This window comes from Leucobacter faecis, assembly GCF_054456695.2.
This window is the reverse complement of record NZ_JBTJER020000008.1, coordinates 115,344-173,014: the sequence shown is the minus strand read 5'-3', so window position 1 is coordinate 173,014 and position 57,671 is coordinate 115,344. Positions and strand designations below refer to the sequence as shown.

Genomic DNA, 57,671 nt, shown 5'->3' with positions numbered 1-57,671 from the left:
CTCATCGCCGCCTACCCCAATGTCACGGTGATGAGCTCGCACACGCACTGGAACCCCAAGCTGCACGACTGGAGCGTCGAGCAGCGCTTCGACCCCACCACGAGCCAGGCCCCTACGGTCATCAACACGGCCGCAGTCACCACGCAGTACGGCCCGAGCGGCGACTGGGGTGAGACGGGCGTGGGCGGCGCTGACCCCGCCGGCATGCGCATCTCGCTCTACGAAGACCGCCTGCGCGCGACCGTGTACGGGTTTAACGGGCAGGCCGAGCCGACCGAGATTAAGCACGTCGACATCGCACTTCCGGTAGAAAAGGTGGAGCCCGAGAAGCCCACTGACCCTGAGAAGCCGACTGACCCCGAGAAGCCGGGTAAGCCCGCAGTCACGTTCAGCGACATCACGAAGTCGTCGAAGTTCTATCGCGAGATCATGTGGATGGCCGAGTCGGGTCTGTCGACCGGCAACAAGACGACCGATGCCGCAGGCAACACGGTGTTCGAGTACCGGCCGAAGAGCCCGGTAACGCGCGAGGCGATGGCAGCGTTCCTGTACCGACTCGAAGCGCCGAAGGGGTACGAAGCGCCCGAGGTGTCGCCGTTCGCCGACGTGAAGCCCGGTGACAAGTTCTACAAGCAGATCGCGTGGATGCACGACGAAGGCCTGTCGACCGGGTTCAAGCAGAAGTCGGGCAAGCCGACCTTTGGTGCGAAGCAGAGCATCACCCGCGAGGCGATGGCGGCGTTCTTGTTCCGCAAGGATGCGCCCGAGGGGTACAAGGAGCCCAAGGTGTCACCGTTCGCTGATGTGAAGAAGAACGACAAGTTCTACAAGCAGATCGCGTGGATGCACGAAGCGGGCATCTCGACTGGCACCAAGCAGCCGGTGGGCAAGGCGAAGTACGAGTCGAAGGGTGACGTCACACGCGAGGCGATGGCCGCGTTCTTGTACCGCGCCGAGCGCTAGCCTGAGCACTGACCGCGGCGGCTAGCGCGCCGCAGACGCATCCTCCGCAGGCGCAGTCTCCGCCGCTGGCTCAGGTGAAGCCTCGGCGCCCCCGCCGTGCCCTCGGGCACAGCGCACGGCGGGGCCGTCGGCGTGCTCGGGGGAGTACGAGTTGAAGCGGTGCAGGCTTTCGCCCAGCTCCATGAGCGCCGCGTCGTCCCACTGTGCAAACCGCAGGTGGTAGTCGTGGGCAGCGCGGGCGCGCAGCTTTTCGATCGTCTCGCGGGCCTTGTCGGTCGCCGTGATGAGCGTGACGCGACGGTCTTCTGCCGCAGGCTCAGACGCAACGAGGCCCAGGTCGCGCAGCTTCGAGATTTGACGGCTGACCATGGCTTTATCGATATCGAGCAGCTGGCTTAAGCCCGTCACAGTGACGGGGCCCTTGCGCAGCACCACCTGCAACACCATGATGCCCGAGCCGCGCAGGTCGGGGTGCGTCTCCTCGGCGAAGCGCGCCCAGCGCGTGCGCACGAACGCAAACACCTCAGAAAACTCGGCGATGATCTGCGAAATCTGCTCACTGCGCTCGGGGGTGAGGTCGTGAGTGCTGTCGGTCATCGCCCGCTCACCGCCGCGAGCTGCCCGGTCTCGGGATCGTGCGGGCCCGTGTTCGAACGAGGCGCGGCGTGACTGGGCACGGCGTGATCCGGATCACCGGCAGCGCCCGTGCCCACAGCGCCCGTGCCCACAGCAGCAGCGTCGGCAGTAACAGTGCCGGCAGAGTCAGCCTCGGCCGCGGCGCGCAGCTCAGCGAGCTTTTGCGCGTTGCTCTTGGTGCTCAGCGGAATGTTCGGCAGGAACGCGATCGCGAGGATCGCGAGAATCGCGACGGGGGAGGCGGCGAGAAACACGTTGCCGATGCCGTGGCCGTAGGCGGTTTCCATGATGATGCGAATGGGCTCGGGCAGTTCAGACAGCTTGGGGATCGCGCTTGTCGCAAGGTCGCCCGCGCCCGCGAGCAGCTTGGGATCGAGCGTCTTCATGCCGTCCTTGATGTAGGTGACAACGAGGTTGCCCAAGAGCGCGCCCATGGCGCTCATGCCGGCTGTGCCGCCGATCGTACGAAAGAAGGTGACGGCCGAGGTTGAAGCACCCATCTGGGTGGGGTCGACCGTGTTCTGTACGACGAGCACGAGGTTTTGCATGCACAGGCCCACGCCCACGCCCAGCACAAACATCGAGACGCCCACGTACCAGAAGTTGGTGTCGAACCGCAGCTGACCCATCATTAGTAGGCCAGCCAGAAGAATGAAGGAGCCCGCGACCATGTAGCGCTTCCACTTGCCGGTGCGCGTGATGATCTGACCGACGAGGGTCGAAGCGATGAGCACGCCCGCCATCATGGGAATGGTCAAAAGGCCCGACTCGGTGGGTGTCTTGCCGCGCGCGAGCTGCATGTACTGGCCGAGAAACACCGAGGTGCCAAACATGGCGAGGCCCACCGCGAGCGACGCGATCACCGCGAGGGTGAAGGTGCGGCTCTTGAACAGCGAGAGTGGAATCAGCGGCTCGCTGGTCTTGAGCTCGACAAGCACCGCGGCCACGAGCAGCAGCACGCCGCCGCCCACCATGGCGAGGGTCTCCCACGACCACCAGTCGAAGTTGGTGCCGCCGAGGGTCACCCAGATCAGCAGACTCGAGAAGCCCGCCGAGATGAGGATGGCGCCCCAGTAGTCGATTTTGATCTTGCGCTTGACGGTGTGCAGGTGCAGCGTGCGCTGCAGCACGATGATCGCGGCGAGGGCGATGGGGACTGCGACGTAGAAGTTCCAGCGCCAGCCGATCGCGTCGGTGATCCAACCACCCAAGAGCGGCCCGCCCACGGTCGAAACGGCCATGATCGCGCCCATGATGCCCATGTACTTACCGCGCTCGCGCGGGCTAATGATCTCGGCGAGCACAATCTGGCCGAGGGCGCCTAGGCCACCGGCGCCGAGGCCCTGCAGCACACGAAATCCAATGAGCCAGCCCGGATCGCCGGCCGTGCCCGCGAGGGCCGAGCCCACGGTGAAGAGCACGAGCGAGATCTGCAGCAGCGCTTTCTTGCTGGTGAGGTCTGCGAGTTTGCCCCAGATGGGGGTCGAAACGGCCGACGCGAGCATGGTCGCGGTGACGACCCAGGTGAAGGCAGCCTGGTCGCCGCCCAGGTCGGCGAGGATCACGGGCATCGAGGTGCCGACGACGGTCATCGACAGCATCGAGACGGCCATAGACAGGAAGAGCCCTGTGAGGGCGAGGTTTTTCGCGCGGCCCTCGAGGAGGCCGTCGGCGGGAAGGGTGGTGGTGCGACTCATGTGCGGCGCGGAGTCCTTACTGCAAAGTAGACAGAAATATCGTTGATGAAAGTCAACTGTATTGCGATCGTTGATCTTTGTCAACTAAGTGCGGCGGTGTGCTGCCTCGTCATCCTGCGGCGACGGCTTGCCCTGCCCCGTCATCCTGCGGCGACGGCTTGCCCTGCCCCGTCATCCTGCGGCGACGAAGTCGATCGCAGGATCCACTCGCCCCTCGTTAGGATGTGAAACATGCAGTGGTGGATGTCGACGTCGGGGTTGCAGCTCGAATTGCTGGCCCTCTCGTTTGTGCTGTGTGCACTCATTGGCATCGAGCGGCAGTACCGACAGAAAGCGGCGGGGTTTCGCACGCACGTGCTCGTGGGCACGGGGTCTACCGCGTTCACCCTGGTCTCGGCGTTTGGGTTTGGGCCGGTGCTCGGCACCGACGTCACGCTCGATCCGTCGCGCATCGCCGCACAGATCGTTACGGGCATCGGCTTCTTGGGTGCGGGAGTGATCTTTACGCGGCGTAACGTGGTGCGCGGGCTCACGACCGCCGCCACGATCTGGGTGGCGGCGGCGGTGGGTATGGCGGCGGGCGCCGGTATGGTGTCGCTCGCGATTGGGCTCACGGGGGTGCACCTGCTCACCCTGCTCGTCGTGGGCCCGCTCGCGGGGCTCTTGCCCAACCGTGATTCGAACCGTGTGGTGCGCATCGTCTACGTTGACGGCGCGGGCGTGCTGCGTGACGTGTTATCTGAGGCGACAGCGACGGGCTTCGCCACGTTTATTCTTGCCAACCGTAGGCGCGAGGGCACCGACCTTGTTGAACTTGAGGTGCGGTTTAAGGGGCGGTCGCCGCTCAACAAGCTGCTGCCGTCGCTGCACGACATCGCGGGGGTGAAATCGATCGAGGTGCGCCGCGACAGCGACGACGATGATGAGGACGAGGCGGGGCCGTAGCGGCGCTACCCGCTCGCGAGCGCTGGTCTGGTGGCGACGGCGCGCAGTGCTGCAATCTGCAAGCCCTCTTGTACGCGTGATGCGTGCCCGTCTGCGAGCTCATACTTGAGCATCTTGATCGGTGGCACCGACACGAGTGAGTCGAGGCGACCCGTCATGCTCGCAAAAACCGGCTCGCCGAGTAGGGCGAGGTAACCATCGAGTATGACGCGGCCGGGGTTGATGACGGCGGTGATCGCTTCGACACCAATTGAAAGCCAGTGGCCAGCCTCTTTGAGTACTTCGAGTGTTTGTTTGTCGCGTCGATCGCGTGCGGTGATGAGATCTGCGAGCATGTCGGGCCCTCGGCGTGACAGCTCAGAAGCGGGCACCGACCCGCCAAACAGGCGTTGGTGCAGCCGAGCCAGGCCGATCTTGGTTTCCAGGCAGCCGGTTCGCCCGCACCAGCACAGCTCGCCCTGCGGGTCGACGACGAGCTGACCAAACTCGCCCGCGAGCCCGGCCGTGCCGCGAAAAACAGAGTGGTCGTAGACGCCGCCACTCAGAGCGTAGCGGCCCCCAAAATACGCGACGGGATGCTGGGTGGGCCCTGTCGCCCAGTCGGAATGCTCGTGCAGTTGTGCGAGCATCGAATAGTTGGTGTCACGGTCGGCGCTGAGCGCCGCCTCGGGGTGTATGCCGGGCCCCGCGGTAGCGGCGTACGAGCGCAGGGCGGCGCCAACTTCGAGGTCGTGCCAGCTGTTCATCGTGGCGCGTGTCACGCGCCCCGTCTCGTGGTTTACTGCGCCGGGAATGGCGAGTTCGATTGCAATGACCTGTCGGCCTCCTGCGGCGGCATAGTCTGCGGCCCAAGAGACGATGTGCGCAAGCTGCGCGAGGTAGTGCTCGGGCGCGCATTCTGGGTCGATGGCAAAGCGGCGCTCGGCGGCGAGCTCGAGGTCGAGAAAACTGATCGTGGCCCACACCTCGTGTCGGTCGAGCACGAGCCCCATGAGTAGCCACCGCTCTTGTGACAGCGCGAGCGGCTTGGTGGGTCTGCCGCGTTGGGCGAGCTGCACTGGCTCCATCTCAATCACCAGTTGGCGTGCCTGCAGTTCTTCGGCGAGCTTGGTGAGGCTTGAGGCACGCAGCCCGGTGTGGTGCTCGATCGCCTCGCGGGTGCTGACTGGTTGCGCCACGAGCGCGTCGAGTACCTGGGCGAGGTTGTGTTCGCGCAGGTCGGTGAGCGAGCGGCCGAGCGGTCTGGCGCTCGTGGGGGGAGTGCTTCGCGTCATCGTGTTGTTTCCTTGCGCTCTGGGGTGAAATTCTGCGTTGTGATCAGGCTACTTTATATATGTTACCCATTTATTACGAAGTGTGTAGTATATTGATCCACGTCGGGCGCAGGTCAGTCCCGGCGACACGAACTGATGACGAGGAGGTCACAGTGACAACGAACTTTGGTGCGGCTCAGGGGGAGCCTACGCAGGGCATTCGCATTGTCACGCTCGGCACCGCGGGCGGGCCACAGTGGTGGCGGCAGACGGCGCCGGGCGAGATTCGCGCTGGCATCAGCACTGCCATAGTCGTGGGCGACGACGTCTACCTCGTCGATGCCGGGTACGGGGCCGCCGTGCAGCTGGCACGGGCGGGATACAGCCTGGGCCAGGTGCGCGCGGTGTTCGTCACCCATCTGCACTCGGACCACACGGTCGACCTGCCAGCGATCATGCTGTTTAGCCTCTATGAGGCGGCCGCCTCGCCGCACCTGCCCATTCCCGTGATTGGCCCGGCGCCGCATCCTGGCATGGCCGACAAGGGCGGCCTGCCGCGTGGCGGCACCGCGGGGCTCATGCGCGGCATCGAAGCGGCCTTCGCCGACGACCTCTTTGACCGCATGGAGTACGGGCTGCGCCAGGGGCTCGACGCGGTCTGGCAAGCACGCGAAATCGCGCCCGCCGCTCACGAGGTCTACCGCGACGAGCACGTCGCGGTGACCGCTGCGAGCGTCGATCACGGCAGCATGCAGCCCGCCTACGCGTTTCGCTTTGATACCAGCGCCGGATCAGTCACCATCTCAGGAGACACGGCACCGTGCAAGGCGCTCACTGACCTCGCTCGTGGTACTGACCTTCTGCTGCACGAGGCGATCGACGATGAGTGGCTCACCGCGGCATACCCGCCTGACGCCGAGGCGACTGACGTGCAGCGCGCTTCGCTGGCACACCACCGTGAATCGCACACCACCACGGCTGACGCGTGCCGCATGGCCGACGAAGCCGGGGCGGCCCGACTGGTTCTGCACCACCTGGTGCCGGGCAACACACCCGCAGAGGTCTGGCGCCAACAAGCGACCAGGCACAGCGGCAGCGTAGAGGTCGCAGCCGACCTGGGCGTCTACCACGTGCCCGGCTAACGGGCCCCATTCTCACAACGTTACTCACCACCTCACTGATACTTAAGGACACTCTCATGGCTCACTCCACTCGCACAGTCGGGCGCAACGTCGCGTCTGTCGGCGCTGCCGGCTTAGCTTTCGCACTCGCCCTCACGGGCTGCACCACCTCGGGCGGCAGCTCGGGCGGCGACGCCTCACAGATTCGCTCGGTCTTCGCCGCCGACCCGCACAGCTTTTTGCCGTGGGAGGCCAGCGCAGTAGACGATTACCTGGCCGCCAGCCTCATGTATCAGCCACTCGTCTTCAAAGACGACGGCAACGAGTTCATTCCCGGCCTCGCGACCGAGTGGGACGTGACGCCAGAACAAGCAACCTTCACTATTCGCGAGGGCGCGGTGTGCGGCGACGGCACAGAGATCACTCCGACGATCGTTGCTGATTCACTCAACCAGTTCGCTGAGCACTCGGCCACGTTTGCTTCGACAACGTTTGGGGCGGGCACTCCGACCATCACCGCCGATGACGCGGCGCACACCGTCACCGTCGACCTCGCGCAGCCCTGGACTGACGTGCTCTCGGGCCTCGCGCTGCCCGCATCGGGCATCGTGTGCCCCGCAGGCCTCGCCGACACCGACGGCACCGCCGCGGGCACCGTTGACGCCGCGGTTACCGGGCCCTATACGCTCGCCAAGAAGCAGGCTGGCGTGCAGTACGAGTTCGCGTTGCGCGATGACTATGACATGTGGCCCGCGTACAAGAAACCGCTCGAGGGTACGCCCGCGCAAGAGCTGCTGTTCTCGGTCAACTCAGAGGGCAGCGGTATCACCAACGAGCTACTCACCGGCACAATGGACGTGGCGATTGTGCGCGGCAAAGACATGATGCGGCTTGAAGAGGCAAAGAACGTCAACACCGAGCGCATTCCCGCCGCAAACTTGTTCTTGCTGTTCAACGAGCGCGAGGGCCACCCCTTTGCAGACGAAGCGAAGCGTCGAGCGGTGGCGCAGGCGATGAATCGCGAGGCGTTCAACCAGGCGACGAACGGTGGACTGGGGGAGCTCGCAGCATCGTTCGCGCTGCCCGCTGTGCCCTGCTACAACCAAGATGATGCGCTGCTGATCCCAGAAGACCAGGCGGCAGCGGCCACCGCCCTCGACGGTGTGAAGGTGCGCGTGCTCGGCTCACAGGCTTTTGGGCCGAACGGTGCCGCCAACACCTACGTGGCAGAAGCTCTGCGCGCGGCGGGCGCAGACGTGAGCCTCGAAAACGTTGACAACGCCACCTGGGCGGCCAACGGCATGCAGAAGCCCGAGAGCTGGGACCTGATCGTGTTCGCGAACGTGAACGCGGCCGCCACCATGTGGGGCGTGATGTCTCTGTTCGTGGGCGCCCCGACCGAGGACGGTGGTGCGAACTGGACGGGCAACGCCGACGACGCTCGCCAGGCACTCGTGAACGAGGCGATGCAGGAGGCTGACCCCGAGAAGCGCTGCGCAATCTACGCCGACGCCCAGAAGGGGCTCATTGAAGAGGCCAGGGTAGTGCCGCTGAGCACCATGGCCTCCATGGTGGGCACACGCGAGGGCTTCACGATGCGCTCGCCCAACAAGTCGCGCGCAGACATGACCATGCGCGTCACGAACTAGCGGCGCCTCGCGCCAGAACATGCAACGGAGCATCATGACACACGACACTGCACACGACACTGCACTCGAGACCGCACCCGACACGCCCCTCGAGATTGCGCAGCTCACCGCACGCCTTGCCCGGCACTGCGCCGAACTCCAGCCCGGGCTTGCCCGACTGCGGCGCAGCCTGCACCAGATCCCCGAGATCGGGCTCGAGCTGCCCAAGACCCAGCAGCTGCTGCTCGACGAGCTCGCCGCTATGCCCGAGCTCGAGGTGAGCGTAGGCGAGCAGCTGTCATCCATCATCGTGGTGCTGCGCGGAGGCAACGCCGAACGCGCAGACGGCACCCGGCCCGCGGTGCTGCTGCGCGGGGACATGGACGCCCTGCCCGTGCACGAAGACACGGGCGAATCGTTTAGCTCGCGCATCGACGGTGCCATGCACGCCTGCGGGCACGACCTGCACATGGCCGCCCTGTTCGGAGCGGTGCAGTCGCTCTACCAAGAACGGGCCGCGCTGCGCAGCGACGTCGTGTTCATGTTTCAGCCCGGCGAAGAAGGCTTAGGCGGCGCGAAACTGATGATCGAAGAGGGCGTGCTCGACGCCGCCGGGCCTCGCGTGAGTGCGGCCTACGGCCTGCACGTGTTCTCGGCCAACATGGATCAGGGTGTGTTCTACCTGCGCCCCGGCACTCTCATGGCGAGCGCCAACACGGTCGACATCGAGTTTCGTGGCGCGGGTGGCCACGGATCCACCCCGCACAGCGCGAAGGATCCGATTCCCGCCGCCTGCGAGAGCGTCCTCGCGCTGCAAACTCTCGTGACCCGCGAGTTCGACATCTTCGACCCCGTGGTCATAAACGTCGGCGTGGTTGATGCGGGCACCGCTCCCAACGTGATCCCAGAACGCGCGAACTGCGGCGTCTCGGTGCGCAGCTACTCGCCTGCGGCGCGTGAGCGCGTGCTGCGCCGGATCGGCGAGGTTGCGCGCGGCATTGCTTCGGCGCACAACCTCGAGGTGAGCATTGTGGTCGACGAGGGGTACCCGGTCACGCGCAACAACGCGCACGAAACGGCGCGAGCCAAGCACGAGCTCACGGGCCTTTTCGGGGCCGAACGGGTCACCCAGATGCGCGACCCGCTGCCCGGCTCAGAAGACTTCTCGTTTGTGCTCGACGAAGTGCCCGGGTCCTTCCTGTTGCTCGGCACGGGCGCCCCCGGGTCGATCCCTCACGAGTCGCCGCTCAACCACTCACCGCACGCCGTGTTCGATGACTCCTACCTGGGCGACGCGGCCACGGCGCTCGCCGCGCTCGCCGCAACGTTTGACGCGGGTGTCGGGGCCGAACCAGATGCGAGGAGCCTGGATCATGTCTGAGCCCACCGCGGTCATCATGACCCAGGAGCGGGTGAAGCCGCAGCGCTCACGTGGTCGCAACCCCTGGGTATCGTTCACGCTGAGCCGGCTTGGGGGGCTGCTGCTCTCGTTCGTGGTGCTGCTGTTTGTCACGTTCCTCATCGTGCCGCTGCTCCCCGGTGATCCGGCCGTAAATATTGCGGGCGAGGGCGCGACGCCCGCGCAGATCGAACAGATTCGCAACGAACTGGGGCTCAACGAATCGTTCCTCACCCAGCTGCTGGCGTATGTGGGTGGGGTGCTGCGGTTCGACCTGGGCACCTCGTTTACGACGGGGGAGCCGGTCACCGCGATCATTGCGGCGCGGTTCCCGTTCACAGCCGAGATTGCCATTGTCGCGCTCGTGGGCATTCTCGTGATCGCGATTCCGCTCGGGCTGAGCGTGGCGGTTGCCACGCGGGGTGGCCGCAAGCACTGGCTCGACGTCGGCTTTAACGCCGTCACCGGTTTCTTCTACTCGATTCCACAGTACGTGATGGGCACCCTGCTCATCGCGGTGTTTGCGATCGGTCTCGGGGTGCTGCCGGCGGCGGGCGCCGCCACACTGAGTGCTCTCGTGCTACCGATCGTCGCACTCATGATCCAGCCCATCTGTACGATCGGCCGCGTCGTGCGCCGCGAGGCGGCGGTCGTGCTCGACCAAGATTTCATTCGCACGGCGCGCGGCTGGCGACTCACCAAGCTGCGCACGAACCTGCGGTACGTGCTGCCCAACGTCGTGACGACGACGCTGACGCTCTCGGGTCTTATCCTTGCGGCGCAGCTGGGCGGTGCCATCGTCATTGAGAACGTGTTCAGCTGGCCGGGCCTGGGCCAGGGCATCGTGACCGCGATCTTGACGCGCGACTACCCGACGATTCGCGGCATCATTCTCACCCTGGGGCTGCTCGCCACGCTCATCATCATCGTTGTCGATCTGGTGCTCGCCATGATCGACCCCCGCAACCTGGGAGGCGATTTCAATGCGTAAGTCTGCTTCACCCGCAAAACCCACTTCACCCGCAAAACTCACGGCGGTAGCCAAGTCTCGCGGCGCAAACATTGCGCTCTGGGCGGGCGGCGTGCTCTTCGGGCTGCTGCTGCTCGCCGCCGTGTTTGCGCCCATGTTCTTGTGGGCTGACGCGACGCAGCTGACACCCAACGCGACGCTGCCGCCGTCTGCCGAACACCTGCTCGGCACCGACGACTTTGGTCGCGATAACCTGGCCCGCGCGCTCGTCGCGTCACGGCTCACCCTCATCATGACCCTCGGCGCGACGCTCGTGAGCATTGGCGGCGGTGTGATCGTGGGCGTGGGCGTGTGGCTCATGCCGCGCAGGCCCCGCGAGGCGTGCCTGCGTGTCATCGATACGGCGGCGGCCTACCCGTCGCTCATCTTCGCACTCGTGGTCGCTGCGATTCTCACCGCGAGCGCGACCTCGGCGGTCTTCGCGATCGGTCTCGCCGGGATCCCCGCCTTTGCGCGGCTCATGTCAAACCTCGCCGCCGGCATCTCGGCCCGCGAGTATGTGACTACGGCACGGCTGCTTGGTGTGAGCCCGCTGCGTATTGCGGCCCGCCACATTCTGCCGAACATGGCGGAACCCCTGCTGATCCTGTCTGCGACCGTGTTTGCGCTGTCGCTCATCGACATCTCGGCGCTGTCGTTTGTGGGGCTCGGCGTGCAAGCACCGCAGTTCGACTTCGGTAGCCTGCTCAATGATTCGCTCGACGCGATGTACGTGCAGCCGATTCAGGCCGTGGGCCCGTCGCTGCTGATCGTCGTCTCGGGCCTCGCCGCGATGCTCGTGGGCGATGCGCTCGCGGGGCGGGCGAACCCGCGCGGCCAGGTGCGCCCGGCGTCGGCGCCCGTCGCAACCGGGTCTGTCACGACCAGCGCAGACGGTGCAGCAGGTGCAGACGGCGCGCTCGTGTGCGTCGACGATCTGCGCGTGCGCACGACCGACGGCAAGGAGCTGGTCAAGGGGGTGTCGTTCGAAATCGCACCGGGCCAGGTCGTCGCGCTTGTGGGCGAATCCGGATCAGGGAAGTCACTCACGGCCATGTCAATCGCAGGGTTGCAGGCCGAAGGGCTCGAAATGCGCGCCAACGAATTGTCGTTTGCGGGCATGAACATGCTCGGCAAGCAAAACCGTAGGCGTCTCGCCCGCGAGATGTCGATCATCTACCAAGATCCGGGCAGCACGTTTAACCCGGCGATGCGCATGGGCACGCAGCTCACCGAGGTGCTGCGATCGCACTACGGAATGCCGCGCGGTCGCGCGGGCGAGATGATCCGGCGCGCGCTTGGAGGCGTTGGCATCAGCGAGCCAGAGCGGCGCATGAAGCAGCGACCGCACGAATTTTCGGGCGGCATGCGGCAGCGTGCGATGATCGCGGCCGCGATGAGCACGAACGCGAAGCTGCTCGTCGCAGACGAGCCAACGACAGCCCTTGACGTGACGGTGCAGTTGCAGGTGCTGCGCCAGATTCGCCGCGCGCACCACGACGAGCACATGGCGATGCTGTTTATTAGCCACGACCTCGGGGTAGTTGAAGCGGTGAGCGACGTCGTGCTGGTGATGCAGCAGGGCGAGATTATTGAGCGGCTCACCGCCGATCAGCTGCGCCGCGGCGACGTCACGCACCCCTACACCCGCAAGCTCCTTGCGGCCGTGCCCAAGCTCAGCGACGAGACGGTGGCCGCGATGCACCAACGAATGGATCAGTCATGAATGCAACCAGCAGCCGGCATGCCGAAGTTCGGGAAGCACCCGCCTTCGCGGCCCACAACATCGACATCAGTTTTGGTCACGTGCGCGTCATCGAGGGGCTCAGCCTCGAGATCGAGCGGGGCCGGGTGGTGGGCCTCGTAGGAGAGTCGGGTTCGGGTAAGTCGACGCTCGGCAAGGCCGTCGTGGGCATTAACCGGGTACAGCACGGCAGCATCGAAGTGTTTGGGCACGACATTCGTCGGGTCTCACGCCGCACCAGACGAGAGCTTGCGCGGGTGGTGCAGTACATTCCGCAAGACCCATACTCGTCGCTGAGCCCGCGCCGCACCATTATGCAGACGCTTGCTGAGGCACTCGATCCGGGCAGCGCGCGGGCCCGCGGCGAGCACGAGCGCATCGTCGAAACGCTGTATGCGGTGGGGCTCGACGAGACGGTGCTGCCCAAGTACCCGCACCAGTTCTCGGGCGGGCAGCGGCAGCGCATTGCGATCGCGCGGGCCCTGCTGTTGAAACCGCAGCTGATCATCGCCGACGAGATTACGAGCGCGCTTGACGTTTCGGTGCAGAGCGAGATCATCGAAATGCTGCACGAACTCAAACGCAGCATGGACCTCACGATGATCTTCATCAGCCACAGCCTCGCGGTCGTTGAAGGGCTCTGCGACGACGTAGTCGTGATGCAACGGGGCGCGATCGTAGAGTCTGGCCCCATCGAGCAGGTGTTTCGTGATCCGCGCGAGGAGTACACCAGGCAGCTGCTCGCCTCGGTGCCGGGGGCGCCCGGGTTTACCCTCGACGCGGTGGCGGCGTAGCACGCGCGAAACTACGGCAGAATAGAACCCATGAGTCTGAACAGTGGCAGCATTCGGGTTGGCGTGATCGGTGGCGGGCAGCTTGCGCGCATGATGGTGCCGCCGGCGATTCACCTGGGGCTGCGCATCAGCGTGCTCGCCGAAACCGAGGGGTCGAGCGCCGAGCGCGCCGCAGACATGGTGGGCGACTACCGCGACCCCGAGACGGTGTACGCGTTCGCCGAGACTGTCGACGTGATCACCTTCGATCACGAGCACGTGCCGCAAGAGATTCTGGTCGAGCTTGAGGCGCGCGGCAAGCAGGTGCACCCGCGCCCGGGCTCCCTGCAGTTCGCACAAGACAAGATCGTGATGCGCAAGAAGCTGCAAGAGCTCGGCGTACCGATTCCTGAGTGGGCGGCCGTTTCGAACGAGGCCGAGCTGCAACAGTTCATCGATGCCAACGGCGGCCGCGCGGTCGTGAAGACGGCCCGCGGTGGCTACGACGGTAAGGGTGTGCGCGTAGTGTCGAGCGCGGGTGAAGTGAGCGACTGGTTCACGGCGCTCGCTGAAGACGCGCACGGCGGCCACCTGCTCGTCGAAGAGCTTGTCGACTTTACCCGCGAGCTGTCGCAGCTGGTGGCACGCCGCCCGAGCGGGGAGACCCGCACCTGGGCCGTGGTCGAGACGATTCAGAAGGACGGCGTGTGCGCCGAGGTGATCGCCCCCGCGCCCGTGCAGAACCCCGCGACACTCGATGAGGCGGCCCGCATCGGCGCTGTCGTCGCACAGGGAGTCGAGGTCACCGGAGTGCTCGCCGTCGAAATGTTCGAGACCCGTGATGGGCGCGTGCTCGTGAACGAGCTGGCGATGCGCCCGCACAACTCGGGCCACTTCTCGATCGAGGGCTCGGTCACGAGCCAGTTTGAGCAGCACCTGCGCGCGGTCACCGACCTGCCGCTGGGTGACACGGCGCTCACCGCCCCCGCGACCGTGATGGTCAACGTGCTGGGCGGCCCCGTCGAAGGCCCCATGCCGGTGCGCTACCAGGCGGTGCTCGCCGCGCACCCGCGCGCCAAGGTGCACAGCTACGACAAGCTGCCGCGGCCGGGCCGCAAGGTCGGGCACGTCACCGTCACGGGCGACAACCTCGACGAGGTGTTGGCCGAGGCGAGGGCCGCCGCCGCCGCCTTCGCGTAAGCGCGCGGGCGAGGGGCGCGATCCGGAACACCGGATCGACCGCGCCGCAGATCGATTGCCCTGCAGATCGACCGCGCCGCAGATCGACCGCGCCGCACCCCGGCGGATCGACCTAGAAACACAAATCGACCGTCACGCACAGAATTTCCGAGGATTCTCTGTGCGTGACGGTCGATCGCTAGAGTGACGGTCTAGTAGCCGCGGGCCGCGAGCGCCTGCAACACGGCCGGGTCGCCGGTCTGCGCGAGCCACTGACGCAAGTCGGGGTAGAGCGCCGGGTTCTGCGCGAGATACACGCGCGCCTCGGGGCGCTGCGCAAGATCAAACTGCTGCTGCGGGGTGAGCGCGGGGTTCATAGCGTAGGCGGCAAGCTCCGGATCAGCGGGCGCGGCACCCGGCATGCCCGGCACGCCAGCGGCGGGCGGCGCAAACTGGGGCGTCACTGCCGGTTGGACTTGCTGCGGCTGGTTTGCGGCGTAGTACTCGCGCACAGGCTGCGGGGCGAACAACCCGTACAAGATGAAGGCCGCAGGAGCTGCGAACCCCACGAACGTTCGTGAAATTGAGAAACCGCCCGCCGCTGCGGCGCCGACGCCCGCCACCGCGGTCGCGATGATACCGAGTACGAGCAGGGCGCCGGCGAGGCTCGCGGCGAGCACTCGCGCGCCGGCAAAGTTAGCCACAAACTGTTGACGCAAAATGAGCGTGGTCACAATTGCGAGCAGAGTGCAGACGAGCAGCCCGACGCCGTAGCCCGTACCGAAGCCTTGGCTCTCGATGATAAAAAACACGTAGCCGATAGCGGCGACGCCCAGCGCGATGACCTGTGTCACGGGAGCGAACCGCATCGCCCCGTACCAGACGGCGATGGGCTGCTGCTGGCGCATGGCGTAGGGAAGTCCGGCGTGGCTGGCAACTCCAAGTAGGGCAGCGGTCAGCAGGGTCGCGTACCCAAATGACCCCCAGACCGACTCGAGCTGCCACTGTGACGCCAGCTGAGCGATCAAGGTGCCCACCACCATTGCGACACCAAACGCAAATGCGAGCAGCCGCGCAGTCTCGAATCGCCGAAGCATGAAGACGCAGAATGCAATCGGCGCGAGCGTAACCGGTAACTGTAGTAGCGAAGCGACGATCAGCATGCCCGCGGTCTGCGAAGACGAGATCGATACGGTGTTGATAAACGAGAGCACAACTCCGAGGAGAGTTGCGAGGCCCGCAAAAATGGTGAACCCGATGAGAAAGCCATAGCCGTGCTTCGCAGCTGTCGCCGAGAACGCCGGCGACAGTACTTCGTACCTGCGCGGCACGGCGGCGAGAATCGCACCGGTGAGACCGATGGCTGCTGCGGCCCCCAACCCCACACCGCCGACCAGCCAGCCATCGCTCAAACGCAGCGCGTCAAGAACTACGTACGTGAGTATGAGCAGAGCATATGGGATGTTCAAGAGCGCGCGAGTGAGCGCGGCACGAGGAGCGGTGAAGGTGGGCCCAAACGCACCAAACCGTGCGAGATAGCCGATCGACAGCGACAGCAGTGAGAGCAGGGTGATGAGTAGCACTTCAACCCGCGTAGCGGCGACGTTTAGGTAGTCGCCGCTAAATCCGCCGTCGAAGCTCAGAGACCACGGCAGCGCCAGCGACACAAGCAGCAGCACAGCTGCACCGCCGTCGCGCACCCAGTCGCCGATCGGTGTGTTCGCGAAGGCGTTGGGGGTGGGCTGCGGCTGCGGCGCATACCCGGGCGCGAACTGCTGGGGCGGGTAGCCCGGCGTTTGGCCATAACCAGGCGCCGGTGCCTGCCCCGAGAACGGTGCCTGCCCTGGAAACGGTGCCTGCCCCGAGAACGGTGCCTGCGGGGGAGGCTGGTGTCCCTGCCACGGATTGCTCATGATCTCTTCCTCGTGCTTGCTCTGGCCGGTTAATGCTTACTCATGGGGATTAGTAGCCAAGCTCTTCTTCGATGACGTCGGTGAGACGGCCATCTTCTGACAGCTGGGCAACGCGCTCAGTGACGATCGACAGCGCGTCGGCATAGGTGGCGAGCGGACTAACAAACCAGCCACCGCCCTCTTTCACCGCGATCACGGCGATCTCGTCGAACCCGAATTCGCTCGCGAGCGGAATGTCGCTGAGGCAGCCCGAGTCAACCGAGTCGCGTAGCTCCCACTCTTCGTAGTAGTAGCTGTCTGAATCGTCATAGGTCCATTCGCTTCTAAACTCGGCGCATTGACCCGTGATGGTGACGCCGTTAAACAGGTCGAAGCCGTGCTCGCGAGACTCCGCGCCAATGCTGAGTTCCTCGATGGTGAGCCTCGCGCGGTCGCCGCTCACCTTGGCGCTGAACTGCTGCTCGTAGACCTCGAGACCACTCTCAGAAGGGTTGAATGGGTCGCCAGGAAACTGCCCGTAGATCGAAATCAAGCGACGCTCGGCGAGCGGCATGTACGGGGCGATGCCGGAAAAGCCGTCACCGATGAAGGCGCTGACGAGCTCCTCGGCCGCCTGCTCGGGCGAGGCAGAAGGCTTGGCCTCAATGATCTTGTTGCCCAAGCGGTAATCGCTGTTGCCTGCGTCTAAGTAGAAATAGTCGGCGATAGTCATGAGCGGGCTCACGTACCAGCCGCCGGGCTCCTGCACGCTCACGACACTCACACCCTCGAAGAGGCCGCCATAGTCGCGGGCGTCTCGCCTGATCTCGGCAAAGTCGAGCGTGTAGGGCAGGTCGAGCTCGTCGGCAATCTCGTACTCCAGGTCGCGCATCGATGAGCTCGTAGCATCGGGATCGTAAGCCCGGGTCAGCTGCGCCACGATGCGCCCCACCTCGCGGCTGTCGCCGTCGAACGTGATGCTGCCGTCGCTAAAGATGACGCGTTCGACGCCCTCGGCGATGACCTCGTTGCGGGTCTCGATGCCGTCGGCGGTGATGGTGATGGCGTTGCGCAGCTCGGCAAGCGAATCGTTGACACTCGTGTCGGCGTCCTTGCTCGAGATGGCGGCGACGCGCTTAAACGGCTCTTCGAACGGAGCAAATTCACTCGGAGCGAGCGAACCGTACAGGGCGAGCAGGTCTTGGTTGGTAAGACCGTGCAGCAGCTTGGTCGCGGCCGCTTCGGGCGAAGACGATCCGCCGATTTTGCCCGCGATAAACCACCACGCACCGCCACCGATCGCGAGGATCAGCGCCAGAACGCTGGCCAGCACAATCAACAGCGTGCGCTTCGACCGCGGCTTGCCGGGGGAGCCCGGGCTGCCAGCACCGAACTGCTGCGCTGGCTGTGCGAACGGTTGGCCGGGGGCCTGGAACTGCTGCGTCGGCTGCGCGAACTGCTGGGTCGTGGCCTGCCCTGAGGGTTGACCGAGCGCCGCCGCGGGCGCCCCGTACTGCGCAAGCCAAGCCCGCAGCTCGGGGTAAGCGTTGGGGTGCGCGGCGATCTCGGCTGCGAGATCGGGCCGCTCACTCGCGATCTGGGCCAACCGCTCGGCAGTGGTGGCGGGCTGGGATAGCTCGACGCGGGGGTCAGTCATTAAAACTCCATCGAAATTAAGACGACGCGGGGCGTTCGAAGGTGATCGAGCGGCCGCCCAGGCTTAGCCCCTGGTCGGCGGTAAGCGCATACCGACTCAGCGCCTCGCAGGGCTGCATCTCATCGCTCGATCCCGCACCTGATGTTGAGGCCACCCCCGCGCCGGCGACGATCTCGGTGCCGTTGGTTGACTTCAGGTCGGTGATCCACAGCTGGTCGGCTTCGACTTCGATGAGCAGGTGGGTGCGTGAGAGCACGCGGTTCGGGTCCGACAGTGCAATGTACTGTGCGTCGTCGGGCCCGGAGCTGGGCTTGCGGCCGAGCACGTTTCGCGGTGCCAGCGGAAACTTCGTGCCGTCAATGTCGACCAGGTTCCAGTCGGTTGTTGAACGCGCGCGCGTCAGCACGACCGTCGCCTCGAACTCTTCGTCGGGGTCGCCGCTCTCGAAGTCGCTCAGGTCGACGGCACGTGAGGGGGCTACGGGCGGCTCCGGATCGGCCGCCTGCGGCGCCTCGGGCGTCACGACCGCGGCTGCCTGCGGTGCTGAAAAGATGGACGGCTGCACGACTGTGGCCTGCGCGTCTTCGGCGGGTGGCTGCCACGGATTGCCGAAGGAGCTCGTGCTGGGAACTGCACCGCCGGGTGCGGGCGGTGTTGGCGGTGCTGGGGGTGTGGGTGGTGCGGGCGGCACCGCTGGGAACCCCTGTGCTGGTGCTGCTGGCACGGGCGGTGCCGGAGGCGCAGGCGGTGCCGGCGGGAATCCCAGCGCGGGACCAGCGGGAGCAGCCTGGGCCGCCGGGGCCGCCGGGGCCGCCGGGGCCGCCGGGGCCGCCGGGGCCGCCGGAGCTGGCGGGAACCCCTGCATCGATGCCGGGGGAGCCGGCGGGGCGGGCGGGGCGGGCGGCACCGCTGGGAACCCCTGTGCTGGTGCTGCTGGCACGGGCGGTGCTGGAGGCGCAGGCGGTGCCGGCGGAAATCCCTGTGCCGGCGGAAATCCCTGTGCCGGCGGGAAGCCCTGTGCCGGTGCAGACGGAGCGGGCGGCGCAGGGGGAAAGCCCTGTGCGGGCGGGAATCCCTGTGCTGGCGGGAATCCCTGTGCTGGCGGGAATCCCTGTGCTGGCGGGAATCCCGGTGCGGGAGCTGGCGGCGCGGGTGGCGCAGCCGGGAACGGGGCGGGAGGCACTGATCCGGCACCGAATTGGGGGGCGCCCTGAGCCGGGGGCACCGGAGGTACTGGCGGCACCGGAGGGGCAGGGGGAGCGGGGGGCAGCGGCGGCCCGCCGGGAATCGGTGGCAGCGGAACACCCTGGTCACCGAATTGCTGAGCGCCTGAACGATCGAATGCGGGATTGTCCCAGGGAGCGGGCTGCCTGGGGGGTAGATTCGCCATACTGTGCTCCGATTCTGTCGGCTGTGTCGGTGCGCGCCAGCTGCGCCCGAAAGCTCTTAATACACTGAGCCTATTCTGGGTGACTCCTAAGCGGAAATTTCTTTCTTGCGTGGCGGTACGATTTAGGCATGAGTGAGACTGCTGCGCCCCTCGTTGGCGTGATCATGGGATCCGACTCCGACTACCGAGTCATGGCCGACGCTGTGGCGATGCTGCGCGAGTTTGGCGTCGCGCACGAGGTTGAAGTGGTGAGCGCCCACCGCACCCCCGACAAGATGGTCGACTACGCGCGCGGCGCGGCAGCCCGCGGGCTCAAAGTGATCATCGCTGGGGCGGGTGGCGCGGCGCACCTTCCCGGTATGGTCGCATCGATGACGACCCTGCCCGTGATCGGTGTACCGGTGCCGCTCGCGCTGCTTGATGGGATGGACTCGCTGCTGTCGATCGTGCAGATGCCCGGCGGGATTCCGGTAGCGACCGTGTCGATCGGTGGTGCGAAGAACGCGGGCATTCTCGCAGCACGCATTCTTGGCGCGAACGACCCGGTGCTCGCGGCAAAGCTCGCCGACTACGCGCAGGGCCTCACCGACATGGTTGCAGACAAGAACGACGCGCTTAAAGCTAAGGTCGCTGCCGAGTAACCGGAGGATCCAGTGTGGATCCTGCGACTCGCCCTGACGCTGTGGCGCCAGCGTGAAATACGCGAAAAAGCTTCGCTTCTTCGCCCGAGTATTTCACGCCCGCAGGATGACGTAGAAACTCGTCATTCTGCGGGAGCTTGCGACTCGCAGAATCCAGACACGGCGCACGTGAACTACAGGTTTGCGTGCGTCTCCCAGAGCTGCCACGCGGCCGACCCCCATGTGAAACCGCGGCTGCGGTCGATCGCCAGCACCGACAGTGTGTGCAGCAGCTCAACGTCGCGAAAGAGAGCGGCAAACTGCGCGGCAAACGCGGCCTGGTCGGTGGCTTCGATGGCGGCATCGAGCACGATCTCTGCGGTAGCCTCGTGGCCAGCGTGCAGCACGGGCAGCCCCGTCGCGAGCGCGGCAAGCAGGGTGTAGCCCGTGCCGGTGTACGCCTGCGGTTGCGCGAGCAACGCCGCACCGTCGAGCACCGCACCAATGTCGGCGAGCTCGCGCGCCCGCACCACGGTCACGCGGTGCTGCAGGTCGTCGGGCACCCGCACTGACGGTTCAGACGCGTCGCGTGTGCCGGGCAGCGGGTCGAGCCCCTCGAGCACCACGAGCGGCGGCAGCGAAGGGGTCACGCGCAGCGCCTCAAGCACCCACTCGAGCCGGCCCAGTTCGCCCGGCATAGCCGTGGTGAGCGAATACAGCGCGGGCAGCCCCAGAGCTGCGCGGCGCGCGGCGGCGTCGGCGCCGGGCAAGAACGCGGTGGGTGGGGCCAGCTGCATCACCTGCACGGGCAGGTCGTGGCCGTACTTGCTCTGCAGCGCGCGGGCAGTGGCGTGCGTGTTCGTGATGAGCACGTCGGCGAGCTTTACCGCGCGGCGCACATAGCTGCGGTAGAGGCGGGCTTGCGAGCCGCCCATGAGCGACGGCGCCTCCCACGCGATGGCGTGCGGAATCGTCACCGAAGACTGCGACCCGTCATCTTCGCCGCGGGTGCGCAGCGGCAAAAGCGGGGTGAGCGAGTGCACAAACTCGCCGTCGAGCGGGCGAGCGGTCGTGCCGCTTTGCCACAGGAGCGGCAGCATGCCCGCACGAATAGGCAAGTGCTCGGTCTGAATCTTGGCAGATGACACGTCGAGCTCGGGCGAACCCTTCGCGATCAGAAAGCGTGCACTGCAGCTGCGCGGCGCGGTCGCCCCGATCGCCTTGATGAGGTCGTGGGCAGCGGCGCGCTGCACCTGCAACTCCCAGTCAGGAAATGGTTCGGCAATGAGCGTGAGTGATGCCAACTGTCCCCTCCGCTTTCTCGCCACCGCACACGTGTAGCCGGTGCCTGTACCCAGTCTACGGAACCCGCGGCGGTGAAACCTCCCGATTAGCCCCGTGTGTTACGTGAAGAGACACAACCGAGACATTCGTGTGCATATAACTGGCCTCTGAGTGGCCCGTCGGCTACGCGTTTCACGTGGCTGAGTGTCGCGCCAAAGAAACGCCCAGTAACCTAGGGGCTATGCGAGTCTTGCTAACCGGCGGTGCCGGCTACATCGGTACCCACACAGCACTGGTGCTGCTTGAGCGTGGCCACGAGGTCGTGGTGCTCGACGATTTCTCAAACAGCAGTGTCGAAGCGGTGCGGCGCGTCGAGGCGCTCACGGGCAAGACGATTCCCGTGCTCGAGGCCGACCTGTCTGACCGTTACGAGACGCGGGCGCGGCTTATGGGTGTCGAGTTTGATGCGGTGATTCACTTCGCCGGTCTCAAGGCCGTCGGCGAGTCGGTCGCGCAGCCCACGCGCTACTACCGTGTCAACCTCGACTCGACGCTGGTGCTGCTCGACCTGATGCGCGAGCGCGGCGTCGACAAGCTCGTGTTCAGCTCGTCGGCCACGGTCTACGGCGACCCGGCCAGCTCGCCCATCGACGAGCAGGCCCCCGCGGGCGTGCAGCTCACCAACCCTTACGGCTGGTCGAAGTTTATGAACGAGCAGATTATTCGTGACACGCAGGCGGCGTGGCCCGAGCTCGGCGCGGTGCTGCTGCGCTACTTCAACCCGGTCGGGGCGCACCCGTCAGGTCGCATCGGCGAGCACCCCGCAGGGATTCCCAACAACCTGATGCCGTTCGTGGCGCAGGTTGCTGTGGGCAAGCGTGCCAAGCTCAGCGTGTTTGGCGACAGCTACCCAACGCCCGACGGCACGGGCGTGCGCGACTACATTCACGTGATGGATCTGGCCGAGGGGCACGTCGCCGCCCTCGAGAAGCTCGAGGCGGGCGTAAAAACCTACAACCTGGGCTCGGGGGTGGGTTCGAGCGTGCTCGATGTGGTGCGCGCGTTTGAGGCAGCCGCGGGCCGCGAGGTGCCCTACGAAATCGTGCCCCCGCGCGCCGGTGACGTCGCTGAGGTGGTCGCTGATCCGGCACTTGCTAATGAAGAGCTTGAGTGGCACACGAGCCGCAGCCTCGCCGAGGCCTGCAGGGACTCGTGGGCGTGGCAGTCGGCGAATCCCGACGGATACGGCGAATGACCCTGAACCTCGAGCAGCCGCTGCGGTACCCAGATACCGCCTCAGAGCAGCTCATGACCAAGCGAGCTTGGTGGCTGGTGGTGGTGGGCTTCGTGCTGCCTGGCAGTGCGCAGATTCTCGCGGGCAAGCGCAAGCTCGGCCGCACCGGGCTCGTTGCGTCGATCGTTTTCATCGCGGGCGGCGTGGCGGCGATTGCGGGGCTGCTGCTCGCGCAGGTCGCGACCCTCACGTTTTTCACCAACAGAATCACGCTGTTTGTGCTGCAGTGGCTGCTCTATGGCTACGCGGTGCTGTGGCTGGTGCTCGGGTTCGATACGCTGCGGCTCACGCACCTGGCGCGCGTGACGCGCCACTGGCGGGTGCCGGTCGCGGTGCTGTCGGTGATACTCACGATCGCACCGGCCGCGGGCGCGGCCTGGGTGGCGACCACGGTCGGATCGACGCGGGCGCTGTTTAACAGCGTGTTTCAGTCGGCTCCGGCGGTCGAGCCGGTCGACGGCCGCTACAACATTCTGCTCTTGGGCACCGACGCCGGATCAGACCGAGAAGGTTTGCGCCCCGACAGTATTTCGCTCGTGAGCGTCGACGCGAAGACGGGGCAGTCGGTGATCGTCGGGTTGCCGCGTGACCTGGTCGACGCACCGTTTCCAGAAGACTCGCCGATGTATGACGTGTTTCCTGAGGGGTACTGCGACGAGCTCAACAACTACGAGGTCGTCGAGGGTGGCGGCTACTACTGCTACACCACGGGGGCGCTCAACTCGCTCGTGGCCGAGGTCGAATCGTCGGGCTCGCCGTCGTACAGCGGGTTCTACGCCGACGCCGCGTCGCGTGGCTCGTCGCCCGGCATCGAGGCGACGAAAGACGCGGTCACGGGCATCACCGGGCTCGAGACACAGTTCTTTGTGCTCATCAACATGGACGCGTTTGAGAACCTGATCGACGCGCTCGGCGGCGTCGACATCTACGTCGAAGAGCCGCTGCCCATTGGCGGCGACGAGTTTGGCAATGGCGTCACCGGGTGGGTCGAGGCCGGGCAACAGCACATGAGCGGCTACAACGCGCAGTGGTACGCAAGGTCACGGTATGGCTCGACCGGCGGCGACTACGACCGCATGGAGCGTCAGCGCATCTTGCAAGCGGCGATTCTCGCGCAGATGAACCCGCAGAACGTGCTCACCAGGTTTCAAGACATCGCGTCGGCGGGCACCGAGCTCGTCGAAACCGACATTCCCGAGTCGATGCTGGGGCGTTTTCTCGACCTCGCGACGAAAGCGCGCGGCTACGAACCCGTGAGCGTCGAGCTGGTGCCGCCCGCGTTTAACCCCGAGGCGCCCGATTTCTCGATCGCACACCAGCTGGTGGCCGACGGGGTGGCGGCGGCGTCACCGCCCCCCGAGGGCAAGTAGCCCGCGGCAGGTAGGGGCATCTTCGGGCACCTTCGGGTAGCTACGGGCAGCTACGGGTAAGCTTGTCGAGGTTTTGAGAAGGAGAGTGTTCGCATGCGCGTAACCGCCGTACTGGTGGCGTACAACAGGCGGGAGCTGCTGCTCGAGTCGCTCGCCGCCCTCGCCGCACAGACGAGGCCCGTCGACCGTCTCGTGGTGGTCGACAACGCGTCAGACGACGGCTCGGCCGACGCCGCGCTCGCTGCGACCGAGTCGTGGGGTGACCGGGCTCGCGTCATCAAGCTCACCGCTAACACGGGCGGGGCCGGCGGCTTTGCCGTGGGCATCGCCGCCGCGGTCGCAGAAGACGACACCGACTGGGTGTGGGTGATGGACGACGACACGGTGCCCACACCCGAGGCGCTCGCGGGTGCGCTCGCCGCGCACGAGCGGTACGTCGCGTTGGGCGCCGATGACCTCGCCGTGATGGGGTCGCGCGTCTTGTGGACCGACGGCGAAGACCACCCCATGAACACGCCGAAGCCCAAGATCCGGGCCTCGCACGCAGAGCGCGAGCGGGCCGCGGCCGCGGGCGGCCTCGAGATCAGGTCGATCTCGTTTGTGTCAGCGTTCTTGCGCGCCGCGCGCGTGCGCGAACAGGGCCTGCCGCTCGCCGCATACTTTCTGTGGAACGACGATTTCGAGTACTCGGCTCGGCTCCTGCGCGGCGCGCGCGGCCTGTACGTGCCCGGATCGGTGGTTACGCACAAGACCGCCAAGCGCGGCTCGAGCGACGCCGACCCCGGCCCCCGGTTCTTCTTCGAGGTGCGCAACAAGCTGTGGGTGTTTCGCCGCTCGCAGGCGCTGTACTGGTGGGAGAAGGTGCTGTACTCGGGCGCGAGCGCGCGCCGCTGGCTGCGCACGTTTAAGGCCTCGAGCGACCGCGCGCAACTGCGCGACTGCCTGAAGCGCGGCTGGCGTGACGGCTGGCGAAAGAATCCCAAGGCGACGCATCGCGTGCTGCGCGATGCGGGTGTGCCCGTCGACGTGATGGTCGCGGTCGACCGGCTTTCGAAGCTCGACAGTCGCTAGGCAAAGTCCCCTCGCCTCGTTAGGCTGAGGCAAAGGTGATTCGGGGGAATCGCCTGGGGGGACACAAATGAAACCGCTGTTGAGTGGGCTTTGCGCACTCGTTTTACTGTTGGGGAGCGATCTTGCGGCGCCCGGAGCGGCCGCTCTGCCCGCTATATCTGCTTCGTCTGCTCTAGAGAGCTCCGGATCAGCCAGCCCACCTGCGGAGTCGCCGCCGTGGGCGGGCACAGAGGTTGAGCCGCCCGGCTCTGGCGCGGACGTAGCGGCCGACGCGGACACAGGCACCGACACCGGGGCCGACGCCGGGGCCGACGCCGACGCCGACGCCGGGACCAACGCCGGGGTGCAGCCCGAGGGCGTCGGTACACAGCGGGAGCTGGCGCTCGATCCGGCGCTTGAGATTGCGCCTGAGACAGCGCCTGGGACAGCGCCTGAGACAGCGCAGCCGGGATTGCAGGCGGCGCAGCGGCCCACGCTCGCGCAGGTGCGGGCCGACGTCGTACGCATCACGAACGAGCTGCGGGCGGCGCAGGGCAGAGGAGCGCTGAAGAGTGACCCGCGGCTCGATGCGATCGCGCTGACCTGGAGCGAAGTGCAGGCGCGCGACAAGACGATGAAACACAACCCAGCGATGAGTTCGCAGGTGCCCGCAGGGTGGGCGCGTGTGGGCGAGAACGTGGCATACGGTTACTCCTCGGCCGCCGCGGTGATGGAGGGGTGGCGCACTTCGTCGGGCCACTACGCGAACATCATTCAGACTCAGTACACCCACATTGGGGTGGGAGTCGCCTACAGCACGGGTGGCGTGCCGTACTACACGCAGGTGTTTGCCGCGTATCCGGGCGGGCTCGCGGCGCCGGGGGTCTTCGTCGACGTGAACCCCGGTGCGCCGTTCTACAAAGAAATCACGTGGATGTTTGAGTCGGGGCTGTCGAACGGCTCGGCCGTGCCTTCGGGGCGCGCTTACCTACCGAAGTCGTCGGTGTCGCGCGAAGCGATGGCGGCGTTCTTGTATCGACTCAACACGCCGGCAGGAGCCACGAAGCCTGCGGGATACACAGTTCCGAGTGTGTCGCCGTTTGCCGATGTGCCGACAAACCACAAGTTTTATAAGGAGATCGCGTGGATGGGCGCGAGCGGTATTTCGACGGGCAACGCGCAGCCGCGGGGCAAACCCACTTATGATCCGCGGGGCGCTGTTTCACGTGAAGCAATGGCCGCGTTCATTGCACGCATGGAGGGCACGAACGGGTATAAAGCGCCGCGCACTTCTTCTTTTCAAGATGTTGCGCCGAACGACAAGTTCTACACGCAGATCTCGTGGATGTACGACAGCGGCCTTTCGACGGGCACGAAGCAGCCGGGGGCGCTGCCCAAGTATGAGCCGCGGCAGTCGGTGTCGCGAGAGGCGATGGCCGCGTTCATCTACCGGCTCAGGCACTAATTGAGCCGGGCAGCGATGTGCGCAAGCACGAGTCGGCATCGAAACGACGAGTCGGCATGAAAAATACGTTTTTATCGGGCCGACTCGTCGTTTCGATGCTGTTTCGTGCCGCAGACTCACAACTGCGCACTCCGCACTCCGTACCGAGCACTCTGCACCTCGTACCGCGTAAGCTCGTCAGATATGAATGACGCTGCACCTACCGCTCCGTTCACGCTGCTGCTGCCCGTGTACGCGGGTGATGACCCCACCTTTTTGCGGCTGGCCTTCGACAGCTCGGTCGAGGGGCAGACGCTGCGGCCCGCCGACGCGGTGATCGTGCAAGACGGCCCGGTGCCCGAGGCCCTCGCGGCAGAGCTCGCGAGTATCGAACAGCGCAGCCCGGTGCCCGTGACCGTGGTGCGGCTGGCAGAAAACGGCGGGCTGACGCGGGCGCTCAACGCCGGGCTCGACGCCTGCACGCGCGACGTGGTGGCGCGCATGGACGCCGACGACGTGTCTGAGCCGACGCGGTTCGAGAAACAGTGGGCGCTGATGAGCGAGGGCTACGACCTCGTCGGCACCGGCATGGTCGAGTTTGACAGTGACCCGGCAAGGCCGGGAGCAACGCGCACACCGCCTGTCGGTGCGGCGCGCATTCGCGACCATGCTCGCAGCCACAATCCGTTCAACCACCCGACCATGATGTACCGCCGCGACGCGCTCGAACGGGTCGGCCGGTACGAGCCGTTTGGCAAGATGGAGGACTACTGGCTGGGCATTCGGCTGATCGCCGCGGGCGCGCGGGTCGAGAATATTGCTGAGCCGCTCGTGAAGTACCGTGTGGGGGCGGGCGCGTTTGCGCGCCGCGGCGGGTGGACCGAGGCTCGCACCGAGTGGAAGCTGCAGAGCGCCATGCGCAAGATGGGCTTCGTGACGCGCGGGCAGTACGTGCGCAACGTGGTGCTCAAGGGCGCATACCGGCTCATGCCGGCATGGGTGAAGAAGATCGTGTTTCGTGAGGTCGTGGGAAAAGGCCTGCCAGGTGATCGAGCGTAGCGTCGGGGTTCGTCGTACTCGCACAGCAGCGCTCGCGGCGCTCATGGCGGTTGCGATGGCATTCGGCGCCATACCGAACGTGCCGGGGGCGCAAGCGGTCGCGCAGTCGGAACGGGCAGAGCCTGCAACAGCAGAGTCTGAGCCAGCAAAGTCTGAGCCAGCGGAATCAGAGCCAGCAGAGCCTGAGCCAGCAGAGTCTGAGCCAGCAGAGTCTGAGCCAGCAGATCCGGACCCCTCGGTCACGACGCAGGGGGACGAGCCGCGCGGACCCAACGGCGAGATCGCTTCATCTTCGCCGGGGCCGGAGACCGCTAAGCCGTGGCCCGGCGAAGAAGCAGTGCTGCGCGAGTCCGCGCGTGCCATGAGCACGGGCGGGCGAGGATCGGTAATCGGCAACGACTACCCTGCGAAGTACAAGAATTTGCCGTGGCCGTACACGAGCAACAACATTTGGGACGAGTGGAATTTCGCCTACCGGCAGTGCACCTCCTTCGTCGCATGGCGCATGAACAGTGCCAATGGCGTGAAGTTCTCGAACCAGTACATGGGGCTCACACGATGGGGCGATGCCGGGCAGTGGGCAAACTCGGCCCGCAGCGTGGGGATCCGCGTCGACAATATACCCGAGGTGGGCTCGATCGCTTGGAATGGGCCGCTCTACGAGGGAGCCTCGGGGTTCGGACACGTTGCCTGGGTGGCGCGTGTACTCGACAACGGTTACATCGTCATCGAGGAGTACAACGCAAACTGGTCGGGCAGCTACGGTACGCGTACGGTGAGGACCGACGAGTTTCAGGGCTATATTCACGTTAAAGACATGACGCAGCCGTTTGCCAAGTCGCCGGCCCCCACGATCTCGGGTGCGCACAGCGCCAACAGCGAGCTCACGGCAGAAACCTCCGGCTGGTCGCCCACCCCCACGAAGATGACCTATCAGTGGCGACGCAATGGCGCCGTGATTGCCGGCGCAACGGGCAAGTCATACTCGCCAGTGTCAGCTGATATCGGCACGAAGTTGACGGTGGAGGTGACCGGTATTCGGCCAGGCTATGCGTCGCCCGTCAAGCGGTCAGCCGCGACAGCGACGATCATGATGCCAGACCTTGACGGCAACGGACTCGACGATACCCAGGAACTGCAGCAGTGGAACACCGATGTGAACGGCGACGGCCTGCCAGACGTCGTGGGATTTCACCCAAGCGGTCCGCGCGTAGCATTGCGCACGAGCACTGGGCTTGGACCCATAAAAACCTGGGGAATCGGATACGGCACGAACACCGGCTGGAACACTGTCCTCGACCATCCGCGTGCACTCATCGATGTGAACGGAGACGGCCCTTCTGACGTTGTCGGGTTTGGGGGCGTGGGCGTTTACGTGTCTCTGAGCACGGGGTCCAGTTTCAAAGACCCGGTGCTGTGGTCAACCGGGTTCACGGCGGCCAACAATTACAACGTGCGCGATAGCCCACGCGCGCTTGCCGATGTGACGGGCGATGGCCTGCCCGATGTCATTGGCTTTGCCCACGGCGGGGTTGAAGTGGCCGTCAACACTGGCACCTCGTTTGCGAAGGCCAAAGAATGGGTGAAGGGGTTTGGGGCGGGATCCGGCTGGTCGCCCGACACCACCCGCAGGTTCCTTGTCGACATGAATCGCGATGGTAAGGCCGATGTCGTCGGCATCTCAGACCTGGGCGTGTACGTGTCGTTGAATAACGGGTCTAAATTTGCGGCGGCGGCGCTCTGGGCCGATGGCCGTGACTTTGGGGCGCAGAGCGGCTGGACGTCTGCCCAGCACCCACGAACCCTCGCTGATGTGAACGCCGACGGCCTCCCCGACGTGGTGGGCTTTGCGTCCGACGGCGTTTACGTCATGCTCAATACGGGCGCCGGGTTGCGCCCGAGGTCGAAGTGGGTCGACGGGTTTGGGGTGTCGAATGGATGGAAGGTCGGTGCTCACCCGCGGGTGCTCGCCGATGTGAACGGTGACGGCCGGGCCGACGTTGTCGGGTTCAGTTCCGAGGGCGTCTATGTGGCGCTCAGCACGGGTACGAGCTTTCGGCACGCAGCCCAGTGGAGCAGCGAGTTTGGGGCCGCCGACTGGCGCGCCGATCTGCAACCGCGTCACGTCACCGACGTGAATGGCGACGGTCTCGCCGACATCGTGGGGTTCGCTGATGCTGGAGTCCGTGTTGCGTTGAGCAATGGATCCGGGTTCAACGCTTCGAAGCTCGAACTCAATCAGTTTGGCCGCAAAGCAACGGGCTGGAACGTCGCACAGCACCCCCGCGGCATCGGGGTGCAGACTCTGTCGAAGCGCCCCACGCCCGTCGTGAAGGGGGAGGTGCGGGTCGGGGAGAAGCTTTCGGCGAGCATCGGCGCCTGGGAACCCGCGCCGGTAACGCGCAAGCTCCAGTGGACCCGCAACGGCAAGGCGATCTCGGGCGCCACCGGCACAAGTTACACCCTCACCGCGGGCGACCTGGGTGCCAAGATTGCCCTCAACGTGAGCGCAAGCAAGCCCGGGTTTGCCCGGGTCGCACTCAACTCGACCGCGCACGAGGTGGCTGAGGGCCGGCTTGAGGCGGCAGTACCCACTGTTCAGGGGGCTGCGAAGCTCGGCTCCAAGCTCACGGCCAGCGCCGGATCGTGGGGCCCCGGTGACGTGAAACTGACGTACCAGTGGAATAAGGGCGGCAAGCCGATCCGGAACGCCACGAAACAGAGTTACCAGCTCGCGCGTGAGGACGTGGGGCACCGAGTGACGGTGACCGTGACGGGTACGAAACCCGCCTACGCGACGGTCGCGCGCACCTCGACGGCGCTGCGCGTGCCGGGCACACCGGAGCTGCCGGCAAGCACGCCGTTTGGCGACGTAGACACCGGGCACAAGTTTTATCACGAGATCGCGTGGATGGCGACATCGGGGATGTCGACGGGCGTGAAGCAGCCGAGCGGCAAGCCGCACTACCAGCCGCGCGATGCCGTGTCGCGTGAGGCGATGGCGGCGTTCCTGTTTCGGCTTGAAGCGCCGGGGGACTACTCGCCTCCCGCAGATTCTCCGTTCGTCGACGTGCCGGTGGACCACAAGTTTTATCGCGAGATCGCATGGATGTCGGCATCGGGGCTATCGACGGGCTCGCCCGCCTCAGGCGGTCGGGCCTATCAGCCGAGGGACGCTGTCACGCGTGAGGCGATGGCCGCGTTCATTTACCGGCTTGAAGGAGCTACCGCGCAGGCCCCGTCGGAGTCGCCGTTCGGTGACATGAAGAAGGGCGACAAGTTCTATAAAGAAATCGCCTGGATGGGTAATGAAGGGTTGTCAACGGGCAACAAACAGGCGAGTGGAAAGCCCTTCTATGCACCGAAGGACACGGTAACTCGTGAGGCGATGGCGGCGTTCTTGTACCGACTTGAAACTGGGCGGCAGGAACATTGACGACTACACTGGGCGGGTTGCCAATATAGGGAGATTCGTGTGATCGCACCAGTAGTAGCCGCCCAGCCCCGTACCGGGGGACGTAAGAGTATGAAGGCGCTAGCTCTGCTGGCAGGTTTTGCAATGTTCAGCTCAGGGCTAGTTATGGGTGCGGCATCGCCTGCCCTCGCTGACGAGCCGGTGGCTGTCGAAGAGCCGATGGCGGTCACTGGTGAACTCGCTGACCAGCCGGTTGCGCAGTCTGCGTTGCCGTGCGGCAATGACTCGTGGTGGGATTTTCCGGAGCCGATCGTCACGGGGCGAGTTCAGGTAGGCAAGACGCTTTCAGCTTCCCACGAGCCGGTGGTGCCCGCGGGGGCTACCGCCGTTTACCAGTGGTACAGCACTGACGTAAATGCGAATGCAGACATGGTTCCCATCAGCGGCGCGACGGGGTTGACGTACAAGCCGACTACGGCAGATATTGGCAAGTGGATAACCTTCGAACTTCGTGCGTTCGCCAATAATAACTGCACGAGAAAGACCGGACTCTCTGTCGGGCCAGTGCGCACCGATGCCGCATATAAGGCCCCCGCCAAGAGCCCGTTCGGCGATGTCACCACGGCAGACAAGTTCTACCAGCCGATTGCATGGATGAAAAAGTCAAACGTGTCGACCGGAACCGCAGCAGGAGAGTACCTACCGAAAGACGGAGTGTCTCGTGAAGCAATGGCTGCGTTCATGTTCCGATTCCAAGGAGCGACGCGCTATGTGGGGCCGACTGATTCTCCCTTCGCGGATGTGAAGCCGGGCGACAAGTTCTATGACGCGATCGCATGGATGTACGAGACGGGAGTGTCAACGGGTACGAAGCAAGCGGCCGGTAAACCGAAGTATCTGCCCAAAGACACGGTTTCGCGTGAAGCGATGGCCGCGTTCATCTATCGGCTTGAAGCAAGCAAGGCGAAGGCTCCAGACAAGACACCATTTAAGGACGTCTCGGCCAAGGACAAGTTCTTCAAGGAAATCGCCTGGATGTCGGCAACCGGGCTTTCGGGAGGCTACAAGCAGCCCTCGGGCAAGCCTGCCTATGCTCCCAAGGAGCGAATCTCTCGCGAGGCGATGGCGGCGTTCCTCTTCCGACTCGAAGGGAAGTAAGCACCCGTCCAGGGGTAGGTGAGTGGGTAGTGCGGGGCTCCAGTAAGATGATGGCGTGACTGACCTTCGCCCAGATTCCGCCCAGAGAATCGCCGCTATCGTGCCGTGCTACAACGAAGAAGCCTCGGTCGCGCAGGTCGTAACCGACCTGCGCGACGCGGTGCCCGGCATCGTCGTGTACGTGTACGACAATAACTCGGCAGATCGCACCGCAGAGGTGGCGGCTGCGGCGGGCGCAATTGTGCGCCGCGAAGAACGTCGCGGCAAGGGCAACGTGGTGCGGCGCGCTTTCGCTGACATCGATGCCGACGTGTACCTGCTCATCGACGGTGACGACACGTACGAGGCAGCGATGGCTCCCGCGATGATCGAGAAGCTGCTGTCGGGACCCTACGACCACGTGCTCGGCTGCCGCGTCGACGACCCCACCCAAACCGCATACCGTGTGGGCCACGCCCAGGGTAACCGCATGTTTAACAGCCTCGTTGGCTGGCTCTTTGGTGAACGGGTCACCGACATGCTTTCGGGGTACCGCGTGTTTTCGCGGCGCTTTGTGAAATCATTTCCGGCCCTGTCGGCGGGGTTTGAGATCGAGACAGAACTAACGGTGCATTCGATGGCGCTGCGGGTGCCTCAGTGCGAAATGCCCGTTGGGTTTAAGGACCGGCCCGAGGGGTCGGAGTCGAAGCTCAACACGTTCTCTGACGGGTTCAAGATTCTCTGGCTCATTGCCCGCCTGTTCTCGCACGAGCGCCCTTTTGCGTTTCACGGGCTGATCGCGACGATCAGCATGGTACTGGCCCTTATCTTCGGGCTGCCGGTGATCGCTGAGTACCTCGAGACGGGCCTCGTGCCGCGCATGCCTACGGTTGTGCTGGCCGCGGCGCTCGCCATCATTTCGGCGTTCGTGGCAACTACCGGGGCCATTATCGCCGCGGTATTGAAGAGCAGGCGAGAAGCAGCCAGGCTCGCCTACCTACGGTTCCGACCGGCGACGCGCGCGTGAAACTCGGGGGGTCGTTCTTTCGCTACCTGCTCGTAGGGGGCGGCATGAGCGCACTCGACCTAGGGCTGTTTAGTCTGTTTGCGGTGGCGTTTGGCGTGCCAGAGATTCCCTCGAACGTCGCGTCGACGATCATTACGGTGCTGGTGAGTTACCAGCTCAACCGACGTTTTGTGTTTCAGGGTGCCCGCTCGGGTTGGCGGGCATTCTTCTCGTTCGCGGGGTTGACGCTGGTAACGGGGCTGCTTGTGCAGTCATTCATTGTGTGGGGAGTTATTTCGCTCGGTGTCGCTGTCGCGCCGGGACTGCCTCACGGCGTGCTCGCGCCAGCAGCAAAGGTGGTTGCGATGGGAGTAGGGGCGCTCTGCAACTACTTTGGGTATCGATTCATTCTTGAGCCCCGGCGGCAACAGGCGTAGTGCTGCCGGGCCCGGGCCAGGACCTGGATCCCGGCCAGGACCGCGGATCAGAACGGTTCTCGGTTCTTAGGATCGAAGCGATTGGGGGATCGGGCTGGCCGATAGTCGGGGTCGTCATCCCACTCGTCGTATCCGAATGGATACTTGGCTCTATTCTCGGCGGCGATTGCCGCGGCATCAGGTGACTCGAGCGCGGTGCGAAACATAACCTTTGAAGGCGGTTTGGTGCGATACTCGCGCCCCGACGGGAAGGTCCAGGTGAACTCGCCGCGCTCGCCCTGTTCAACGAGGCAACCGCCGTGATGTTTAATCACATGGTGCCCACGACATAGACTACCAGTGTTGCTTAGTGATGTGGGGCCGCCATGTTCGGCTGCGATGGTGTGGTCAATGTCACACCGGTAGATGGGCAGAGTACACCCAGGGAAGCGGCAGTGCGGGTCTCGCGCTGCCAGGTATCGCCTCAGATGCGCCGGTACGCGATAGGTGTCTACGGAGAGAATGTCGCCGCTGGATTCGTTGCCACCGGCTGCACCGTCGGCTGCACCGTCGGTGGCGCCTTCGGTGGTGTCGTCGGTGACGATGACCGTGTCCCAGGTGGGGGTGTCGTGGATCACTCGAGTCGCTGTGTCGGTGTCGATCGGCCCAACACCCACGAGCTCGGGTTGGAAGCCACCCTCGTGATCTTCGGGGCGGAAAGTCTGCCCGGCGTCGGGCTGATCGGCCGCGTCGGGCTGGTCGGCGGCACCGTCAAGACGGCCGGTGAGCGACACCGGCACGAGCACCTGTACACGAGCGGTTACGCGAGGCCCGCGCCGCTTACCGTTACCGTTGCCCGGGCCGTAAAGTTCGTCGTCATCGACCTCCCCGTGTAGTAGCAGGGCGATCAAGCTATCGGCGCGCGCCTCGCCCAGGGGCCGTTTCAGGGCCGCTGCGCCCGCTGCTGAGATGGGCTCCGCGGGGGTTGCAGTGCAAGTCGCCGACTTTGCGGCCGCGAGGTCGTGGGTCTGCAGCATCTTGCCGTACTGCGTCAACCGGTCGAACACGGCGTGCGCTTCAAACGTGGTCACGAGGGCTCGCACCTCGCACATGCCGTCGTCTCGCTCGATGAGTTTCACACACCGGTCACGCTTCGCTATGCGATGCCGCTCGTCAAAGGTCACCCCGGCCAGCTTCTCGGCTAGTCGCTTCGCCACCGGTTGTAATTGCTGTGGGGTGAGCTCGCGCGCGTGCGCGACGACAGCGAGATCGAACACTTCGTATCGGTGGGCGATCTCACGCTCGGCCGCCTCATCGTCCAATGGAGCCCCGTCGGCATCGGTGAGAGTTGTGCCGAGCTGTTCAGTGGCGAGGTGCCCGATCACATGGCCCGCGTTGACGACGCTGCGCACGTGTTGTTCAGTTACTTCGCCCCGCGACAGGGCTTCGACCATGCCACTGCAGTGGGTAACCGCGTGGGTAGCCTGGGTGATGTCGTTCGCGACCCGGCCCTCAGAGACGCGCAGAACCGCGCTCATTTCAGCACGCACGACCCGGTGACACCGATCGCGCCACACCGCCGACCGGCGCGGGGTATTGCTCGCTGGGGGGCGCGTCTCAACGTCTGCCGCTGGAGCTGGCTCTGCACCTGGCTCTGCGCCTGCCGGATCCGCCTCGCCCACTGCCGGATCCGTCTCGCGCGTTGCATGCGCTGTCTCATTCTTACGAGCGAGCTCCTCGCGTGCCTCGGCGAGTTCTGCCTCCATCGACCCGGGCTCGGGGAGGACCGGCCTGTCGCCTTCACGCTCGGCGAGATCGAACGCCGCTGCTAACAGCTTGGTTCGCTCGGCCTGCAGGCCACGAATGCGCGCGTCGACGTCGGCGACCTGGGTGACCAGGTCGGCGAGCTGCCCCCGGTTAGGGCTTTCGACGTCGAATGGATGTTGCATGATTTCATTACAACAGGGACCACCGACATCGCCTCATCGAAAAACGGCGAAAACACGTGCCTCGACGAAAGTCGCGAGATCTTCTCGGTATCCCACAACAAACGACTCGATTGGTAGGTTAGCGGCCTACAAAGGTTTCATCGGCATCGGCATCGGCATCGGCATCAGCATCAGCATCAGCATCAGCATCAGCATCAGCATCAGCATCAGCACCCGCACCAGCACCGGAACCAGCACCCGTACCACCACCGGCACCGGCGCTGACGCCGGGGGCGGTGCGCCGTGATCCGGCGATGACAGCCAAGAGCGGCAGCATCGAGAGCAGCGGGGCGGCATAGCGCGCCTCGGCAAACACCGGCGAGATCATGGCCGTGCCCCAGACGAGCAGCAGCAGTACCGAGACCGGGGCGGCAGCGCTGCGACGCCGCAGCATCGCGATCGCGGTGAGGAACACCGCGGCCCAGGTCCAGACACCAATATTCAGGGCCCAACCAATGATGGGCAGCTGCGGCAGCTTGTGATTGATCTCGTGCGCAAAGAATGCACGGTACCGCCCGGGCTCGGTGCGATCCGAGTCAAGGTTGGGGTCGAGTTCGTGCGCGGTGTTTTCACCCTTAAACGCAGTACTCGAAGCGTTGAGCATCATCACCCAGTCGTCGTGACTCACGAGACGGTAGGCGGGCCCGCGCTTAGCGTAGGGCATGTCGGGGTACCAGTAGCCCGTGGTTGACGCGAGCAGCGTGTCGACGTAGCTCGCGGGATGCTCGGCCCCCTGACGCAGCCAGAGCTTCACGAAGCCCGCAGGGTCGGCATCGAACGCCTCTGAATCGAAGCGGTTCTTCACGGCGTCGGCCCGGTCGAAGGCGTAGGCCTTGCCGATGTCCGCGCCAGCGTAGTACCGGTCGATGGCCTCGCGCGACGACGCGTCGAGCTGCTCGGGGTAGTCTCGCACCACGCGCGCGATCTGCTGCGACGGCAGCGAGAACATTTCACGCTTGTCACCGGGCAGCGCATCGAGCGTGGTGATCAGCGCGGCGTGACCCGCGACGTACAAAATGACGGCGGTGCCGCCGAGTCCGAGCCACTGCGCGCGACGCAGGTAGAAGCCCCGCCAGAGGCCCTGCAGACGGTCACGGCCCAAGAAGAAAAGCACGATGAGCAACATCGGCACGACGAGGTAGATGCCCGTTTTCTTCGAGAACATCACTCCGAGAGCGGCCGTGAAGAACGCGAGCCACAGCAGCCATCCTGCCGCCACCCCGCGCCGCATGCGGGCCACGATCACGGCGGCAGCGGTCGCAAACGCGGTCACAAACGCGGTGAGCCACACGTCCTTCCACAGCGTCACCGAGAACCACCCCATCATGGGGTGCGCGACGAGCAGCACCAGCGAAGTCGTGAGCAGCCAGCGGGGCGGAGCGAACTCCCTGAGCGAGGTGATGCACAGCGCGTAGATCACCGCGAGCACCAGCAGCTGCACAAGCGAGACGATGCCCAGCGCGGTCTGCACGTCGCCAGTGAGCGCGAGCGCCGGCCGCAGCACGGCCTGGATCGCGAGCGTGTTAGCGAGCGGGTGATGGTCGGCGTATGGTGCCTTACCGAGGGCCTGCCGAATCTGCACCAGCGTGTCGGGCGAGATGGTGCCAGGCCAAAGCAGCACCCAGTAAACGCCCCACCCTACCGCGAAAATGCCAAACAAAGCCGCGGCGAGCGGCCAGAACGGCAGCCCCCAGAACTTTGACCGACGACTGGGCAGCGACCATCCCGCCCAGTTGCGCGCGGCATGAAAGATGGGCAGCAGAATGACAAGAAACACGGCTGCCGCGAGCAGAACCTCGCCCGCGAACGCGACGATGCGTAACAATGAGGTGAGTTTAAGGCTCTGTTCTTGCACAATGCGCCAGCCCGCCATCTTCGCGAACCCAAAGGCGAGCGCCACGACGATGGCGAGCCACCACGTCGCGGGGGTGGCGGTTTTCCAAGAGTTTCGCCAGGTACGTGCAAGCCCGCTCTTCGGGCCGCTACCCGCCTTGTGCATCGACATAGCTCCTGACTTTATCAGGGGTGTAATCATTCGGTGTCCCGTAGAGTGGGGGCTATGTCTCGCCCGCTTCGCACGCTCACCGCCGCCGCGCTGGCGATCGTTCTTGGCGCGGGTCTTGTAGGGCAGCTCGGCCTCACCGCGCCCGCGTTCGCCACCGATACCGCCGCCAGCGGGCGCACTGACGCCGGGGCCGCGTCGGCTGCCGACGCGAGCGCTGCTGCGAGCGCAAACGCGAGTGCAAACGCGAGTGCCGGATCAGCTGCGGACGGTGCTTCTGATGCCGCGGCCGATGGTGGTGCAGGTGCAGGGTCTGACGCTGGTGCTGGTGCTGGTGCTGATGCGGGTACCGGTGCTGATGCGAGTGCTGGTGCGAACTCGGGCGCTGACGCGGGAGCCGATGCTGGGGCAGCCTCGAACAACGCCGGCGGCAGTGAAGCCGGCGAGAACAACGGCGCAAGTGGCGGCGGCACCGGCGCCGACTCTGGCGGGGCAGGCGACACAGACGGCAAACCTGACGACAAGCAGATCATCGACGAGGCCGAAGGCGCACGACTGAAGGCAGCATCTGCTTCGGACTTTGCTGGTTTGAAGGGCGCTGCGATGCTTAGTGACTTTAAAGCAGGCAACATCATTAATGACGCCAATTTCTACTATGGAAACGCGTTGAGCGCTGGGCAGATCCAAAGTTTTCTGGCTCGTCAAGTTCCTAAGTGTTTGATTGGCACGCCAGGCAAAATCGCGGGCGGGCCCGCCATCCTCGATGATGGCGCCAATGTAGGCGTCGTCGGACCGCACTGTCTGGTGAATATGCGGCTCGATACTTCGACTCAAACCAGTCTCTATTGCAAGCCCTATGCAGGGGCCCGTGGTGAGTCAGCGGCGCAGATCATTTCAAAGGTGAGCCGCGCATGCGATATCAGCCCGAAGATACTGCTTGTGTTTTTGGAAAAGGAGCAAAGCCTCGTCACAGATGACTGGCCAACAGTGCGTCAGCTGAACTATGCGACGGGAGCGAACTGCCCTGACTCTGGCCCGGGGAACACGGCAAACTGTGACCCTGGGGCGAAAGGTTTTGCTGTACAGGTGTACAAAGCAGCGCAGCTGCTGCGGTGGTACGAGTCCCGTAACGGATTGAACTACCATCCGGGCCAGGTTAATAAGATCAGCTGGCATGAGAAGGTCGATAGGAACTGCGGCACGTCTAACGTTGATATCGAAAACATGGCTACGGCCAGCCTGTACACCTACACCCCGTATCGTCCGAACAAAGCGGCGCTGGATGCTGGCTGGGGCACCGGTGATAGGTGCTCGAGCTATGGCAACCGTAACGTGTTTCTGTTCTATAACCTGTGGTTTGGTTCGCCCCAGACCAGGTTCCCTGATGTGCCAGACAGCCATAAATTCTATAAAGAAATTGAATGGATGGCGCAGACCAAACTAACGACAGGTAACCAGACCTCACACCCGCGCGTTTCGGCCTACCAACCGGGCTCGGGCGTGACGCGCGAGGCGATGGCCGCCTTCTTGTACCGACTCGAGAAGTCGAAGTACAAGGGCCCCGCCGTGTCGCCGTTTGAAGACGTGCAGCCCGGTGACAAGTTCTACGACGAGATCACGTGGATGTACAACGAGGGCGTCTCGACAGGCAACAATAATCCTGGCGGCAAGCCCAAGTTTGCCCCGAAAGACAACGTGTCGCGTGAAGCGATGGCGGCGTTTCTCTATCGCTTCCAAGAGAGCAGCTACGCGGGCATGGCCACGTCACCGTTCGCCGACATCGCGCCAGGGCACAAGTTCTACAAAGAGATCACTTGGATGCGCAAGCAGGGCCTCTCGTACGGCAATAAGCAGCCCAGCGGCAAGCCGACGTACGCACCCTACTCAGCGGTGTCGCGTGAGGCAATGGCGGCGTTCATCTACCGCCTGAAACACTAGCGTCTCCCATTCGAGGGGGAAGCCGTGATAATATAAGGCCACTACATCCCCCACGCCTCTCCATGAAGCGCACTTGGGGGATTTTCTATCTGAAGGAAGTGGTAGCCCGATGGCGGGTCAACGGCGTGCGTCGCGACCTCGTGGAAAACTCCTCTTCGACAAGCCGCCCATGTCGCTCGACACGTTGGCCGTTCGTCTCGCAGACAGGGGCATGGTCATCCCCGATAAAGAACGTGCAGTGAGGTACTTGCGTCACATCGGTTACTACCGCCTTTCCCCGTACACGATCCCTTTTCAACGGCCTGGGCCCGGCCACCTGTTCGAGGAAGGGACCACCTTCGACGAAGTCCTAGACCTCTACGTGTTCGACCGCTCTCTGCGGCTGCTCGTGCTTGACGCGATCGAACGGGTAGAAGTTGCGGTGCGTGCGGCACTGACCGACCACATGTCCACGGCGTATGACGACGCACACTGGTACATTAACCCTGATCATTTTCGTGACCAGGGGAAGCGCAACGGGCTTCTCAGGATCGTCCGAGAGACGGTTGATGCGAGGTTGCAGGCCGTCGCGGAGCCGACTGGGCCGCACAACGACGATAGAACCGTCGATGAGAAACCTCTTGTGCATCGCTCAGCGCTGGAACATTACTTGACCACATACGGCGCGCCTGAGCAGCCGCCGTCCTGGTTGATGGTCGAGACCTTGACGATAGGCCAGCTGGCAAGTACCTACCGCAATGTGAAGCTCCGGGCGGACCGGACTGCGGTTGCGAAGAGCCTCGGTCTGACTACCCCTGTACTCGAGTCCTGGCTCCAGAGCTATGTTCGTGTGCGCAACGTGTGTGCCCATCACGGCAGACTATGGAACGTCGGCCTTGGTGTGTACCCGGCCATTCCGACCACACCCTCTATTCCCTGGCTCTCACGGGGAGACGGACTACCAGAACGGTCAAGGAAACGTCTATATCCCGTTCTCGTGTCCTTGCAAGCAGCGCTGGATACGATCTCGCCGCGCAGTGGCTGGGCTCGGAGGCTTCATGAGCTGATCAAGCCGCGGCCTGTGATGAATCTTCGAGGAATGGGATTTCCCGTTGAATGGGCGAAGGACGAGTTCTGGAGCCGTCGGCTGGGAGGCTGAAACAACGCGAAGCTCAGTCGCGGCGCAGCAGCTGGTCTTCGACCAAGATGCGCAGCTCTGCCACGCGGCGGCTGTCTGCCCGTAGCTCGTCGATCTCGTCACGCAGCTCGGCGACCTCCTGTCGCAGCTGTGTGATGAGGTCTGCGGTCGACGTGATGGCCTCGGCTTTGAGTCGACGCTTTACGCGCTGCGCGCGAAACTGTAGCCGCGCTTCACGCAAGAGTGTGTTGAGACGGTTCATGAGAGTTCCTTTCGAATACGCGAGCTAGCCGACGCAGGCGCCGACGCCGACGTGAGCTCGGCCACAAAGTAGTCGCGGCGCACACCGTCTTCGTCGCGCGCCACCGCGCGGGTGAGTAGCGTGGCCGTCAGCCCGGCATGAGTCGCTGCAGCCTCAAACGTGGGCCACTCGAGATGCCAGGTGCGGGGTAGTTCGGGGTGGTACTTGCCGAGTGACTCGTAGTCGGCGGTGAACACGCGTGCGCCCGCCCGGGCTGCCGCCGCGAGCACCTGCAGCGCCGTCTCGAGGCCCACCCCGCCCAGCGCCGCGAACACGTGGTTGACCGTGATGATGCTGTGTTCAGCCTCGGGCAGCTTGCCCGCGATGTAGCGCATCACATCGATGCGTTCGACGAGGTTGACCCGGGTGCCCGTGTGGGGCGCCGGCTCGTGCAGCACGGGCGCTGCAAACGCAAAGTCGCTGGTGTGGCATGAGAGGCCCGCGGCCCGGTAGAAGGCTGCGTCTTGGCCTGATCCGGCACCTAGGTCGAGCACCTGCACGCTCTCGCCCGCCGCGCCCAGCTGCGCCGCCGCCTTGAGCACGTAGGGTCGAATGCTCGAGGTTTCGTGCGCGGTGGCGCCGTCGTGATAGCCGTCTTCCCACGCGTTGCGGCCAAATCCGTACGCCCCAAACCAGCTGTAGAAGCGGCGCCTGGTCGCGAGCGGCGTCTCGAATTTAAACGACGGATCAGGCGAGCGCCACGTGGGCCCGTAGCATGCGGTGAGCCACGCATCGGGGTCGCGCGGCGCCGGAAACGTGTGGCCGTGCATCATGACCTCACCGAGCGGCAGGATCGCGTCTTCGAGCCCCGGTGCGCGCACGTGAATGGGCTCATGAAAGTGGTTGTGCTTGTAGAACGCCGTAAAAATGTCGACGTAGTAGTCGACCTCGGTGGCGCTGCCTCGCAGTACCTGCAGGTGTGACCAGCTGTGCCGCAGCACGCGAAAGCCGCGGGCAATGAGCAGCTCGGCGAGGGCGTGGTTCTCGGTGACGAGGTCTGACGGGTGCGTGTGCGGGCTGAGGTACGCGAGGTCTGCGTCGTCGTCGTGGGGCAGAATCTCGCCGTCGCGCACCGCACCCAGCAGTGTGCCGCCGACCACAAATGCGGTGTAGCCCGCCTCTTGCATCACGTCGAGTACGGCGACGGCCGAGTCGGCCACGCGCTGCCGCATGTCGAGGTCACCGTCGAAGGTGTGACGCATGAGGCCCCACTTGTTGACGGCCACGTCACGTCCGCGCTCGTCGGTCAGGTCGGGGTGGCCCGACCCGCGCCAGCGCAGGGTGCCCTGCCATACGAGATCGCCGCTGCCCGCATCAACCAGGCGCACCTGCTCGCTGCCACGCAGCCGCTCGCGCAGGGAGCGCGGCCACGGCACGAAGGCCCGCTTGCGGGTCGTGGGCGCCTCGAGCGACCAAATGCGGCGCCCGGCAAACTCGACGTTGAGCGTCGTGGGAGGGCGGGTGCCGGCCTCGGCAGCGAAACGAACTCCTCGTCGCGTGACGGTGGCTCTCACTCGAAGGCTCTCCTTGGTGCTGAAGTCGGTGCTGATGTTGGTGCTGACGTTGGTACTCAGACGTCGCGCCGTGTGGGCGCTGGGCATCGTTCCAGCGTAGCAGCGGCCTGTAACCCGCGAGACTTAGTCGGCATGTGATAATTTACTTTGTCTACGAATAGCTGCTAGCTTGCTTCGAGGTAATACCCTCATAGCCATCTCCCATGGAGTTTCAATCGTGCACCCCCATGCCACCTCGTCCAAGCTGCGCCGAGGCCTGTTTGCGACGCTCACGAGCGCCGCGCTGTTGCTCGGGGCGGTGACGCCCGCGGCCGCTGCGCCCACGGGCGAGCAGGCCGCCACGCTCGAAGCGGGCTCGACGACGGGCGCATCGCGCGTGCTCGCTCCGGATCAGCGCCCCGCTGTGAACGCCGGTGACGAATCTGGCGCCAGCGGCGGCACCGGCGGTGCGGCCGAGGCTGGGTCGCAGGGCGGCGGTGATGGCGCCGGCGGTAGCGGTAATAGCGGCGGTAGCGCTGGCGGCGATGCCGCTGGCAATGGTGCCAATGGCGAAGAAACCGGCGGCGGCGCCGATGACAATGCGACCGGCGGCAATGATGCCAGTGGCGAAGCCGGCGGCGGCGGGGCCGAGGGTGAGCCCGGCGGCGTCGATGCCAGCGCCGACGCTAACGCGAGCGCCGACGCTGACGCCAGCGTCAATGCCAACGCCACTGCCAACGCCACTGCCAACGCCACTGCCAACGCCAATGCCAACGTCAATGCCAATGCCAACGTCAACGCCAGCGGCGATGCTGACGGCGAAGACGTAGAAGAGACCGACGGCGAAGACGACGACGAAGACTCGACAGATAAGAAGACGCAGACCGCACCCAAGGGTGAAGCGGCGAAGGCGGCTCCCAAGACCGCGCCGTTTAAAGACGTGCCGGCGAAGCATCAGTTTCGCGACCAGATCGCGTGGCTCGCGGGCACCAAGATCACGACCGGCTACGCCGACGGGTCGTTTAAGCCGCGGGCGCACGTGTCGCGCGACGCGATGGCCGCGTTCTTAGAACGGTTTGACACGGCGCCGCCGCTACCCAAGGCGAAGTACTCGCGCTTCACCGATGTGAGCACCTCACACAAGTTCTTTCGCGAGATCTCGTGGCTCAGCGCGACGGGGGTGACGACGGGGTACGCCAACGGCCGGTTTGTGCCAGCGGGTTCGGTCGAGCGCCAGGCGATGGCGGCGTTCTTGTATCGGGCGGCGGGGCGGCCTTCGTTCAAAACACCCACGCGGGCGAGCTTTAGCGATGTGCCGCGCGGGCACAAGTTCTTTCGCGAGGTCGAGTGGCTCGCGAGCACCGGCATCACCACCGGGTATGCCAACGGCACGTTTAGACCTAATGCTCCCGTTGAACGCCAGGCGATGGCGGCGTTCTTGCAGCGCTTCGAGCAGAAATACTATGGCGGCAGCGCGCAGGCTGCTGCCGGGCAGACGGGTGCTGCGCTCGCGGTAACCGAGAAGACCGACTCGTCGCTGGTGGTGGCGTGGCAGCCTGTCGAAGACGCGAAGTCGTACCGGCTCGAGTGGTCGCGTTCAACGACGGGCGATCTGCCAGCTGCGCAGACGTTTAACGCCCAAACGACGTCTGCCAAGATCTCGGGGCTACGGCCCGGGCTGGGCTACCGCCTGCAGATCGTGGCCCAGATGACGAGCGGCGGGTCAACCAAAGCGAGCGTGGTGACGGGCAAGACACAGGCCGTGAAGACGTTGAGCGTCGCGACGTTTAATGTGGTGGCATCGAAGCAGGTCACCAAGGCGTGGATCAACTGGTCTGACCGGCGCCAGCACGTGTGGAACGTGGGTAACTCGCGCAGGCCCGATGTGATCGGGCTGCAAGAAGCAGGGGTCAACACGGTCGACCTGAATACTGGCAAGCCGGTGACGATCTCGCCGGTCACCAACGGGCTGCCACGGTTCTACCACGATGTTGTGCGCGGGTGGAAGGCGAAAGACGGCACCCCGTACCGCATGGTCAACGACAAACCGTGGAACTGCAAGAACTACTGGTCGTCTGCCGAGACGATGGCGCTGGGCGGCAAACGTTGCACGCTCACACGCAAGAACGTAGGGGCCACGCACGACATGCGTATCGCCTACAATCCGACGACAGTCACACTCATCGACTCGGGGGCGTACGAGCTGCCGCAGCCAGGCAATAGGCCGCTGCCCACCACTCACGGCGGCGAGTACGAAAACTACCTCGGCTGGGCGGTGTTTGAGCAGCACAGCACGGGTAAGCGGTTCTTCTTTGCCAACGTGCACCTCGACTACGCGCGCCGCGGGCTGCATGCCAAAACGATTCGTACGAAACTGGCAAGCCTCAACACCGAGAATCTGCCCGTTGTGCTGCTGGGCGACTTCAGCACGACACAGTGGGAGCAGGCCTATAAGCAGGTGATCGAACCGTTTAAGACGAGCGGCTTCACCGAGCTGCTGGGCAGCAAGTTTGGCACCTCTGATCGTGCGTGGACCGGGTTTGGCACGGCCTATCTGGGGCGCCCCAATTGCAACAGCATGAACGCGTTCACTAAACAGTACTCAATCATTGGTGCTCCCAACGGCCTGCCGAAGTGCTCGCAGACGTCGTTCATGGATCTGGGGCAGAACGGCGCCCACGTCGACTACATCTTGGCGAAGGGCATCAAGGGTGCCCCCGTGTGGGAGTCGATGCTCGACATGGACAACAACGGCAGGGTGCAGGGTACCCCGCCGTCTGACCACGCGATGCTGCGCGCAGAGGTGGTGCTGTGAGTGACGCTGTGAGCGGCGCTGTGAGCGACGCCGCAGGGCGGTCACTTAGAGTTAGTTGGTGACTTCAATGACCACGCCCACATCGACTGGCACTGCGACTGCGCCCAAGCCCGGCGCGGGCAAGGCGCCAGCGACGTTTTTCCCTCAGGTGCATGCGTTGCGTGCGATCGCGGTGCTCATGGTGCTGGTGTACCACCTGTGGCCGGCCCGCTACACGGGTGGGTTCATTGGCGTTGACGTGTTCTTGGTGATCTCGGGGTTCTTGATCACGGGGCACATTTGGCGGCAGCGCGAGCAGAGCTGGCGGCTGCTGCCCAAGTTTTGGCTGCGGCGCGTGCTACGGCTCGGCCCGGCAGCGCTCACTGTCGTCACGGTGACGGGCCTCCTCACCTTCGCGTTCGTGCCGCAGAGCTTTTGGGAACGCTACGCCCGCGAGGCGATCGCGAGCGTGCTCATCTCGGTCAACTTTGTGTTGTTTGGTGACTCGGTCGACTATCTCGCGGCCGACAACGCGCCCACGCCCTTCCAGCACTACTGGTCGCTGTCGGTCGAAGAGCAGTTCTACCTCGTCTGGCCGCTGCTCATCATCGCCGCCTCGCTGCTGGCGGCCCGCATCGCGCGCCGCGGTGCCCGGCGCCTCCCGCAGCCCGGCTCCCCGCAGCCCGGCTCCCCGCAGCCCGGCTCCCCGCAGCCCGGCTCCCCGCAGCCCGGCTCCCCGCAGCCCGGCGCTCCGCAGCCCGGCGCTCCGTTCGCCGCCGAAACGGTGGCCGTGCTCGTGATCGCGGCGGCCAGCGTCGCCTCTTTCGCGGTCTCGCTCGCGGTGCTGCCGGTGAGCCCCTCTGCCGCCTACTTCATGATGCCGCTGCGCATTTGGGAGTTTGGTGCTGGCGCCCTGCTCGCGCTGCTACTGCCGCGCTTGCTGCGGCACGCGCGCGGCGGGCTTCTGCGCACCCTCGCACGCATCGCGCTGCCCGCCGCCTACGCCGCCCTCGTGCTCAACGGCTACCTACTCAGCGGCGCTGCCCCCTTCCCGGGCTGGAACGCGCTCCTGCCAGTCGCGCTCACGGCGCTCGTGATCCTGAGCCACCCGTTCGCTGAGATGCCGCGGGCCGGGGCCTGGGCCGCGGTCGAACAGGGCCGCGTCACCACGTTTCTCGGCGACGTGTCGTACTCGGCGTACCTGTGGCACTGGCCGCTCATCATCATCGCGCCGTTTATGCTCGGGCACGACCTCACCCTGGTCACCAAGCTGGGCATTCTCGCGGTGACTCTGCTGCTCGCGTGGGTCACGACGCGCTGGATCGAGACCCCACTGCGCAGCCTCAAGGGCTGGGATCCTGTGGTGGTGCGGCGCCGGATCACGGGCATCACCTCGTGGGCGCTCGTTGCAGTGCTGGCCTGGACGGCGGCGATGTGGCTGGGAGGGCGCGTTGAAGCGCAGGCGCAGTTTAGCCAGGCGCAGACCGCCGATGTGTGTTTTGGCGCGCAGATGGCGCTGAGCCCCGAAGAGTGCGGGGCGCTGCCGGGGGAGCCGGGCACCGATGCGGCGCTCATGGCGGCCGCCACCGATAAGCCAGCGCCGTGGCCGCAGGAGTGCGTCGCAAAGCACACGGGCGCCGCCGCCCCGGTCTGCGAGTACCTTGCAGACGACCCGAACGCACCAGCGATTGTTTTGTGGGGCGACTCGCACGCTGGCGCGTGGTCGCCCGCGTTTGAAGAGGCCGCGAAGCGCCTGGGGCTCTCGCTGTACACGTTTACGCGTGACGGCTGCCCGCCCGCTGCGGTGAGCCCCATCGCCACCATCATGAACCGCGACATCGACGCGACCGAGCAGGGTAACTGTGCCGACCGCAACGCGCAGGTGCAGCAGTTCATCGACACGCACCCGGGCATCGTGGGCGTGTTCGCCGCGAACCTCTCGACGAACTACATCTTCCCTGAGGGAGCCGAGTTTGGACGCATCGACGAACTGCTGGCGGGGGTCGCAGACCGCGGCTACCCGGTTGTGCTCATGGGCGACGTGCCGCTCACCGGTGATGCCTACGGCAACCGCGTTAACATTGCTGAGTGCCTCGCAACGAACACGAGTGACCCATCGCGCTGTGACAACGAACGCACCCGCGCGCTCGACTCGCAGGGCCAGCGCGATTTTGTGCGCGCCCAGCTGGGTGACACGGTGACGGTGCTCGACAGCCAAGACAACTTCTGCGACAGCGACACCTGCTACGCGGCCATAGGCGGTGTGCCCGTGTTCTTTGATCAGACGCACCTCACCGACACGTTCTCACGCTCGCTCGGGCCGTGGCTGTCGGAGGCGATCGCCCCGCTCATCGAGAAGCAGTAGCGGTCGATAAGCCCTGACGGGAGGCGCCGGGGTTTCTAGCTCGCGCCATCAGGTGGATTCTGTTAGCCCCATAATTCCAACTCCGTATACAAAAAATATGCGCGACGAATTCCGATTTAGACTGGCCCAGAAGCGGAATTAGTCGCGCATATTTGACTGTCGCCGTACGCCGGCTCTCGTGAGATGACCGGTTTTTCAATGCGTGCGTACAATGGGCGCACGTAGCGTCCTTCTAGAAGAGGCAATCTTGAAGTTGAGCGCCGGTGAGGTTGCACAAATCGCTGACCTGATGGAAAACCCACCAGCGCCTAACGATGAACTGAATCGTGCAGCTCGCCGACTTGCGGAGCTTAGGTTGTAACCAGCAACGATTCAGTTCAGCGGTCGATGCGGCCGGGCGGGAGGCGCCGGGGTTTCTAGCTCGCGCGCAGACGGGTGGCCTAGAATGTCGTACGAGTGTGTCTAAAGCCGCCGTGGCGGCGCGGGCGCACAGACTGTTTGCCAATCGAAGGATTATGCGTGACGCAAGAGAAGACCATTGTTGTGCTGCTCGCCGGTGGTGTGGGCACACGAGTAGGCATGGGCGTACCCAAGCAGCTCTTGAAGATCGCGGGCAAACCGATTGTTGAGCACACGCTTGAAGCGTGCGAGGCGAGCCCGCTCGTTGACGAGATCATCATCATGATGAACGCCGAGACGCTCGCGTCGCTCGACTACCTCAAGGGCCGCCCGGGCGCAAAGCTCACGCGCATCCTGCCCGGCGGTGCGACCCGCAACGACACGACACAGCTCGCGCTCGCCGCGATCGACGGTAACCCTCGCGTGCTGTTTCACGACGCCGTGCGTCCCTTCATTGACGCGCGCATCATCGAAGACTGCGTGCGCGCCCTCGACGAGTTTGACGCGGTCGATACCGCGATCTTGTCGGCCGACACGATCATTCAGGTAAACGACGACAACTGCATCTCGGCGATCCCGAAGCGCGGGGACCTTCGACGCGGGCAGACCCCGCAGGCGTTTCGCGCCGACGTGCTGCGAGAGGCATACCGCATCGCTGAGGGCGACGACTCGTTTGCCGCCACCGACGACTGTGGCGTCGTGTTCAAATACCTGCCCGAGGTGCCCATCAAGGTCGTCGACGGCACCCCCGAGAACATGAAGGTCACCGACCCGATCGACCTGCACATTGCCGACAAGATCTTCCAGCTGCAGTCAACGCCTACGGCGGCGCTCGAGCATCAGCTCACCGAGCTCGAAGACTCGGTCGTCGTCATCTTTGGCGCCAGCTACGGCATCGGTGAGAGCATTGCGACGATGGCTGCTGAGGCTGGGGCGCGGGTGCACGCGCTGAGCCGTTCGGTCACGGGCACCAATATTACTGATCCGGAGTCGGTGCAAAACGCACTTGACCGCGTGCTCGAAGCAGAGGGGCGCATCGATCACGTGATCGTGACCGCCGGGGTGCTTAAGATCGCGACGCTCAATGACGCCGATACGACCGAGATCATCGACACAGTGACCACGAACCTTGTGGCGCCCGCGCTGCTCGCGAAGGCGAGCTTCGCGGCGCTGCAGCGCACGCAGGGCACGCTCACGTTCTTCACGTCGAGCTCGTACACCCGCGGCCGCGCCGGCTACAGCATGTACTCGGCCACGAAGGCGGGCATTGTGAACCTCACGCAGGCGCTCGCCGAGGAGTGGGCCGACGAGGGCGTGCGGGTCAACACTGTGAACCCGCAGCGCACCGCCACCCCCATGCGCACGCAAGCGTTTGGTGACGAGCCCGAGGGCACGCTGCTCACGGCAGAGGCGGTGGCCGAGGCCACGCTACGGCTGGTGAGCTCGGGCACGACCGGCCAGGTCGTCAACGTGCGACTGTAGGGGGAGCCGTGAGTATTCGAACGAAGCTCGTCGATAAGCTGTCGAGCCCAGAACTGCTGCCGCTGCGCGAGAAAGTGCGCATGACGAAGCGTCGCGCGCTCGGCACCGTGGCGCGCGGGCGCCGCATGATGACCCGCGGCAGCGTGCCGGGGCTGCTCAGCATCGTCGTGCCGATGTACGGCGTGGAGCGCTACATCGGTGAGTGCCTCGAGTCACTGCAAAAGCAGAACTACCCCAACGTGCAGATTGTCGTCGTTGACGACGGGTCCCCCGACCGCAGCTACGAGGTCGCGCGCAGCTATGCCAAGTGGGACCCGCGTATTGAGATCGTGCGACGCAAGAACGGTGGCCTGAGCGCGGCCCGCAACACCGGCATCGAGCACGCGCGCGGCGAATACCTCGCATTTCTTGACAGCGACGACTTTGTCGACCGTCACGCGTACCAAGACGCGATTGAGAGCCTTACGCGCACGGGCTCAGACTTTGCGGTGATGCCGTACCGGCGTGAACGCAACGGTAGTTTTCCGCCCGCGGGTGAGTGGGTGCGCGCCGCGCACGCGGGGCGCCGCGATGCGGTGTCGCTCGCCGAGTTTCCTGACATCATGGTCAACGCGGTCGCCTGGAGCAAGGTGTACCGGCGTGAGTTTTGGGTGGAGCACGGCTTCGAGTTTCCTGAGGGACTGCTCTACGAAGACCAGGCCGTCTCGATGGCCGCGTATGCCGCGGCCCGCACGTTCGACGTGCTGCCGCGCACCAGCATCAACTGGCGCATACGCAACGACCAGACGTCGATCTCGCAGCAGCTGGTCAACCCCCGCAACATCGCCCACCACCTGATCGCGGTGCGCGACTCGATCGAGCAGCTCGAGCGGTTTGGGGCGACCGACGCGTGTGACGTGCGCATTCTGCAAAACCTCAACAACAACCTGGGCGAGTTCTTGCCCAACATCTTTCAGATGGGCGACGATGCCTGGCGCGAGTTCGTCGAGTTTCTCACCTACCTGAGCGACCAGACCACCGACGACATGTGGCGCCAGATCGAGGTGCGCAAAAAGGTGCTCGTGGGGCTCATCGTGCGCGGTGAACGCGACCTCGCCGAACGCTTCTTGACCGAGCGCGGCTGGCACCGCGACCTGTTTGGGGGTGCACTGCAGGGCGATTCGATCATCGCAGCCGTGCCACTGCGCGAGGAGCTCGCGCAGGTGCTCCCCGAGATGGCATTCGTCTACTCGGTGCAAGAGACGCAGCTGCACGCGGTGTGGCGGCGCGTGCGCGCGGCTGACAGCGCGGCGGCTGACACCGCGGCGACCGGCAGCGCGGCGGGTGCGCAGAACGACGTCGAGATCGACCTGTTTGCGCACATTAACCACCTGCCCATCGATCGCGTCGACAACCAGCTCGAGGTGAGTCTCGTCGCCCCCGACGGCACGGCCACCCCGCTGCAGGTGACGCGTCGCAAGTCCCACCTTGATGCGCGCTCGAACACGCGCCGCTACGCCGACATGTCGACGGGCGCTGCGACGGTGCACGTGCCGCACGCGCTGCTCGCGGCAAACGGTGACTACGAGCTGCGCGCCACGATGACGGCGGGTGCCCTCACTCGCACCGCGACCGTGACGCTCGACGATAGGAGCGAGTTTTCGGTTGCTGCGCAGCTCGACACAGACCGCCTGTTTGCTCCTGTGGGGCGCGCTGACGAAAAGGCGCAGCTGCGCGTGTGGCGGCCTGCGGTGCGGGTTGCGAGCGCAGTGTGCGAGCGCGGCAGCGTTCAGCTCACGCTCACGAGCGACCTCGATGTGAAGCAGGTCGCGCTCGAGCGCGTCGACGACCGCCTGCGCGCCCAGCGTGAAGCGACCGCGGTGGCGGGCAACCGCAGTACCGGTTACTCGGCTACGATCGCGCTGCCGAGCGCCGAACGCGGCCCGGTCGAATACCTGCTCGTGGCGGTTGATAGCCGCGGCACCAAGCACTACCCGACGCTGCCGGGCGCGGCACTGTCGAACGCACCGTCGAACGCACAGCCGAGTGCGCAGCTCGGTGCACAGCCCGGCGACAAGTCAGGTGCACGTTCGAGTACCTACGTGCACGTCGCAGCGCAGCTGCACACGACGCCGGCAGAGTTTCTGCTGCGAAGGCAGCAGCTCGCCGAGCAGCCGGGTAAGGCCTCAGAGTCGCTCCTGTTTCAACAGGAGCCGGGCCGCACCCTCATCGTCGACGCGCGCGGTGGCGCGCTCGTGACGGGCGTCGACGTGACCGAAGACGAAATCTTGCTGGCGGTGCAGCTGCCCGCGGGCGCTGCGAAGCTGGTGGGCGGCACGGCACGATCCGGATCGTTTGAACACAGCCTGAAGATTACCGAGCACGGTGAGGGCTTGGCGGTCGCGATGCCGCTGCGCGCGAACGCGTGGGGCCTCGGCACCACGGGCCTGAAGCGGGGCGAGTACCGCCTGATGGCGCGTGACGTCGACGGGAACCGGGTGCGGTTGTACCTGGGGCATGAGCTCGCACAGCAGCTGCCGGTGCGGGCACTCACCAGCACCGTGAGGGTGTCGCTTGAAAGGTCGCCGCGCGACCTGCTGCGCGTGCACATCGACCCGCCGCACGCAGACGACGAGATCGGGTGGGGCGACCGGTGGCGGCTGCGTGACCATTTTGCGACGCTTCGGCCAGCCTCAGATAGCAAGACCGTGCTGTTTCGTAACCGCTATGGCGAAGACGCAAACGACTCGGCGCTCGCCGTGCACAACGAGCTGGTGAAGCGAGGCGCAGACCTCGATCTGGTGTGGGCGGTGCGTGACGCATCGGTGCGGGTGCCCGAGGGAGCGCGCACTGTGCTCGAAGAGAGCCGCGAATACTACGAGGCGTTTGGTACCGCGAAGTACGTGATGGTCAACGTGCACCAGCCCGAGTGGTACGTAAAGCCCGAGGGCCAGGTGCTCGTTCAGACGCACCACGGCTACCCCTTCAAACTGCAGGGGCGCAGGTGGTGGCAGAAGTTGGGCGACACTGCCGAGCGCCAGGAGTCGCTGTTTAGGCGCGCCGACGAGTGGGACTACCTCGTGTCGCCGGCGAAGTATGCGACCGCGCCGCTGCTCGAGTTTTACCGTTCGAGCGAGGGCGTGCCGAGCGAGGTACTCGAGATCGGGTACCCCCGCAATGACGCGCTGCTTGACGCGCAGGCTTCGAAGCTGCGCGACGAGACGCGCGCCCGACTGGGCATTGGCGACGACAAGCGCGTCATCTTGTATGCACCCACGTACCGCGATTACCTGTCGGCCGACCAGATGTCGCCGGTCGCGATGCCCGAGTTTCTCGACTTTGCGCAGCTGAGCGACGAGCTGGGGCCCGACTACGTGATTTTGATGCGCGGGCACCCGTTCAATGCGCAGAGCGAGACCCGGCACAACAGTGCGTTTATCAACGTGACCGACTACCACGACATCAACCACCTGATTCTCGCGTCAGACATGGCGATTCTCGACTACTCGTCGCTGCGCTTTGACTACGCCCTCACGGGCAAGCCTGCGTTGTTCTTTGTGTCAGACCGCGAGCGTTACTTTGCGGGGCGTGAAAGCTTTGTGCCCTACGACGACACCGTCTCGGGCCCGCAGATCACCGACCAGGGGGAGCTGACTAGGCAGATTCGCCGAGCCGATGATGTGGCGCGCGAGTACGAACCCGTGCGGCAGCGATTTATCGCCGATTTTATGGAGCAGGAGGACGGTCATGCGGCCGCCCGCCTCGTCGACATTGTGTTTGCGTCGCGCGGTGATGCGGGTGGAGCACCAGAGAGTGTCAGCACAGAGGGCTTAGAATAGCCGAGTGAATAGTTCAGTCGCGCCCAAACTCATCGTCATTGGTCAGGGATACGTTGGCCTGCCGCTCGCGGTTCGCGCCGTAGAGGCCGGGTACGACGTGGTCGGCATCGACTTCGATAGCCGCCGCATCGACGCGCTAAACAACGGTGACTCGTACATCGAAGACATCTCAGATGAGGTGCTGGGTGCTGCGCGCGAGACGGGGCGTTACCGTGCGACCGCCGACTATGCCTCAGCCGAGGGCTTTGACTTCGCCGTTATTACGGTGCCGACACCGCTCAAGGATTCGCTGCCTGATCTCAGCTTCATTGAGAGCGCGGGCGCGTCGCTCGCTCCTTACATCACGCCCGGTGCGACGGTCGTGCTCGAGTCGACGACCTACCCGGGTACGACGCAGGAGCTGCTCGTGCCGATCCTTGAAGCGGGTTCGTCGCTGAGCGCTGGCGCAGACTTTCACGTGGGATACAGCCCCGAGCGTATTGACCCGGGCAACCCGCAGTTTGGGTTCAAGACCACGCCCAAGATTGTTTCGGGCATCGACGCTGCATCGCTCGCGAAGATTGACGGACTGTTCTCTGATCTTGTCGACCAGACCGTTCCCGTCAGTACTCCGCGCGAGGCCGAGACAGCGAAACTGCTCGAGAACACCTTTCGTCACGTGAACATCGCACTCGTGAACGAGCTAGCCGTGTTCGCTCACGAGCTGGGTGTCAACGTGTGGGAAGCGATCGACGCTGCGGCGACCAAGCCCTTCGGGTTCATGAAGTTTACGCCCGGCCCCGGCGTCGGCGGTCACTGCCTGCCGATCGACCCGAGCTACCTGTCGTGGAAGGTACGTACGCAGTTGGGGCGCAACTTCCGTTTCGTTGAACTGGCGAACGACGTGAACGAGCACATGCCAGATCACGTCGTGCAGCGCGTCATGCACCTGCTCAACGATGAGGGTAAGGCGCTGCGCGGCGCGAAGGTGCTGCTCGTGGGCATCGCCTATAAGAAGAACTCGGGCGACTCACGTGAATCGCCCGCGCTGCGTATCATCGAGCTGTTGCAAAGCTTTGGTGCAGAGGTGCTTGCCGTTGACAGTCACGTAGAAGATCACCGCTGGCCCGAGGGGGCAGAGCGGGTGACGCTCACACCCGAGACTGTCGAAGCGTCAGACATTGCGATCGTGGTGACCGATCACTCAAACATTGATCTCTCGCTGCTGGTCGAGTCTGACACCCCGGTGTTTGACACACGCAACAGCCTGAGCGGCCCCCGAATCCACCGCCTGTAGCCACAGGCAAGTACACCCGCCACGCTGGTCGGTGCCCTGTGCTTGGTCAAGTGATGGAGAAGTTTTATGCGATTGAATTTTAGGCAGTGGGCGGTCCTTGGGCTTCTCATCCTCTGTGCGTGCATCACGGTGCTGGTGGCCCTGTTTGGCCCGCTGCGTTTTGCGCTTATCGGTCTTACCGTCACAGTGGTGGTGAGCGCTGCGCTCATGCTGCTGTTTCTGCGTAAGGTGCTCTCGGCCGTATACCGCAATAACGAAGATTTTGATGCCCGCTTGAGGAACTCCGCCCCGGGCGGAGCCGCGGGTGATGCCGAGAGCCTGCGCGAAGAACTGGACGAACTCAGCGAGAGCGTCGAGTTGCTGCACCAGCACCTTCCCGAGCGTGTAGCGGTGCGGCTCGCATACGAAATTGAGCTGGGGCGCCGCGGCGCGACCGAAACCGAGCGGTCGTGATCTGAGCACCAATGAGTTTCACTCAATGGCCGTATGTGCACGGTCTTTTTTCTGACGTCGACAGCGAAGCTGCGATCGCAGAAATCGATCTCGAACGATTTTTCGTAATGAGTCGTCGCTCAGTGTGGCGCACGTTCGGAATCGGTGCTCGCATGCGGTCAAGCGATGCGCTTGACCGCATGGCATGGGAGGCGAGCTCAGGGGAATACACCTGGGAGCGTATGCGCCGTGAGATTGAGCTGGACGGTTCCCGCGAGCAGCTCGACCAGTGGGAGCACTATCGCGTCGTCGCGGCCGCGGTACTGCACGGCGTGCTCGACCCCACACCCGCGCGGTTCGACCTCGCGGTCAAAGTGTTGCGTAACATTCCGAACCAACGCTGCCTCGCCCCCCAAGGAGGACATCATGTCTTGCGCCTGGGGCTGCAGATGGCAGCTATGCGCGGTGCCTTTGACGTTGTGCGGCACCTGAGCTCGATGCCGTTTGCTGAGCCCGACGTTATTTGGGCCGCAGAGCTCGACGCGTTGAGACCATCAGGGGAAGCTGCCTGGGCAGAAGCACGCACGTACGCCACCGGCAAGGGTAAGTTACCTGCAAACGTCGACACCTGGTGGCGTCGCTTCAACGAGTTGATCATCGACGCTGGCCTCGAACCGTTCGAACTTGACCTGAGCAAGCTCGAATCAGAAAACGAGATTTTCGGCGCGGTGCATGCGCCGCGCGTAGGGGCGGCGACGGTGCCGGTCCATGAGCAGCCGCTGGTGTCAGTCATCGTGCCCACCTACAACCCCGAGTCGTCGTTTTTGCGCACGATCGAGTCTCTCGTCTGGCAGTCCTGGGCGAATCTCGAGATTCTCGTCATGGACGACCGATCCACCGCGGGCCACGAGTTTTTGCAGGCTGCTACCGAGATCGACAGCCGAGTGCGCGTGATTCAAATGCCTGAGAACGGTGGGGCATACCGGGCGAGAAACGCGGGCTTGCTCGCCGCGTCTGGCGAGTACGTTACGTTTCAGGACGCAGACGATATTTCTCACACGAGGCGCGTCGAGTATCAGATTGCACCCTTGCTCGCTGACGATGCTCTGGTCGCGACCGAGTCGCGCGCACAACGCGCAGTCATCGACGGCAGCCTCACGTTTTTGGGATACACGCCGCACCGGTCAAACGCGTCCTCGATGTTCTTTAGGCGTGAGTTGGTCCTTGAAGCCCTCGGCGGTTTCGACGGCGTGCGCAAGGGTGGCGACTCTGAGTTCGCGCAGCGGCTTACCGCAGCATTCGGGCCAGACGCGATTCGACGCATTCCCGAAGTGCTTGCGCTCGTGCAGCTGACCATCGGGTCACTTTCGCGCTCTGATTTTCGGCATGGGTGGATGTCGGGCAACCGCGTGAGCTACGTGCACCAGTACCGCCGGCGCCACCGCGAGATTGCCGCGAGCGAGCAAGCTGACTGGCGCCTCACTCCTGACGACCCCTACGTGTCTTGGTCTGCTCCCGGAATGCGTGGCCAGAAAGCAACAGCATCGCTTGAACTCGCCGCGCTCAAAGACTGGCGTGAGCGTGTTGAGATCCCCACAGACGGTGAAAAATACTTGCGTGAACGACTCATCGGCCGCGCTGAAGGTCCTGTTGGTTTGCTCAATGGCGTCTTTCCACGTTTCAGTTCGCTCGCACGTGATGCGGTATCAAACGAACTCACTGGAGCAGTCGAAGCCGGTGTAGCGACGTGGGTGAACTGGATCGATCAGACCCACATCGAGACTCTTGTTGTGGCGGATCCCGAGTACCTTCTATATTTACCTGATGCGAACGAGATGGGCGTTACCGCCTCTCGAGTCGAGATTAGGGTGGGGCAGTCACTTCGCGACCTGAAGCAAGTGTCGTCGCCAATTCTCGCGCCCTTGGCATGGTGTGAAGAACGTGTGCTGTCACACTTTGGGGTAACACCGACATGGGTTGCTGAGTCACCACATATCGCGAAGTATATAAGTGACCAAGGGCGTGACGTAGTATTGGACCAGTGGGAAGAACCGCGAGCGCTTCGTGTGATAGAGCGTGGGGGCCGCCCCATAGTTGGTTTGGTTTTGCCCATGCCTGAGGACCAAGTTAGGTGGGAACCAGGACGGTTGGCTTCGCTACTGCCAGATCCTCAGCTCGTAGAGATCGTTATCTATGACCAGTTTGGGTACCTCGAGGTCGAACGGCAAGAACCGATTGACTTCAGCGGTTGGCACGTCGTTACAGCCGATGAGTGTACTCCAGCGCAGTTCGTGAACGATGTTGACATACTGGTGCCTGACTTGTTTGCGCATGGCCTGCTCTCAGCGGGCAGCTGGGTAAAGCGTGCCGCACAAGCTGGGGTACGTGCGGTAATGCCGCGAAGCACACTCAACGAGCATGGCGATCGCGTGACTACGTATGTGCCTGGCGGCTCACGAGACTTGCTCTCATTACTCGCAATCGGTGGAGGACGAAGCAGAATTGAGTACTGATGTAAAGTCGCGTCAGCAACGTCTCGGAGCAAAGCGTTCGCTCGCTTCATACATGCATGAGATCGATGGCGTTCGCGGTATCGCACTGACGCTCGTCGTGCTCTTTCACGTGTTTGGAAACGGGCGTGTGTCCGGCGGTGTCGACGTATTCCTCGTGCTTTCTGCATACTTCCTTACTCGAAAGTTGCTGGGATACTTTGGCGGTTCGACGCGTAACGGTTCCTCAGCGGAGGCGGGAACATGGCTGAAACATCACTTTCTTCGAGTGTCGTCACGGCTCGTGCCGAGCGCGGTAATTGTCCTTACCGCTACGTTTGTAGCTGCCTGGCTCTGGGGCCCTGCAACCCACCTCCTGCAGACGCTTAGAGAGAT

The 57,671-nt window shown here is 64.6% G+C and carries 41 protein-coding genes (2 of these 41 cut by a window edge); 30 read left to right on the top strand and 11 right to left on the bottom strand.

Annotated features, from left to right (window positions below; genetic code table 11):
• Positions 1–963, top strand: partial view of an S-layer homology domain-containing protein gene (locus ACXR2W_RS10475; protein ID WP_458816708.1) — the 3' portion only. The gene continues 2,214 nt to the left of window position 1, outside the view; 963 of the gene's 3,177 nt are visible here — the last part of the coding sequence; its start codon lies off the left edge, out of view; it ends in the stop codon at positions 961–963.
• Between the two features lie 21 nt (positions 964–984).
• On the opposite strand, the gene ACXR2W_RS10470 is transcribed toward ACXR2W_RS10475, so the two are convergent.
• Complete coding sequence (locus ACXR2W_RS10470; protein ID WP_458816705.1) at positions 985–1,560, bottom strand: MarR family winged helix-turn-helix transcriptional regulator; 576 nt, start codon at positions 1,558–1,560, stop codon at positions 985–987.
• A complete protein-coding gene (locus ACXR2W_RS10465) occupies positions 1,557–3,296 on the bottom strand; it encodes a DHA2 family efflux MFS transporter permease subunit (RefSeq protein WP_458816703.1) in 1,740 nt (579 codons plus the stop codon). Before ACXR2W_RS10465 ends, ACXR2W_RS10470 begins: the two co-directional genes overlap by 4 nt.
• Positions 3,297–3,527: 231 nt before the next feature.
• Between ACXR2W_RS10465 and ACXR2W_RS10460 the strand changes: the two genes are divergently transcribed.
• Entirely contained in the window at positions 3,528–4,241 is a 714-nt protein-coding gene (locus tag ACXR2W_RS10460; protein WP_458816701.1) for an MgtC/SapB family protein, read from the top strand.
• A gap of 5 nt (positions 4,242–4,246) precedes the next feature.
• Here the strand turns inward: ACXR2W_RS10460 and ACXR2W_RS10455 are convergent, their stop codons facing one another.
• Positions 4,247–5,515: an ROK family protein gene (locus ACXR2W_RS10455; RefSeq protein ID WP_458816699.1), complete on the bottom strand. Its 1,269-nt coding sequence runs from the start codon at positions 5,513–5,515 to the stop codon at positions 4,247–4,249.
• 152 nt (positions 5,516–5,667) lie between these two features.
• On the opposite strand from ACXR2W_RS10455, the gene ACXR2W_RS10450 reads away from it, so the two are divergent.
• The 7 genes from ACXR2W_RS10450 to ACXR2W_RS10420 are packed head-to-tail and all read left to right on the top strand — an operon-like array spanning position 5,668 to position 14,368.
• The gene (locus tag ACXR2W_RS10450) at positions 5,668–6,636 is read left to right on the top strand and encodes an MBL fold metallo-hydrolase (RefSeq protein WP_458816698.1); all 969 of its coding nucleotides are present in this window, start codon (positions 5,668–5,670) and stop codon (positions 6,634–6,636) included.
• A 56-nt stretch (positions 6,637–6,692) separates the two neighbouring features.
• Entirely contained in the window at positions 6,693–8,264 is a 1,572-nt protein-coding gene (locus ACXR2W_RS10445) for an ABC transporter substrate-binding protein (protein WP_458816696.1), read from the top strand.
• Positions 8,265–8,298: 34 nt separating this feature from the next.
• On the top strand, positions 8,299–9,624 hold the full coding sequence (locus ACXR2W_RS10440; RefSeq protein WP_458816694.1) for a M20 metallopeptidase family protein: 1,326 nt from the start codon (positions 8,299–8,301) through the stop codon (positions 9,622–9,624).
• On the top strand, positions 9,617–10,633 hold the full coding sequence (locus tag ACXR2W_RS10435; protein WP_458816692.1) for an ABC transporter permease: 1,017 nt from the start codon (positions 9,617–9,619) through the stop codon (positions 10,631–10,633). The genes ACXR2W_RS10440 and ACXR2W_RS10435 overlap by 8 nt, the downstream gene beginning before the upstream one ends.
• On the top strand, positions 10,626–12,377 hold the full coding sequence (locus ACXR2W_RS10430) for a dipeptide/oligopeptide/nickel ABC transporter permease/ATP-binding protein (RefSeq protein WP_458816690.1): 1,752 nt from the start codon (positions 10,626–10,628) through the stop codon (positions 12,375–12,377). The genes ACXR2W_RS10435 and ACXR2W_RS10430 overlap by 8 nt, the downstream gene beginning before the upstream one ends.
• Positions 12,374–13,189, top strand: a complete 816-nt coding sequence (locus ACXR2W_RS10425) for an ABC transporter ATP-binding protein (protein ID WP_458816688.1) — start codon at positions 12,374–12,376, stop codon at positions 13,187–13,189. Before ACXR2W_RS10430 ends, ACXR2W_RS10425 begins: the two co-directional genes overlap by 4 nt.
• 30 nt (positions 13,190–13,219) lie before the next feature.
• Positions 13,220–14,368, top strand: a complete 1,149-nt coding sequence (locus ACXR2W_RS10420) for a 5-(carboxyamino)imidazole ribonucleotide synthase (RefSeq protein WP_458816686.1) — start codon at positions 13,220–13,222, stop codon at positions 14,366–14,368.
• Between the two features lie 191 nt (positions 14,369–14,559).
• On the opposite strand, the gene ACXR2W_RS10415 is transcribed toward ACXR2W_RS10420, so the two are convergent.
• From ACXR2W_RS10415 to ACXR2W_RS10405, 3 genes are read right to left on the bottom strand one after another with little or no spacing between them, the layout of a single operon-like run.
• Positions 14,560–16,260 carry a DUF7937 domain-containing protein gene (locus ACXR2W_RS10415; RefSeq protein WP_458816684.1) on the bottom strand — a complete coding sequence of 567 codons (1,701 nt, stop codon included), beginning with the start codon at positions 16,258–16,260 and terminating at the stop codon, positions 14,560–14,562.
• 49 nt (positions 16,261–16,309) lie between these two features.
• Positions 16,310–17,896, bottom strand: a complete 1,587-nt coding sequence (locus ACXR2W_RS10410; RefSeq protein WP_458816682.1) for a variant leucine-rich repeat-containing protein — start codon at positions 17,894–17,896, stop codon at positions 16,310–16,312.
• 16 nt (positions 17,897–17,912) lie between these two features.
• Complete coding sequence (locus ACXR2W_RS10405; protein ID WP_458816680.1) at positions 17,913–18,836, bottom strand: FHA domain-containing protein; 924 nt, start codon at positions 18,834–18,836, stop codon at positions 17,913–17,915.
• Between the two features lie 578 nt (positions 18,837–19,414).
• On the opposite strand from ACXR2W_RS10405, the gene purE reads away from it, so the two are divergent.
• Positions 19,415–19,927, top strand: coding sequence for a 5-(carboxyamino)imidazole ribonucleotide mutase (gene purE, locus ACXR2W_RS10400; RefSeq protein WP_458816678.1), 513 nt, complete (start codon positions 19,415–19,417; stop codon positions 19,925–19,927).
• Positions 19,928–20,100: 173 nt separating this feature from the next.
• Here the strand turns inward: purE and ACXR2W_RS10395 are convergent, their stop codons facing one another.
• On the bottom strand, positions 20,101–21,210 hold the full coding sequence (locus tag ACXR2W_RS10395) for a glycosyltransferase (protein WP_458816676.1): 1,110 nt from the start codon (positions 21,208–21,210) through the stop codon (positions 20,101–20,103).
• A gap of 221 nt (positions 21,211–21,431) precedes the next feature.
• On the opposite strand from ACXR2W_RS10395, the gene galE reads away from it, so the two are divergent.
• The 9 genes from galE to ACXR2W_RS10350 all read left to right on the top strand — a co-directional run bounded on the left by galE (position 21,432) and on the right by ACXR2W_RS10350 (position 33,402).
• Entirely contained in the window at positions 21,432–22,445 is a 1,014-nt protein-coding gene (gene galE / locus ACXR2W_RS10390) for a UDP-glucose 4-epimerase GalE (protein ID WP_458816674.1), read from the top strand.
• Complete coding sequence (locus tag ACXR2W_RS10385; RefSeq protein ID WP_458816672.1) at positions 22,442–23,854, top strand: LCP family protein; 1,413 nt, start codon at positions 22,442–22,444, stop codon at positions 23,852–23,854. Before galE ends, ACXR2W_RS10385 begins: the two co-directional genes overlap by 4 nt.
• A gap of 93 nt (positions 23,855–23,947) precedes the next feature.
• The gene (locus ACXR2W_RS10380) at positions 23,948–24,925 is read left to right on the top strand and encodes a glycosyltransferase (RefSeq protein ID WP_458816670.1); all 978 of its coding nucleotides are present in this window, start codon (positions 23,948–23,950) and stop codon (positions 24,923–24,925) included.
• 67 nt (positions 24,926–24,992) lie between these two features.
• Complete coding sequence (locus ACXR2W_RS10375) at positions 24,993–26,369, top strand: CAP domain-containing protein (protein WP_458816668.1); 1,377 nt, start codon at positions 24,993–24,995, stop codon at positions 26,367–26,369.
• A gap of 183 nt (positions 26,370–26,552) precedes the next feature.
• Positions 26,553–27,407, top strand: a complete 855-nt coding sequence (locus ACXR2W_RS10370; RefSeq protein ID WP_458816666.1) for a glycosyltransferase — start codon at positions 26,553–26,555, stop codon at positions 27,405–27,407.
• A complete protein-coding gene (locus ACXR2W_RS10365) occupies positions 27,367–30,843 on the top strand; it encodes a CHAP domain-containing protein (protein ID WP_458816664.1) in 3,477 nt (1,158 codons plus the stop codon). The genes ACXR2W_RS10370 and ACXR2W_RS10365 overlap by 41 nt, the downstream gene beginning before the upstream one ends.
• Positions 30,844–30,933: 90 nt before the next feature.
• The gene (locus ACXR2W_RS10360) at positions 30,934–31,980 is read left to right on the top strand and encodes an S-layer homology domain-containing protein (protein WP_458816662.1); all 1,047 of its coding nucleotides are present in this window, start codon (positions 30,934–30,936) and stop codon (positions 31,978–31,980) included.
• 55 nt (positions 31,981–32,035) lie between these two features.
• Positions 32,036–32,986: a glycosyltransferase gene (locus ACXR2W_RS10355; protein WP_489945540.1), complete on the top strand. Its 951-nt coding sequence runs from the start codon at positions 32,036–32,038 to the stop codon at positions 32,984–32,986.
• A complete protein-coding gene (locus ACXR2W_RS10350; RefSeq protein WP_458814873.1) occupies positions 32,983–33,402 on the top strand; it encodes a GtrA family protein in 420 nt (139 codons plus the stop codon). The genes ACXR2W_RS10355 and ACXR2W_RS10350 overlap by 4 nt, the downstream gene beginning before the upstream one ends.
• A 47-nt stretch (positions 33,403–33,449) precedes the next feature.
• On the opposite strand, the gene ACXR2W_RS10345 is transcribed toward ACXR2W_RS10350, so the two are convergent.
• Together ACXR2W_RS10345 and ACXR2W_RS10340 are read right to left on the bottom strand one after the other, a co-directional pair.
• Positions 33,450–35,330: an HNH endonuclease signature motif containing protein gene (locus ACXR2W_RS10345; RefSeq protein ID WP_458814871.1), complete on the bottom strand. Its 1,881-nt coding sequence runs from the start codon at positions 35,328–35,330 to the stop codon at positions 33,450–33,452.
• 118 nt (positions 35,331–35,448) lie between these two features.
• Positions 35,449–37,374, bottom strand: a complete 1,926-nt coding sequence (locus ACXR2W_RS10340) for a DUF6020 family protein (protein ID WP_458814869.1) — start codon at positions 37,372–37,374, stop codon at positions 35,449–35,451.
• A 54-nt stretch (positions 37,375–37,428) separates the two neighbouring features.
• On the opposite strand from ACXR2W_RS10340, the gene ACXR2W_RS10335 reads away from it, so the two are divergent.
• Complete coding sequence (locus ACXR2W_RS10335; protein WP_458814867.1) at positions 37,429–39,309, top strand: S-layer homology domain-containing protein; 1,881 nt, start codon at positions 37,429–37,431, stop codon at positions 39,307–39,309.
• 169 nt (positions 39,310–39,478) lie between these two features.
• Positions 39,479–40,447, top strand: coding sequence for an Abi family protein (locus ACXR2W_RS10330; RefSeq protein WP_458814865.1), 969 nt, complete (start codon positions 39,479–39,481; stop codon positions 40,445–40,447).
• Between the two features lie 13 nt (positions 40,448–40,460).
• Here ACXR2W_RS10330 and ACXR2W_RS10325 read toward each other — a convergent pair whose 3' ends face one another.
• Positions 40,461–40,688, bottom strand: a complete 228-nt coding sequence (locus ACXR2W_RS10325) for a hypothetical protein (protein ID WP_458814863.1) — start codon at positions 40,686–40,688, stop codon at positions 40,461–40,463.
• The gene (locus ACXR2W_RS10320) at positions 40,685–42,328 is read right to left on the bottom strand and encodes a LicD family protein (RefSeq protein WP_458814861.1); all 1,644 of its coding nucleotides are present in this window, start codon (positions 42,326–42,328) and stop codon (positions 40,685–40,687) included. The genes ACXR2W_RS10325 and ACXR2W_RS10320 overlap by 4 nt, the downstream gene beginning before the upstream one ends.
• Before the next feature lie 130 nt (positions 42,329–42,458).
• Here ACXR2W_RS10320 and ACXR2W_RS10315 point away from each other — a divergent pair, with 130 nt between their 5' ends.
• The 9 genes from ACXR2W_RS10315 to ACXR2W_RS10275 form a co-directional block, all read left to right on the top strand.
• Positions 42,459–45,035, top strand: a complete 2,577-nt coding sequence (locus ACXR2W_RS10315; RefSeq protein ID WP_458814859.1) for an S-layer homology domain-containing protein — start codon at positions 42,459–42,461, stop codon at positions 45,033–45,035.
• Positions 45,036–45,102: 67 nt separating this feature from the next.
• The gene (locus ACXR2W_RS10310; RefSeq protein WP_458814950.1) at positions 45,103–47,379 is read left to right on the top strand and encodes an acyltransferase family protein; all 2,277 of its coding nucleotides are present in this window, start codon (positions 45,103–45,105) and stop codon (positions 47,377–47,379) included.
• Positions 47,380–47,590: 211 nt separating this feature from the next.
• Positions 47,591–47,740, top strand: a complete 150-nt coding sequence (locus tag ACXR2W_RS10305; protein ID WP_458814857.1) for a type II toxin -antitoxin system TacA 1-like antitoxin — start codon at positions 47,591–47,593, stop codon at positions 47,738–47,740.
• Between the two features lie 158 nt (positions 47,741–47,898).
• Complete coding sequence (locus ACXR2W_RS10300; protein WP_458814855.1) at positions 47,899–49,260, top strand: SDR family NAD(P)-dependent oxidoreductase; 1,362 nt, start codon at positions 47,899–47,901, stop codon at positions 49,258–49,260.
• 8 nt (positions 49,261–49,268) lie between these two features.
• Positions 49,269–53,078, top strand: coding sequence for a bifunctional glycosyltransferase/CDP-glycerol:glycerophosphate glycerophosphotransferase (locus tag ACXR2W_RS10295; protein ID WP_458814853.1), 3,810 nt, complete (start codon positions 49,269–49,271; stop codon positions 53,076–53,078).
• Positions 53,079–53,082: 4 nt separating this feature from the next.
• Positions 53,083–54,354, top strand: a complete 1,272-nt coding sequence (locus tag ACXR2W_RS10290) for a nucleotide sugar dehydrogenase (protein ID WP_458814851.1) — start codon at positions 53,083–53,085, stop codon at positions 54,352–54,354.
• Between the two features lie 66 nt (positions 54,355–54,420).
• The gene (locus ACXR2W_RS10285) at positions 54,421–54,807 is read left to right on the top strand and encodes a hypothetical protein (RefSeq protein WP_458814849.1); all 387 of its coding nucleotides are present in this window, start codon (positions 54,421–54,423) and stop codon (positions 54,805–54,807) included.
• 107 nt (positions 54,808–54,914) lie between these two features.
• Positions 54,915–57,299, top strand: coding sequence for a glycosyltransferase family 2 protein (locus ACXR2W_RS10280; RefSeq protein ID WP_489948847.1), 2,385 nt, complete (start codon positions 54,915–54,917; stop codon positions 57,297–57,299).
• 52 nt (positions 57,300–57,351) lie between these two features.
• Positions 57,352–57,671: the 5' portion of an acyltransferase family protein gene (locus tag ACXR2W_RS10275; RefSeq protein WP_458814845.1), read on the top strand. 1,717 nt of this gene lie beyond the right edge of the window; 320 of the gene's 2,037 nt are visible here — the first part of the coding sequence; the start codon lies at positions 57,352–57,354; the stop codon falls past the right edge of the window.

Bases quoted from the DNA above. Each gene is read 5' to 3' on its own strand.
- ACXR2W_RS10375 (WP_458816668.1), top strand. From the start codon at position 24,993: ATGAAACCGCTGTTGAGTGGGCTTTGCGCACTCGTTTTACTGTTGGGG.
- ACXR2W_RS10385 (WP_458816672.1), top strand. From the start codon at position 22,442: ATGACCCTGAACCTCGAGCAGCCGCTGCGGTACCCAGATACCGCCTCA.
- ACXR2W_RS10445 (WP_458816696.1), top strand. From the start codon at position 6,693: ATGGCTCACTCCACTCGCACAGTCGGGCGCAACGTCGCGTCTGTCGGC.
- ACXR2W_RS10370 (WP_458816666.1), top strand. From the start codon at position 26,553: ATGAATGACGCTGCACCTACCGCTCCGTTCACGCTGCTGCTGCCCGTG.
- ACXR2W_RS10425 (WP_458816688.1), top strand. From the start codon at position 12,374: ATGAATGCAACCAGCAGCCGGCATGCCGAAGTTCGGGAAGCACCCGCC.
- ACXR2W_RS10305 (WP_458814857.1), top strand. From the start codon at position 47,591: ATGGGCGCACGTAGCGTCCTTCTAGAAGAGGCAATCTTGAAGTTGAGC.
- ACXR2W_RS10460 (WP_458816701.1), top strand. From the start codon at position 3,528: ATGCAGTGGTGGATGTCGACGTCGGGGTTGCAGCTCGAATTGCTGGCC.
- ACXR2W_RS10380 (WP_458816670.1), top strand. From the start codon at position 23,948: ATGCGCGTAACCGCCGTACTGGTGGCGTACAACAGGCGGGAGCTGCTG.
- ACXR2W_RS10340 (WP_458814869.1), bottom strand. From the start codon at position 37,374: ATGTCGATGCACAAGGCGGGTAGCGGCCCGAAGAGCGGGCTTGCACGT.
- ACXR2W_RS10325 (WP_458814863.1), bottom strand. From the start codon at position 40,688: ATGAACCGTCTCAACACACTCTTGCGTGAAGCGCGGCTACAGTTTCGC.
- ACXR2W_RS10430 (WP_458816690.1), top strand. From the start codon at position 10,626: ATGCGTAAGTCTGCTTCACCCGCAAAACCCACTTCACCCGCAAAACTC.
- ACXR2W_RS10465 (WP_458816703.1), bottom strand. From the start codon at position 3,296: ATGAGTCGCACCACCACCCTTCCCGCCGACGGCCTCCTCGAGGGCCGC.
- ACXR2W_RS10345 (WP_458814871.1), bottom strand. From the start codon at position 35,330: ATGCAACATCCATTCGACGTCGAAAGCCCTAACCGGGGGCAGCTCGCC.
- ACXR2W_RS10320 (WP_458814861.1), bottom strand. From the start codon at position 42,328: ATGCCCAGCGCCCACACGGCGCGACGTCTGAGTACCAACGTCAGCACC.
- ACXR2W_RS10335 (WP_458814867.1), top strand. From the start codon at position 37,429: ATGTCTCGCCCGCTTCGCACGCTCACCGCCGCCGCGCTGGCGATCGTT.
- ACXR2W_RS10415 (WP_458816684.1), bottom strand. From the start codon at position 16,260: ATGAGCAATCCGTGGCAGGGACACCAGCCTCCCCCGCAGGCACCGTTC.
- ACXR2W_RS10360 (WP_458816662.1), top strand. From the start codon at position 30,934: ATGAAGGCGCTAGCTCTGCTGGCAGGTTTTGCAATGTTCAGCTCAGGG.
- galE (WP_458816674.1), top strand. From the start codon at position 21,432: ATGCGAGTCTTGCTAACCGGCGGTGCCGGCTACATCGGTACCCACACA.
- ACXR2W_RS10310 (WP_458814950.1), top strand. From the start codon at position 45,103: ATGACCACGCCCACATCGACTGGCACTGCGACTGCGCCCAAGCCCGGC.
- ACXR2W_RS10280 (WP_489948847.1), top strand. From the start codon at position 54,915: ATGAGTCGTCGCTCAGTGTGGCGCACGTTCGGAATCGGTGCTCGCATG.
- ACXR2W_RS10330 (WP_458814865.1), top strand. From the start codon at position 39,479: ATGTCGCTCGACACGTTGGCCGTTCGTCTCGCAGACAGGGGCATGGTC.
- ACXR2W_RS10420 (WP_458816686.1), top strand. From the start codon at position 13,220: ATGAGTCTGAACAGTGGCAGCATTCGGGTTGGCGTGATCGGTGGCGGG.
- ACXR2W_RS10285 (WP_458814849.1), top strand. From the start codon at position 54,421: ATGCGATTGAATTTTAGGCAGTGGGCGGTCCTTGGGCTTCTCATCCTC.
- ACXR2W_RS10410 (WP_458816682.1), bottom strand. From the start codon at position 17,896: ATGACTGACCCCCGCGTCGAGCTATCCCAGCCCGCCACCACTGCCGAG.
- ACXR2W_RS10455 (WP_458816699.1), bottom strand. From the start codon at position 5,515: ATGACGCGAAGCACTCCCCCCACGAGCGCCAGACCGCTCGGCCGCTCG.
- ACXR2W_RS10470 (WP_458816705.1), bottom strand. From the start codon at position 1,560: ATGACCGACAGCACTCACGACCTCACCCCCGAGCGCAGTGAGCAGATT.
- purE (WP_458816678.1), top strand. From the start codon at position 19,415: ATGAGTGAGACTGCTGCGCCCCTCGTTGGCGTGATCATGGGATCCGAC.
- ACXR2W_RS10435 (WP_458816692.1), top strand. From the start codon at position 9,617: ATGTCTGAGCCCACCGCGGTCATCATGACCCAGGAGCGGGTGAAGCCG.
- ACXR2W_RS10440 (WP_458816694.1), top strand. From the start codon at position 8,299: ATGACACACGACACTGCACACGACACTGCACTCGAGACCGCACCCGAC.